58 protein-coding genes and 3 pseudogenes (1 of these 61 running past the window's edge) are annotated in these 57,671 nt (G+C 38.8%); 41 read left to right on the top strand and 20 right to left on the bottom strand.

What is annotated here, in order from left to right:
- From AKG39_RS00605 to AKG39_RS00595, 3 genes are all read left to right on the top strand, one after another.
- Positions 1–349: the end of a uroporphyrinogen decarboxylase family protein gene (locus AKG39_RS00605; RefSeq protein ID WP_050738420.1), read on the top strand. The gene continues 683 nt to the left of window position 1, outside the view; the window shows 349 of its 1,032 coding nt (coding positions 684–1,032); the start codon falls outside the window, past its left edge; it ends in the stop codon at positions 347–349.
- Between the two features lie 26 nt (positions 350–375).
- Complete coding sequence (locus AKG39_RS00600) at positions 376–1,002, top strand: corrinoid protein (RefSeq protein ID WP_050738419.1); 627 nt, start codon at positions 376–378, stop codon at positions 1,000–1,002.
- 75 nt (positions 1,003–1,077) lie between these two features.
- The gene (locus AKG39_RS00595; RefSeq protein ID WP_050738418.1) at positions 1,078–1,884 is read left to right on the top strand and encodes a methyltetrahydrofolate cobalamin methyltransferase; all 807 of its coding nucleotides are present in this window, start codon (positions 1,078–1,080) and stop codon (positions 1,882–1,884) included.
- Between the two features lie 652 nt (positions 1,885–2,536).
- On the opposite strand, the gene AKG39_RS00590 is transcribed toward AKG39_RS00595, so the two are convergent.
- The 5 genes and pseudogenes from AKG39_RS00590 to AKG39_RS19235 all read right to left on the bottom strand — a co-directional run.
- Positions 2,537–2,815, bottom strand: coding sequence for a hypothetical protein (locus AKG39_RS00590; protein WP_050738417.1), 279 nt, complete (start codon positions 2,813–2,815; stop codon positions 2,537–2,539).
- Between the two features lie 1,239 nt (positions 2,816–4,054).
- Positions 4,055–5,023 (bottom strand): uroporphyrinogen decarboxylase family protein, encoded by a 969-nt coding sequence (locus tag AKG39_RS00580; protein WP_083439340.1) that lies wholly within the window; start codon positions 5,021–5,023, stop codon positions 4,055–4,057.
- Between the two features lie 47 nt (positions 5,024–5,070).
- Positions 5,071–6,153 (bottom strand): uroporphyrinogen decarboxylase family protein, encoded by a 1,083-nt coding sequence (locus tag AKG39_RS00575; protein WP_050738414.1) that lies wholly within the window; start codon positions 6,151–6,153, stop codon positions 5,071–5,073.
- Between the two features lie 91 nt (positions 6,154–6,244).
- Entirely contained in the window at positions 6,245–7,231 is a 987-nt protein-coding gene (locus AKG39_RS00570) for a uroporphyrinogen decarboxylase family protein (RefSeq protein ID WP_050738413.1), read from the bottom strand.
- Between the two features lie 54 nt (positions 7,232–7,285).
- Positions 7,286–7,503, bottom strand: a pseudogene (locus AKG39_RS19235) (cobalamin-binding protein); the annotation flags it as partial.
- 192 nt (positions 7,504–7,695) lie between these two features.
- On the opposite strand from AKG39_RS19235, the gene AKG39_RS00565 reads away from it, so the two are divergent.
- The 3 genes and pseudogenes from AKG39_RS00565 to tnpB form a co-directional block, all read left to right on the top strand.
- Positions 7,696–8,355: a TetR/AcrR family transcriptional regulator gene (locus AKG39_RS00565; protein WP_050738412.1), complete on the top strand. Its 660-nt coding sequence runs from the start codon at positions 7,696–7,698 to the stop codon at positions 8,353–8,355.
- Positions 8,356–8,979: 624 nt separating this feature from the next.
- Complete coding sequence (locus AKG39_RS20385; RefSeq protein ID WP_242852525.1) at positions 8,980–9,117, top strand: hypothetical protein; 138 nt, start codon at positions 8,980–8,982, stop codon at positions 9,115–9,117.
- A gap of 563 nt (positions 9,118–9,680) precedes the next feature.
- A pseudogene (gene tnpB / locus AKG39_RS20830) lies at positions 9,681–9,923 on the top strand (IS66 family insertion sequence element accessory protein TnpB); the annotation flags it as partial.
- Positions 9,924–10,141: 218 nt separating this feature from the next.
- Here the strand turns inward: tnpB and AKG39_RS00555 are convergent.
- Positions 10,142–11,026, bottom strand: a complete 885-nt coding sequence (locus AKG39_RS00555) for a LysR family transcriptional regulator (RefSeq protein WP_050738410.1) — start codon at positions 11,024–11,026, stop codon at positions 10,142–10,144.
- Between the two features lie 394 nt (positions 11,027–11,420).
- On the opposite strand from AKG39_RS00555, the gene deoC reads away from it, so the two are divergent.
- The 12 genes from deoC (at position 11,421) to AKG39_RS00500 (ending at position 24,680) form a co-directional block, all read left to right on the top strand.
- A complete protein-coding gene (gene deoC / locus AKG39_RS00550; RefSeq protein WP_050738409.1) occupies positions 11,421–12,140 on the top strand; it encodes a deoxyribose-phosphate aldolase in 720 nt (239 codons plus the stop codon).
- A 297-nt stretch (positions 12,141–12,437) separates the two neighbouring features.
- A complete protein-coding gene (locus AKG39_RS00545; protein ID WP_050738408.1) occupies positions 12,438–13,997 on the top strand; it encodes an FGGY-family carbohydrate kinase in 1,560 nt (519 codons plus the stop codon).
- A gap of 111 nt (positions 13,998–14,108) precedes the next feature.
- Positions 14,109–15,260 carry an iron-containing alcohol dehydrogenase gene (locus AKG39_RS00540; protein ID WP_050738407.1) on the top strand — a complete coding sequence of 384 codons (1,152 nt, stop codon included), beginning with the start codon at positions 14,109–14,111 and terminating at the stop codon, positions 15,258–15,260.
- Positions 15,261–15,318: 58 nt separating this feature from the next.
- On the top strand, positions 15,319–16,119 hold the full coding sequence (locus AKG39_RS00535) for an HAD family hydrolase (protein ID WP_050738406.1): 801 nt from the start codon (positions 15,319–15,321) through the stop codon (positions 16,117–16,119).
- Between the two features lie 283 nt (positions 16,120–16,402).
- The gene (locus AKG39_RS00530; RefSeq protein ID WP_050738405.1) at positions 16,403–17,497 is read left to right on the top strand and encodes a glycerol dehydrogenase; all 1,095 of its coding nucleotides are present in this window, start codon (positions 16,403–16,405) and stop codon (positions 17,495–17,497) included.
- 808 nt (positions 17,498–18,305) lie between these two features.
- A complete protein-coding gene (locus AKG39_RS00525) occupies positions 18,306–19,151 on the top strand; it encodes a transketolase (protein WP_050738404.1) in 846 nt (281 codons plus the stop codon).
- Positions 19,148–20,095 (top strand): transketolase family protein, encoded by a 948-nt coding sequence (locus AKG39_RS00520; RefSeq protein ID WP_050738403.1) that lies wholly within the window; start codon positions 19,148–19,150, stop codon positions 20,093–20,095. Before AKG39_RS00525 ends, AKG39_RS00520 begins: the two co-directional genes overlap by 4 nt.
- Before the next feature lie 27 nt (positions 20,096–20,122).
- Positions 20,123–21,439, top strand: a complete 1,317-nt coding sequence (locus tag AKG39_RS00515; RefSeq protein WP_050738402.1) for a transaldolase family protein — start codon at positions 20,123–20,125, stop codon at positions 21,437–21,439.
- 121 nt (positions 21,440–21,560) lie between these two features.
- On the top strand, positions 21,561–22,409 hold the full coding sequence (locus AKG39_RS20380; protein WP_050738401.1) for a class II fructose-bisphosphate aldolase: 849 nt from the start codon (positions 21,561–21,563) through the stop codon (positions 22,407–22,409).
- 12 nt (positions 22,410–22,421) lie between these two features.
- On the top strand, positions 22,422–23,360 hold the full coding sequence (locus AKG39_RS20375) for a PHP domain-containing protein (protein WP_341406645.1): 939 nt from the start codon (positions 22,422–22,424) through the stop codon (positions 23,358–23,360).
- 334 nt (positions 23,361–23,694) lie between these two features.
- Positions 23,695–23,835, top strand: coding sequence for a hypothetical protein (locus tag AKG39_RS19915; protein ID WP_160316121.1), 141 nt, complete (start codon positions 23,695–23,697; stop codon positions 23,833–23,835).
- A gap of 95 nt (positions 23,836–23,930) precedes the next feature.
- Entirely contained in the window at positions 23,931–24,680 is a 750-nt protein-coding gene (locus tag AKG39_RS00500) for a GntR family transcriptional regulator (RefSeq protein WP_050738399.1), read from the top strand.
- Positions 24,681–24,875: 195 nt separating this feature from the next.
- Here the strand turns inward: AKG39_RS00500 and AKG39_RS00495 are convergent, their stop codons facing one another.
- The 4 genes from AKG39_RS00495 to AKG39_RS00480 form a co-directional block, all read right to left on the bottom strand.
- Complete coding sequence (locus AKG39_RS00495) at positions 24,876–25,235, bottom strand: SHOCT domain-containing protein (protein WP_278277885.1); 360 nt, start codon at positions 25,233–25,235, stop codon at positions 24,876–24,878.
- Positions 25,236–25,422: 187 nt separating this feature from the next.
- On the bottom strand, positions 25,423–25,749 hold the full coding sequence (locus AKG39_RS00490; protein WP_278277888.1) for a sensor histidine kinase: 327 nt from the start codon (positions 25,747–25,749) through the stop codon (positions 25,423–25,425).
- 114 nt (positions 25,750–25,863) lie between these two features.
- Positions 25,864–26,568, bottom strand: coding sequence for a histidine kinase dimerization/phospho-acceptor domain-containing protein (locus AKG39_RS00485; protein WP_050738396.1), 705 nt, complete (start codon positions 26,566–26,568; stop codon positions 25,864–25,866).
- 519 nt (positions 26,569–27,087) lie between these two features.
- Entirely contained in the window at positions 27,088–27,453 is a 366-nt protein-coding gene (locus AKG39_RS00480; RefSeq protein WP_050738395.1) for a putative zinc-binding protein, read from the bottom strand.
- Positions 27,454–27,702: 249 nt separating this feature from the next.
- Here AKG39_RS00480 and AKG39_RS00475 point away from each other — a divergent pair, with 249 nt between their 5' ends.
- From AKG39_RS00475 to AKG39_RS00425, 11 genes and pseudogenes are all read left to right on the top strand, one after another.
- Complete coding sequence (locus AKG39_RS00475; protein ID WP_050738394.1) at positions 27,703–28,074, top strand: hypothetical protein; 372 nt, start codon at positions 27,703–27,705, stop codon at positions 28,072–28,074.
- 2 nt (positions 28,075–28,076) lie between these two features.
- Complete coding sequence (locus AKG39_RS00470) at positions 28,077–28,379, top strand: 4Fe-4S dicluster domain-containing protein (RefSeq protein WP_050738393.1); 303 nt, start codon at positions 28,077–28,079, stop codon at positions 28,377–28,379.
- Positions 28,372–29,220 carry a glycine cleavage system protein GcvH gene (gene gcvH, locus AKG39_RS00465; protein ID WP_050738392.1) on the top strand — a complete coding sequence of 283 codons (849 nt, stop codon included), beginning with the start codon at positions 28,372–28,374 and terminating at the stop codon, positions 29,218–29,220. Before AKG39_RS00470 ends, gcvH begins: the two co-directional genes overlap by 8 nt.
- A complete protein-coding gene (locus tag AKG39_RS00460) occupies positions 29,213–29,614 on the top strand; it encodes a putative zinc-binding protein (protein ID WP_050738391.1) in 402 nt (133 codons plus the stop codon). The genes gcvH and AKG39_RS00460 overlap by 8 nt, the downstream gene beginning before the upstream one ends.
- A 1-nt stretch (position 29,615) precedes the next feature.
- Entirely contained in the window at positions 29,616–30,026 is a 411-nt protein-coding gene (locus AKG39_RS00455; RefSeq protein ID WP_050738390.1) for a putative zinc-binding protein, read from the top strand.
- Positions 30,027–30,210: 184 nt separating this feature from the next.
- On the top strand, positions 30,211–31,596 hold the full coding sequence (lpdA, locus tag AKG39_RS00450) for a dihydrolipoyl dehydrogenase (protein ID WP_050738389.1): 1,386 nt from the start codon (positions 30,211–30,213) through the stop codon (positions 31,594–31,596).
- A gap of 159 nt (positions 31,597–31,755) precedes the next feature.
- The gene (gene arsA / locus AKG39_RS00445; RefSeq protein ID WP_050738388.1) at positions 31,756–33,465 is read left to right on the top strand and encodes an arsenical pump-driving ATPase; all 1,710 of its coding nucleotides are present in this window, start codon (positions 31,756–31,758) and stop codon (positions 33,463–33,465) included.
- Positions 33,466–33,591: 126 nt separating this feature from the next.
- Positions 33,592–33,867 (top strand): hypothetical protein, encoded by a 276-nt coding sequence (locus tag AKG39_RS00440; protein ID WP_050738387.1) that lies wholly within the window; start codon positions 33,592–33,594, stop codon positions 33,865–33,867.
- A 60-nt stretch (positions 33,868–33,927) separates the two neighbouring features.
- On the top strand, positions 33,928–34,284 hold the full coding sequence (gene arsD / locus AKG39_RS00435) for an arsenite efflux transporter metallochaperone ArsD (protein ID WP_050738386.1): 357 nt from the start codon (positions 33,928–33,930) through the stop codon (positions 34,282–34,284).
- Positions 34,285–34,605: 321 nt separating this feature from the next.
- Positions 34,606–34,965 (top strand): ArsR/SmtB family transcription factor, encoded by a 360-nt coding sequence (locus tag AKG39_RS00430; RefSeq protein WP_050738385.1) that lies wholly within the window; start codon positions 34,606–34,608, stop codon positions 34,963–34,965.
- Between the two features lie 23 nt (positions 34,966–34,988).
- Positions 34,989–35,246 (top strand): annotated as a pseudogene (locus AKG39_RS00425) (permease); the annotation flags it as partial.
- Here AKG39_RS00425 and AKG39_RS00420 read toward each other — a convergent pair.
- Positions 35,230–35,658, bottom strand: coding sequence for an arsenate reductase ArsC (locus tag AKG39_RS00420; RefSeq protein WP_050738383.1), 429 nt, complete (start codon positions 35,656–35,658; stop codon positions 35,230–35,232). The pseudogene AKG39_RS00425 and the gene AKG39_RS00420 sit on opposite strands and share 17 nt — an antisense overlap.
- A 28-nt stretch (positions 35,659–35,686) precedes the next feature.
- The gene (locus AKG39_RS00415) at positions 35,687–36,124 is read right to left on the bottom strand and encodes an arsenate reductase ArsC (protein ID WP_050738382.1); all 438 of its coding nucleotides are present in this window, start codon (positions 36,122–36,124) and stop codon (positions 35,687–35,689) included.
- Between the two features lie 628 nt (positions 36,125–36,752).
- Here AKG39_RS00415 and AKG39_RS00410 point away from each other — a divergent pair.
- From AKG39_RS00410 to AKG39_RS00400, 3 genes are all read left to right on the top strand, one after another.
- The gene (locus AKG39_RS00410) at positions 36,753–37,229 is read left to right on the top strand and encodes a permease (RefSeq protein WP_050738381.1); all 477 of its coding nucleotides are present in this window, start codon (positions 36,753–36,755) and stop codon (positions 37,227–37,229) included.
- Positions 37,226–37,765, top strand: coding sequence for a permease (locus AKG39_RS00405; protein WP_050738380.1), 540 nt, complete (start codon positions 37,226–37,228; stop codon positions 37,763–37,765). The genes AKG39_RS00410 and AKG39_RS00405 overlap by 4 nt, the downstream gene beginning before the upstream one ends.
- Positions 37,766–38,020: 255 nt before the next feature.
- Positions 38,021–38,902 carry a LysR family transcriptional regulator gene (locus tag AKG39_RS00400; protein WP_050738379.1) on the top strand — a complete coding sequence of 294 codons (882 nt, stop codon included), beginning with the start codon at positions 38,021–38,023 and terminating at the stop codon, positions 38,900–38,902.
- An 82-nt stretch (positions 38,903–38,984) separates the two neighbouring features.
- Here the strand turns inward: AKG39_RS00400 and AKG39_RS00395 are convergent, their stop codons facing one another.
- From AKG39_RS00395 to AKG39_RS00365, 7 genes are read right to left on the bottom strand one after another with little or no spacing between them, the layout of a single operon-like run.
- The gene (locus tag AKG39_RS00395; protein WP_050738378.1) at positions 38,985–39,692 is read right to left on the bottom strand and encodes a response regulator; all 708 of its coding nucleotides are present in this window, start codon (positions 39,690–39,692) and stop codon (positions 38,985–38,987) included.
- The gene (locus AKG39_RS00390) at positions 39,685–42,396 is read right to left on the bottom strand and encodes a sensor histidine kinase (protein ID WP_115028112.1); all 2,712 of its coding nucleotides are present in this window, start codon (positions 42,394–42,396) and stop codon (positions 39,685–39,687) included. The genes AKG39_RS00395 and AKG39_RS00390 overlap by 8 nt, the downstream gene beginning before the upstream one ends.
- A gap of 28 nt (positions 42,397–42,424) precedes the next feature.
- Positions 42,425–42,991 carry a potassium-transporting ATPase subunit KdpC gene (kdpC, locus tag AKG39_RS00385; protein WP_201780228.1) on the bottom strand — a complete coding sequence of 189 codons (567 nt, stop codon included), beginning with the start codon at positions 42,989–42,991 and terminating at the stop codon, positions 42,425–42,427.
- A gap of 10 nt (positions 42,992–43,001) precedes the next feature.
- Positions 43,002–45,062, bottom strand: a complete 2,061-nt coding sequence (gene kdpB / locus AKG39_RS00380; RefSeq protein WP_050738425.1) for a potassium-transporting ATPase subunit KdpB — start codon at positions 45,060–45,062, stop codon at positions 43,002–43,004.
- Between the two features lie 4 nt (positions 45,063–45,066).
- Positions 45,067–46,755 carry a potassium-transporting ATPase subunit KdpA gene (gene kdpA, locus AKG39_RS00375; protein WP_050738377.1) on the bottom strand — a complete coding sequence of 563 codons (1,689 nt, stop codon included), beginning with the start codon at positions 46,753–46,755 and terminating at the stop codon, positions 45,067–45,069.
- A complete protein-coding gene (locus AKG39_RS00370; RefSeq protein WP_050738376.1) occupies positions 46,752–46,841 on the bottom strand; it encodes a potassium-transporting ATPase subunit F in 90 nt (29 codons plus the stop codon). Before AKG39_RS00370 ends, kdpA begins: the two co-directional genes overlap by 4 nt.
- Before the next feature lie 4 nt (positions 46,842–46,845).
- A complete protein-coding gene (locus AKG39_RS00365) occupies positions 46,846–47,235 on the bottom strand; it encodes a tetratricopeptide repeat protein (RefSeq protein WP_050738375.1) in 390 nt (129 codons plus the stop codon).
- A 419-nt stretch (positions 47,236–47,654) separates the two neighbouring features.
- On the opposite strand from AKG39_RS00365, the gene AKG39_RS00360 reads away from it, so the two are divergent.
- From AKG39_RS00360 to AKG39_RS00335, 6 genes are all read left to right on the top strand, one after another.
- Complete coding sequence (locus AKG39_RS00360) at positions 47,655–48,308, top strand: potassium channel family protein (protein WP_050738374.1); 654 nt, start codon at positions 47,655–47,657, stop codon at positions 48,306–48,308.
- On the top strand, positions 48,305–48,970 hold the full coding sequence (locus AKG39_RS00355) for a potassium channel family protein (RefSeq protein ID WP_050738373.1): 666 nt from the start codon (positions 48,305–48,307) through the stop codon (positions 48,968–48,970). Before AKG39_RS00360 ends, AKG39_RS00355 begins: the two co-directional genes overlap by 4 nt.
- A gap of 110 nt (positions 48,971–49,080) precedes the next feature.
- The gene (locus AKG39_RS00350) at positions 49,081–50,607 is read left to right on the top strand and encodes a TrkH family potassium uptake protein (RefSeq protein WP_050738372.1); all 1,527 of its coding nucleotides are present in this window, start codon (positions 49,081–49,083) and stop codon (positions 50,605–50,607) included.
- Positions 50,595–51,086 carry a hypothetical protein gene (locus AKG39_RS00345; protein ID WP_050738371.1) on the top strand — a complete coding sequence of 164 codons (492 nt, stop codon included), beginning with the start codon at positions 50,595–50,597 and terminating at the stop codon, positions 51,084–51,086. The genes AKG39_RS00350 and AKG39_RS00345 overlap by 13 nt, the downstream gene beginning before the upstream one ends.
- Positions 51,087–51,362: 276 nt before the next feature.
- Complete coding sequence (locus AKG39_RS00340; protein ID WP_050738370.1) at positions 51,363–52,748, top strand: glutamate-cysteine ligase family protein; 1,386 nt, start codon at positions 51,363–51,365, stop codon at positions 52,746–52,748.
- A 172-nt stretch (positions 52,749–52,920) separates the two neighbouring features.
- Positions 52,921–53,556, top strand: coding sequence for a DUF2179 domain-containing protein (locus AKG39_RS00335; RefSeq protein WP_050738369.1), 636 nt, complete (start codon positions 52,921–52,923; stop codon positions 53,554–53,556).
- Between the two features lie 101 nt (positions 53,557–53,657).
- Here the strand turns inward: AKG39_RS00335 and AKG39_RS00330 are convergent, their stop codons facing one another.
- Positions 53,658–53,846, bottom strand: a complete 189-nt coding sequence (locus AKG39_RS00330) for a hypothetical protein (protein WP_050738368.1) — start codon at positions 53,844–53,846, stop codon at positions 53,658–53,660.
- A gap of 621 nt (positions 53,847–54,467) precedes the next feature.
- On the opposite strand from AKG39_RS00330, the gene AKG39_RS00325 reads away from it, so the two are divergent.
- From AKG39_RS00325 to AKG39_RS00315, 3 genes are all read left to right on the top strand, one after another.
- Positions 54,468–55,424 (top strand): DUF7973 family transport facilitator, encoded by a 957-nt coding sequence (locus AKG39_RS00325; protein ID WP_050738367.1) that lies wholly within the window; start codon positions 54,468–54,470, stop codon positions 55,422–55,424.
- 364 nt (positions 55,425–55,788) lie between these two features.
- The gene (locus AKG39_RS00320) at positions 55,789–56,820 is read left to right on the top strand and encodes a molybdopterin-binding protein (protein ID WP_050738366.1); all 1,032 of its coding nucleotides are present in this window, start codon (positions 55,789–55,791) and stop codon (positions 56,818–56,820) included.
- 46 nt (positions 56,821–56,866) lie between these two features.
- The coding region (locus AKG39_RS00315) for a 2Fe-2S iron-sulfur cluster-binding protein (RefSeq protein WP_152912160.1) at positions 56,867–57,671 on the top strand (805 nt) is incomplete at its 3' end.

Below are 57,671 nucleotides of genomic sequence, written 5' to 3'. Positions count from 1 at the left end.
ACATCACAGTTGCGGTTTTATTGAGCCAATCATTCCGGATCTGATTGAAATTGGTGTTGATGCACTTGATCCGATTCAGGCCTGTAATACCAATATGGGTAAATTGAAAAAAGAGTATGGTGACAAAATAACTTTTGTCGGTGGTTTCGATAATGTACATGCGTTTGAAAGCATGAATGCCACACCAGAAACCATCAAAGCAGAATACCGAAGAGTCATCGACTTATTAGCTCCAGGAGGAAGTTATATGGCCTTCCCTATGGGTGCATCCTTTGATTTTGCTGGCGCCTTTCTGGAAGAACATTTCCAGTATGGCATGAATTTTTACAAAAACAACGCAAATAAATAATACTTATTGGAAACAGGAGGAAAAACATGTTAAAAATACAAGAAATCAAAGCAAATGTAGAAGCCGGCAAAGCCAAACTGGTACCAGGTCTCATACAGGAAGCACTCAGTGACGGTACCACCGCTCAAGTTATCCTGTCGGCAATGATCGAAGCGATGAGTAACGTCGGTAATAAATTCTCAGCAGGTGAGATCTTTGTCCCAGAAATGCTGATCGCCGCTAAAGCTATGTCGAAAGGCGTCGATGAATTAAAACCGGCACTTGCAAGCGCAGGCGCAGTATCCCTTGGACAGTGTATCATTGGTACAGTTGCCGGTGATCTACACGATATCGGCAAAAATCTTGTTTGCATCATGATAGAATCTGCCGGCTTTGATGTAATCGATCTCGGTGTCGATGTATCTGCCAATAAATTCATTGACACTATCAAAGACAATCCAGACGTTAAAGTCATTGCATTATCAGCCCTTTTAACAACAACCATGCCTTCTCTCAAAGAAACGGTTAGCGCGATCAAGTCAAGTGGATTGACAGGCTTTAAAGTGATCGTCGGCGGTGCCCCGATCACAGCAGACTTCGCAAAAGAAATCGGTGCTGACGCTTATGCGCCAGATGCTGGTTCCGCGGTTGTGACGGTAAAAGGTTTGATTTAAATTTAAATAATCAAAGATCATTGTCAGCTCAATGGAACTGGCAATGATTTTAATTCTCTCAGTAAAGGAAAAAACATGATTATTATCGGAGAAAAAATAAACGGCTCAATCCCATCAGTTGCAAAGGCAATCGCATCAAAAGATGCTGATTTTATCCGTGAACTGGCAAAAGCACAGACCGCTGCAGGTGCGTCATTCATAGATGTTTGCGCATCCGTCAACGACAATATCGAAGTAGAAACGATGAAATGGCTCATCGACTTAGTACAAGAAGTCACTGACGTTCCTATCGCAATAGACAGTCCGAACACTAGTGTATGTGTCGAATGCATTAAATTCTGTAAAAAACCTGGCCTTCTCAATTCAGTATCGCTCGAAGGTGATAAAATTGATGTAGCCTTTCCCGTACTTACAGCAAATCCAGGTTGGAAAGTGGCAGCACTTCTTAACGATGAGCGTGGTATCCCGCAGACAGCAGCAAGAAGACTTGAGGTATTTGATGGCATCATGGCACGAGCGCTACAATTCGGCATTGATCCATCCAGGATCCATATTGATCCTCTGGTTGAAATGCTCTGCACATCGGAAGATGGAATCGCAATGATTGTAAAAGTTATGAAAGAGATTAAAATAAAATTCCCAACGATTCATATCACTGGGGCAGTATCGAATATTTCGTTCAACCTGCCAGCTAGAAAACTTGTTAATCAAAGCTTTGTCGTACTTGCGATGAATGCCGGGATGGACAGTGCAATACTCGACCCGTTAAACAGAGACTTGATGGGGATGATCTTTGCGACAGAGGCACTGCTTGGTATGGATGACTACTGCATGGAATACATCGGTACATACAGAGCAGGGATCTTCGGAACTATTAAATAAAGACTATATCGGGAATGTTTGAAGTTGGTCCTGTTGAAAAAAATTCATTAATTAGTAAGACGGAATCAATCCCGTTTGAAAATCCAATACCATAGTGGGGAAATTACATCGATCTAAAAAGAAAATTCTTTATTTTTAAAAACAGCACCCGACATAAAAAGAAGCTGCTATACAAGGAAAAGCCGTTAACTCTTAATCAGGGTGTCCAGGGTTCAAATCCCTGAAGGGGCACCAAATTTTAATTTACAAAAACCGCTTAGCAGAGCCATCTGCGAGGCGATTTTTTATGTTTATTGATAATTTATTGTGTTGCTTTGTGGTGGTTCCAGGACTGCACCTGAATTGAACGAAAAAATGGTTGCTTTTTACCCTTCTGCGAATATATCGGCTAAAGGAAGCAATTTCTGGTCATATTGAGAAGGACGGTCAGAATACCAAGTAAGCAGGTTTTTATGAAAATCAGACCCTGGCACCTAAGTAATTTATTAATATTTTCAAATTAGTTGCCATGTCTCATCCAGCCGCCTAATTTTGTACTCCCATTGGTGGAACTGGATTTAAATAGAAGTACATAAAATACTGAAATAGAAATAAAATACCGCCAATAATACTGAAAAATAAAGAATTTTTATAATTCATATATTCTCCAACATTATAGCATTATTAAAAAAACCATAACAACTACTGCAATCACCTGCATTGAAAGCATTACAATTCCAATGATTAAACCAATTTTGGATTTCTTGTTTTTAGGATCGGCTAAAAGTTCTTTTCTTCCACTCAATAAAGCAATCACGGTCATCAAAAATGAAGCCATACCTATAGCGTTAATAAAAGTTTCTGACATCAACCCCAAAGTTCCAAAAACGGCTGCTATAAAAAACAATCCTATGCTCGCTAAACCTGCTTGATAAGCCCTATTTTCTTGCATAATTTACCCCTCTTTCATTTCATGATGATAATATCAAAAAAAATAAAATAAATCAACTTATATTGAATAAAAATACCTTGAGAATATTCTATTATTTATGTTATATTACAAGACTAAATGCTACTACAATTCTTATTTCCATTTAATTTCAAACCGGATAAATCAGTGAGAAAGAACAAAGCCATTTTTGACCGTTTATCTTTTTAGACCAAATGTAATCTTTGCAATATTAATTTTAAATTCAGATTCTTTCATTCCATTCTCAAATCTTTTCACATAAAAAAGAGCAGTCTCAAATTGCAAGGAAATGAGGTGAAATAGAAAGAAAAGCTGAGATGATAGTGGCTGAATCGAGAGTTTTTTTGCAATGTTAAAAAGGGGAAACTTCATAAAATTGACACAAAAATCATGCTGATGGCTGAAGTAAAAAATAATGATTCTTTATTGCGAAAATTACTATAAATATTATACCGCCCTTTATCAATTCATAAAGTGGTGTACCTTTAACAGGCTTTGATAAATGAGGGGCTAAAAAATTCCAAACAGCACTAATACTACAGCAGGAAAAAGCAGTTCAATTGTATCGTTTTGAGAGTTGCTCATCACCGAAGAATTGAATCCTAAAATAAACATAATCCACAAAAGTGTAAGAAAAAAAAGACTAGCTATTTTCATGTTTTTTGACACATCTTTTTCAATACCAAAAAAATTTGATGGGTGCTCTAGATTGATAAAATAATTAATGAAATTTCCATTTGTGTTTAGGCGTCCTTCTTTATGTGAAAGAATAAGATTAAAATATTAATCTCTATTCGTTAATAAATATTGAACTCTCATATTTTTATTGATATTATTATTCTGCTTGAATGAAGAAGAGAGGATAATGATGGAGAAATTAATATTTTAGGGTGGTCTATTATGGACCCAAATGGCATCCAACACAAAAAAAGCTGATATAATCTGAATAATAAATAGGATGAAATCATATTATATATGGTTCATCCTATTTTTCCATAGTGTAAAATGCCCTCGAAATGGTGGAAATAAATTCACAAATTTAAAAACAAATCTGTTTTTTCAACAGATGACAGTCTGATGAAAATGCTATACCTCGCGATGATTAACGTCGCAAAAAAAGACAAAGAGTCGTAATTTTGGGGTTTTAAACTAATTTAGTATGCTGAAAAACCTTAGCTCAAATATTTCTGGTTTATGAACTTTCATACGTATTCGGTGAATTTATTGTTGATAAACAATCTTTCCATATTTGGTAAGTTCATCCAAGACCCATGCCATTTTTTTCTGTGAATCTTCGCTGGTGCCTACGATACCGCCATCCCAAAATATCAAACCTCCATTTTTGCCATAGGCATCAATGGCCTTATGCACTGATTGTCTGACGATTTCCTCGGATGCCCCGGGGAAAGCTGCAGTTGAATGACGGTCCCAGCCGCCAGTAAGTACTAATTTATTTCCATATTGTTCTTTTTTTTGCATAAGACTCGCATTTGGTTCGGGTAACTGACAGATATCCACACCAATTTCCAAAAACTCATCAATCAGGAATTGACAATTTCCACAACAATGAAACTCTGCTAAGGCACCAATCTCGTGGATTGCTTCAATGATTTTCTTGAAATAAGGTTTATACATAAAATCCCAGACTTCCTTTGAGATAAATGGTCCGTTAGCTGCCGCTAAATCATCGCCAGTAAATACAATATCGGGATGAATATACTCACCCAAATATTTGACGATCTCAACTAGAAAATCAGTAATCGCAGATATAAATGCTTCTAATTCTTCCGGTTCTTCATAAATTGCACAAAGACCGTCTACCCATCCGATCATATCAATTGGAATCAGAAAGATCCCGTTGGTATTAAGCATGGCAATATCAACCTTTTCCGAATCACTCATCAATTTAAAACATTCTGCTATCTCTTTCCAGTCGAGTGATGATAAGTCTGGAAATTTTACGGTCTCCCGCCATTGATCTAGGTTCTCTATTGCCCTCCATCGCCCATCAGGCATTCTTCCGGCATCATTTTCTAACCATCGGATATTACAAAAATCGGTTCCGGTGTCGGGATCAACTTCCATCCAGAAATCAGGCATAAATACATTACTATCTTCAATAAATGACGGAACCCACAGCGGTTTTTCACCATGAGCAGCCATTAAGTAGTTCTCTCTTTTACTTATCATTTTCTTATCCTTTTTTCATCATTAAAGTCATAGTGATATCAATACTGTTAATTAAAGCGCTTTCGACTTTCTGTATACATAGTTTCTCTTGTTTTGATATTAATCGCGTAGTCACCGGAAAACACAGGTTTTTCTATAATTGAATCTGCGTATTTTTCAACAAATTCTTTGCCGGTCTGAATTGCCATTTCGACACCAACATCCATCGGCAATTGATGATATGCACCCAGCATGATCTTACCACTGAATTTTTTATACAGGTCTTCAAAATTATTGATTTCCTGAGGTGTCCACGCATCAACGCCTGCTTCAACCATTGCCGGAACAAGTTTTCCGCACTTACCGCAACTGTGCATCTCAAAGAACATACCCTGCTCATGGGTATAGTCAACGATCTCTTTCAGATGCGGAACAATTAAGTTGCGACATGCGTCCAGAGAAAAGAAAGAATTTCGTGATGTTCCCCAGTCATCATGGAAATAAATAACATCGGCATTAAAATCATCCTTATAATGTTTGATGATTTTTTTATATGTTTTTACACATTCCGTAAAAAAATCGTGAACATCATCTTCTACTTCTTCATCAATCATAGTGATCGCGGCAAATTCAAAATCCAAAAGCGAAATCAACCGTTCGAAAAATCCTGTAAATATCCAGCCTTGGACTAAATTGGGGCTGTTATAGGCGTATTCCGTATTTCGTTCGGCGCTTTGTGCCCAATCCCAGGAATCCACATCTGGCAGAGTTATATTATCTCGCCACTCCGATATATTTTTAAGGATGGGATTTCCAGGGATGACCATCGATCCCATCGCTGAAGGTTCATATACCCACTCGATTCCAAAGCTGTCTTTTCCGCCTTTTGTGCTATCATCCATATAATCACCTGATTCAGCGCTTACTATAAAACCTCTTGCAATTGCATCGGGATAACAAGCAGGACATAGTGTCGTGAGATCGTAATAGTTAGGCATCCATAATGGTTTTTCGCCTTTGTATAATGCTTTGTAATTTTCTTTTGGTGTTATTGGTGTATTATAGATCGGTGTGGGCGGTACTCCGGGAAATAAGCTTGGATACTCACCGATTGGTTCTAATTCAGTTTTTAAGAATTCTATTTTTTTCATAATGTTCTACTGCTCCTTAAAGTATTTATTTTATATAACAATTGATGCTTTTAATTATTTTTCAGTATATTATCATCTTTTTATATAACCACTAAAACATTTCCTTACTCATTTTGTCAATCTGTTGATCTATTTCTTCATAGACTCCTGGGAAATGACTCATCGCCCCGCCATGGGTTATACAAGGAATGTAAAACGATTTGCCATTAGCTTTACAAGCTCGCGCGACATCTTTGGCAATTATTTCAGATGACCAACCAGGGAAATCAAGCTCCCCGCTGTGAAGTCCACCCATAAATGAGATCTGACCACCATAGGTTTTTATCAGTGCAGGAATATTATTGGTATTCATAACCCCCTGAAAGATGTCTATGCCCATTTCGATCATAGTAGGTACGAGATTAGCAGCATAGGAATCACTATGATGAACAACCAGTTCCACCCCGTTTGCTTTATAATAACCGTAGATTTTCTTATAAGCCGGGACGAAAAATTCATTAAACATTTCAGGAGAAAAGAATGAAGATATCTGGCTACCCCAATCATCATGGTGGAAAAGAGCATCCGGATGTATTCTATCTATTAGAATTTCAGCAAATTCCAATTCGAATTCCGTAATGTAATCAATCAGTTCATGCATTGCTTCAGGTTCTTCATAGAAAGCTATTAAGGCATTCTCCATCCCCATCATATGATGAGTCATTTCAAATACACCCGGAGCATACATTGCCGTAATAAACTCTTCATTTCGATCGATCGCATTAGCATGAGCAATAGCTGGTGCCCAAGATTCATCATCCGTTGGGATAAAAGGCTTTTTCACATATTTCTTCCATTCAGTGATATCTTTTATTACCGTATGTTCTTCATCATGTACTGGGAAACCACCAATTTGACCTTCCATAAATGTCCATGTAACTCCCCAGCCATCTTTACTTGTCAGACCTGGCACCATTGGAATTCCTGCCATTGGGAATGCCGCTTCGAAAATCATATTAAGAAATTCATATTGTTTTACAAAGCGGTCAGGTTTTCCACCTTTAATCGTTTCCAATAAATTTTGTTTCTTTGTTAGCATTTAAATTCTCCTTTTCAATATTTTATGATGAAATTCTCATCAGTGTACCTGAGATCAAGCGCCTTTGATTTCCTTTGCTTTTACAGCGTCACTGCCAGCATCTGGTGCAAATCCGTCTGCAACGATTGCAACTGCATATTCCGGTGTTACTGGTGTACCACCAACGATAACTTTTTTATCAGGATAAGCTGCTTTGATGGTTTTTACGGCTTCTTTGAGTTCCGGCATGGTTGTTGTCAGAGACCAGAACAGGCGATTAGGGTTACCTTTGCTTTTACTTCTTCAATTTTTGACATGTTTCTTTCTCCTTAAATCAGTCGCTGAACATGTACAGCTTTATATGTATTGTAATGTTTTACGATTTTATTGTCAACAAAAACTGTACATGTTCAGTCTATTTAATTTTTGTAAAAAATTAGAGTCTTTGATATAATAGAAACAAATTTATTATCGAAGGAGAACACATGTCTTCTCAACGTGAAAACATTTTAGCTATTGCGACTAAATTATTTTATGATCAGGGATACAACAATACCTACTTTTATCAAATATCAGAAGCTTTAAATATTACAAAATCTTTAATTTCCTATCATTTTACAACGAAATCTCAGTTGGCTAAAGAAGTTATAGAAAAATTTTCCGTTCAGAACAAAAATAGAATTGCATTTAAACTCTATCAGAATTATTTTTTTAACAATAAATATGACTTGCAATTAAGTACTGCAATTGAAATACGACTATCAACAACTTTAATCTTGTCGGATCCGAAAGTTGCCCGTTACATTAAGGAAAGTGCTGATGGCAACTTCGAAGATATGTTTATAGAACATTATAAGAGCTTTTATAAAATTCACGATCGCCAATATCACCTTAACATCAACCGGCAAAATGATGAAATCAGCCTGCTGGCAAGAGGTGCTACCGCAGCGTCAAATGCTATAATCATCGATTTTATTAATAATTCGCTCGATTGTACATTAGATGAATGTCTTGACTATATTGTTGAGATGAATTTTCGATTTATGCGTGTGGATGAAAAAAGAATTAATCAAATAATAGATAAAAGTAAAGAAGTTATTGATAAGGTTGGCTTTGAACTCAGTCCATACTTTGTTATTGAATAACTTTATGTAAGCAACACTTTCAATGTCATTTGTGGGTTAAGCAAAAGTTCAGGCGGCAATACCGATTTTGAAATCAACCTAACCCATCCGGTGAAAAGATCTTGTGATCAGTTAAAATGAAAATAAATAGGAAAAAATATTTTTAACAACAGCACCCAAACAGCACCCGATATAATGAGACGCTGATATAAAGGGAAAAACCGTTGATTCTTAATCAGGGGGTCCAAGGTTCGAATCCCTGAAGGGGTAGCAAATTTCAAATCACAAAAACCGCTTTGCAGAGCCATCTGCGAGGCGGCTTTTTACCCTCGTGCGAATATAGCGGCTAAAGGATGCAACTTCTTATAAAGTGTGCACTTTTTTAGACGCGAAATTAAATAGTTCCAAGATGAATTTTCAGATTAGATTAGTGCAATTTAAAAAATCAACAATGTATTGAATATAAATCGATTAAAAACATGAAACAACGTTAAGGAACCCGGAGGTGACTTTGTCCGCTCCTTCAGTATGCGGAACAATTTAATATTCGAAAGCTGGTACGTCAGTACATGAAGATATTGTCATGATCCGAAAAAGAATCGCATCATTCATCCAATCGGATATTGTTAAAGGAGATGAAAAAGAATGGACATGAAAAAATTTGTACCGGTGATTGCTAAATTTGAGGAAGATGGGAATATCACACCCATGCAGGTATTATGGGAAGATGAGCGAATTTTAAAATTGAATTTATTTTTCATATCCGGCCCCGGACTTCGTTGAAGACAGGCGGTCAGTGGGTTCAATATTATGTCGAATTATGAATAAAGATGTCAATATCTATTATGAAGAACCAAAATGGTTTGTTGAGAGCAAAGAAAATAAGTAGCCGAATAGATACAAGTCGAAGCGTGGATATATATACTACCGGATGATAAAAAGGTACGCTGTGAAGAGTGTGGAATACCCATTAAGAACGTATTCCATATCAAAAATTCAATCAATCAGAATAGTCTGAGAACCGGATCGGAATGCATCAAACATATGAAAAAAATAAAGCAATCGACCACCCTAATTCAAAGAAACCGGAGTGATTGCTATTAAAGGTCCGTTCTAAAGATATGCCTTCACCATTAATTAAGATACAAATCGATAATACCTGCATTGCTATTTACAGAGAAATCCTAAAGAAATGCTGTCCGATGTTTTTTCAGTCATTAAAGAACAATACTAAAAGCCCTATCTCCCGATCAGGTTTATCTGGCCACCGGTGCGACCGATTTACGCAAGTCAATCCATGGCTAATTGATCCTTGTTCAGGAGGCCTTTGAGTAAATCCCTTTTCCAGCAGTCTATTTGTTTTCTGCAACCGCAACCAGAATAAGGTTATAATTCTTCACTATGAGCATAATGGTTTCTGGTTATATTATCGGCGATTAGAGAAGGGGCGTTTAAAAAGGCCCGGTGCTAAGAAAGCCATTCTGAATGTAAGTGAACGTGAACTTCGGATCTGGCTCGATGGCCTGTCCTTGAATCTCAATGGCCCTTACCGCGAGCTCTTTTATGCCAATCAACAACTAGCTGCATAGCGATTAAGGTGTTGATTATTGTTCTCTGCCAAGTGTGCATTCATCCTCGAAGAATATAGAGTCGATAATTCCAGTTTCTAGCAATTTCAAGTTATGTATATTCGGGAATCCAGGATAGCTAGCTGATAAAAAAACGTGTGATGAGCTTGGAATTGGAATTCACGAATGAAGCTGAGATTAAGGCGTGTATTGTATTTGTGAAATACGCTATCAGATGCTTATGTGCGAGTTTCAAAATATCGAAAAAAGTAATCGCAAAATTTTTGGGCACTCACAGAAAGGGGTGTATTTTTTTTTGTTAAGATATGGATTTGCGGTATGTTTTGACATCGATATGGTTGGACAATAATATCTTCTGAACTTGGGAGTGCTTTATTCATTCCAAGGATAAAAGGGCTCACTCCTAGACCAGATTGAACACATTGCATGGTTATATTGATGTCAGTCGAACACACGACTATGTTTGGAACAAAATTAGCCTCAGCACAATCTTTAACCACAGTATAGTAATTGGTGGAGCCACATAAGACAAGTTTTGTATCTCGGAGGTCTTCAACAGTAATGAAACTTTTTATTGCAAGTACATGGTTTTTGGGGACATAGACAATAGGATTAAGGGCATAGAATGGAGAAACATCAAATTGTTTACTATCAACCGATTTTACAGCAAAAAAAACATCAGCAGTGCCATCAGAAAGCTGGGCTTGACAAATAGTCTCACGATGTTCACCAAAACTGAGGTCAACATTGGGATGTTCTTCAATAAAACGTAAAAATGGCGATAACGTTAAAAGGGGAAGGCAACCAAGCTCTAATACAACGTTTACGGTGCCATGGATTAAGTTATTATTCAAGTTGATGGAGTCGGTTACCTTTTGATATTCGCTTAAAATATTTTTTGCATGTTCCCAAAGAAGTTTTCCCTCAACCGTAGGAGTAACACCGCGATTGCTACGTCTAAATAGTTTTACACCAAGTTCATTCTCCATTCGTTTGATCATTCGACTCAATCCTTGCTGGGAAATGAATAAATTCTCAGCTGCAACAGAAACGTTATTATCCTTGCATAGTCGCACAAAGAATTCAAGACTTTTGATATCCAAAATTATACTCCTATTCAAAAATGTAGTGGGCAAAAGTAGTATTGACTTATTCACAATAAAACCGCAAATTAACATAGTTTAGAACAATCAACGTAAAATATATAGCTCTTTATATGCCAGGAAGAAAAGGATTTCATATATTCATCATATCAAATTGAGCATAGGCTGTCAATTTTTGATATTTTTTTTACAATCTTTAAAATTGATTGTAATGGGTTACAAATAACCGTTGTTTTACTCGGTTTTGATAAGGTGCTATACTTAAATTGTAGAAAGATTAAGAGCAAATTTTATTTATAAACTATTTGTTTTTAAGATATTCTGCAATAGGATTTGTTAAAAGGTCGAGAGGTTATTTTACACTCTGGCTAATTTAAAATAAAAGGAGAAAAAGATGTTAGTATTAAACGGTAAAGAAATTAACAGAGCTTCCTTGGCAAAAATGATCGATGGTTCATTACTTAATCCATTTACAACAACCCAGGAGATTGATGAATTAGTAAAGATTTCCCTGGATTACAACACAAATTCTGTTTGTGTAAATCCTAACTATCTTGAAAGAGTTGCAAAACAATTAAAAGGTTCCGATGTTAAAGCTTGTGTTGTTGTTGACTACCCTTTTGGAACCGGATCAATTGAAGACAAAGTAAATCAGGCAAAAGTGGCCATTGAGCATGGCGTAGAAATTGTTGATTTTGTGATTGATTATGGTCATTTAAAAAGTGGGAATAAAGATCATTTATTAAAAGAAATCAAAGCTTGTGTTGCAGCAGTAAATGGTCTTGAAACAAGATTTATCATTGAAGTATGCTATTTAACACCTGAGGAAATTGTAACTGCTTGTGAGTGTGTTATTGAAGGTGGCGGGGATTTTGTAAAAACATCGACAGGTAGATTTGGCGGCCCTGATATGGAAATCATAGACCTCCTTGTAAAAACCTGCAAAGGTCGTTGCAAATTAAAAGTTGCTGGAACAGGTCAGTTTTGGACTACGAGTATTGCATTAATGTGTATTGCAGCTGGCGTGGATATTATTGGCACACGCTCTGCTAAAAAAATTGTTGACGAGTCGGAAATTTTTGAGAGATTTGCAAAAGGCATCGAAATTAAATAATCATCTTGAAAAAATAAAAGAAAAATGCTTTAAAAAAAGAGTGAAAAGAGCGGTTTCAAGATAGAAACTGCTCATTTTTTCCAGAGAAATGTAAACGATTATTTGCGGGGATGTATAATACTTAAACTAAGAAAAAATTTGCTTATTTAATTTTAAGTTATATCAAATGTAATGAGCGAGAAAACGGGAGGATTCATTTGCAACATGCTTTGCCGTTTCAACCCAAAAGAAATTTAAAAAACTGGATACTAAATAGAAGTATTGTTAGAAAATATTAAAATTTAGGAGAAAAAAATTATGGGTAAGTATGTAGTCGGTATTGATGCAGGAACTATGGGAGTGCGTTGTGTGATTTTTGATTTAAAAGGAAATGAAGTTTCAAGTGCTTATTTTGAAACCCCAACATTCTATCCAAAACCAGGATGGGTTGAACAAGATGCTAATGACGTGATTGCTTTGGCATATAAATCAGTTGCAGCGGCATTATCAAAAGAAAATGTGGATGCGTCTGAAATCATTTCAATCAGCTTTACCAATCAAAGAACAACTTGGGCGCCAATTGATAAGGATGGAAATTTTTTACATAACATGTTTATTTGGCAAGACCAACGCGGTGCTGAAATTTTTCCTTGGGCGAGAGAACAGCTTGAAAAAAACGGGATGACTGAAATGGATCTATACAATCGTTGCGGACATCCATTAGGATCAGTAGAATGTGGAACAAAAGCATTTTGGTTTAGAATCAATATGCCAGAGCTATATGAAAAAACCTGGAAAATGGTAACACCTCATGCGATGCTAGCCCACGCCTTTGGTGCAGATGATTGGTATGATGAAGAAGATGATGCTAATTGGTGGTTAGTGACAAATAGAGATACCTTTGCATTTGACCAAGAGCTATGTGATATTTTCGGAATGGATATTAATAAATACCCGAGAAATATGAAAGCTGGAACACATATTGGTATAGTTACGGAAGAAGTTGCAGAAAAAACAGGACTTGTTGTTGGAACACCACTATTTGTTGGCTCAGGTGATCAACAATGTGGTGCAGCAGGGGTTGGAAATTCGGGAACGCCTGGTCTTGGATCGGTTTGTCTGGGAACCGCGGGATTATGCATTGGTTATTCTAAAACACCAGTAAAAGATCCAAATGGAAAATGCCATGTATTAGGACATCCAGCGGGTGGTTACACCATGGAAGGGCATGCTTCTGCGGCAGCCTCGTCATTTAGATGGTTAAGAAATGCAATCTCTCAGTTTGAAATGACAGTTGCAGAAATTTCTGACATAGATATTTATGATATTATGACTGCAATTGCTTATAAAGCTCCTATTGGATCAAAAGGAACTGTTTTTTTACCTTGGCTGGCTGGAGCTAATTGCCCAAATTATAATGATGAAGCTCGTGGTGCTTTGATAGGCATGACATTAGGAACAACAAAAGCTGAAATTCTAAGAGCTGCCATGGAAGGAATCTGTTTTGAAATGAAAGAAATGCTAGCAGCTTTAAAAGATGCTGGTTTTGAAGAATTCAAAACACTTCGTGTCACAGGTGGAGCAGCGCGCTCAAAGCTATGGAATCAAATGCAGGCAGATATTTATGGTTGTAGAGTGGAAACCGCGGATGCGCCTGAAGCAACAGCACTTGGCGCAGCAATGATTGGTGCTGTTGGCGCTGGCGTATTCAGTAATCTTCATGAAGCGGCAGAACAGATGGTGCATGTGAAGGATATATATGAACCAATTCCAGAAAATGTTGCACAGTATAATGAAGTGTACAAAATGTTTAGAGCATGTTACAAAGGATTGGCTGAGAGTGGATTCAAAGAAATTTACGAATTCCAAAACAAATAAATTATAAGCATTAATATCTAAGGGGGAGTTAATCCCCCTTAAATCATTACTTTAAAATGATATCATTTGAAATCCTAAAATATTTTTTTAGGATGAAAACAAGGAGGAGTTATGGAATTTTCGTTTTTAACAGCAAGTAAGATCGTTTTAAAACAGGGTGCGATCAAGGAATTAGATCAATACGTATGTAATTACGGGACTAATTTTTTAATTGTGGTGGATAGCTTTTTTGCTCATTCGCCTATTTTAGAGAGTATTAAGACTCAGCTTGAAAGCAATGGTAAAAAAACTGTTTTTTATAGTGGGATTCAGGGAGAACCTACAGTAGAACAAGTCGACGAAGTCACGGACATAGCAATAAAAAATGGGTGTGATTGTGTTATCTCTATTGGCGGTGGAAGTTGTATTGATGTTGGTAAAGCAGTTGCAGCACTCATTACGAATGGTACACCAGCACTTGATTATATGGAAGTCGTAGGAAAAGGTAAAAAAATTACAGAGATGCCAGTTCCATTCGTGGCTTGTCCAACAACAGCTGGTACTGGCAGTGAAGCAACTAAGAACGCTGTTTTAGGCTCCCGCGTTTTAAATTTCAAGCGTTCAATGCGTTCTGATTCGATGATTGCTAATGTTGCACTTCTTGATCCAGAATTAACGAGAGAATGCCCTAAAAGCATTACTGCATTTTCAGGGATTGATGCCTTAACACATTTAATCGAAGCCTATACAACTTGGAGAGCAACACCAATTAGTGATGGTTTAGCGATGAGTGGGATTGCACTTGGCGGGAAATATTTGCAAAGAGCTTTTGATGATGGTAGTGATATGGAGGCACGGGAGGGGATGTGTACCGCATCACTTCTGGGTGGAATGGCGTTCGCAAATTCAGGACTAGGGGCAGTTCATGGCATCGCAATGGCCGTTGGTATTGCCTATCATGTTCCCCACGGAGAATCTTGTGGAATTATGCTTCCTCACATTATGAAAATAAACTCTGTTGTTGCTCAAGAACGGATGGATATTATTGGTGAAGCTTTAACAGGAAAGCGTTATAATAACCCAGGTGATGGAGCGAAAGCGGCAGTTGACTTTATTTTTGAACTTAATAATTATATGGGAATAAAGCCCGATTATAAGCATCTGAATATAGATCCAGAAGACATTCCAATATTGGCAAAAGCTAGCTTTGGAACGAGTATGTCTAGTAACCCAAAACAGTTATCTACTGAAGAATGGATATCATTTTTTGAGACGGTGATGTAAGTATATTATAAATGATTTTGGATTGTATTTGGAACAAAGTATGGGTCAAGGAGTTTGTATGATTAAGATTATTGTGTCAGATCTTGATGGGACATTACTTAACAGCAAAAAAGAATTACCTAAACGATTTCCAGAGCTAATTAAAGCGTTAAGTCGTGAAGGAATACGATTTGTTCCGGCAAGTGGAAGAGCAGCGCATACCCTTAAAGTTCAATTCTCCGAATATTTTCATGAGATTGGGTTGATTTGTGAAAATGGGAATGTGGTGTTAGATTGTGGTGAGATGATCTACCATGTGTCTATTGAAAAAAAAGAACTTCAAGAATTGCTGGGGCGGATTGCAAAAGTTGATGAATTACGTCCAGCACTATGCGGTATCCATGCGACCTATATAATGGATCGGTTACCTGCTTTTGAAGCACAGGTTAGACGCTTTTTTTATAATACAGTAATCGTAGAAAATTTTGAGGAAGTGATTGAACAGAAAGAAATCTGTAAGATATCATGTATTGATGGGATTAACCCTTTTACAAATGCATGTCCAAAACTTTTTGCGATCACTGATCATTATGATCTTATTCCTTCAGGCGAAAACTGGATTGATATTGTTAAGAAGGGCGAAAACAAAGGAAAAGCTTTGCAGATGTTGATGGCAAACATTGGAGCAAAACCTGAAGAGACAATGGCATTTGGTGACTTTCTCAACGATCTGACTCTCATGGAAGTTTGTGAACATACTTTTGCGATGAAAAATGCACATCCAGATTTGAAAGCAGTTGCCAAAAATATCACACATAAATCAAATGAAGAAGAGGGTGTGATTGATACAATCATTGAGGTGCTTAACTTAAAGTTATAAATATCAAAAAAACACTATTTTTATGAATTGAGAAACCACGCCAGGGTTCACGGAAAAATACGTCCGACGCGAGCAAAGTCTATAATGATATAGGTATCTAGGAGATCTTTTTAAACGTTTGATGTAAAGCGTTACATCTGTGATTAAGTGACGCAATTTATCAAGCAATCCCAGGAAAGACAGAGACAATAATCAAAACTATAAAAACATTACTTTTTGTTCGTTGTATATTAAAATGGCCAGAAACCATTAAATAAAATATAGTCACAAAGGAGTAAAGACTATGAGTGAACTGAAAGACATGAAAATTATGATTTTCCCCAGTAAGTATATTCAAGGGGACGGTGCAATGAACTTGCTGCCAGAAGTGATGGAAAAGTTTGGGGACAAACCATTTATTGTCGCGACAAAATCAATGGTTGAAACATCAAAAAAATTAATGGGCAACAAAGGAAAAGTTGTGCAATTTGGAGGGGAGTGTAGCCGAAGCGAGATTGATCGCATCAAAGCTATCGCAAAAGAATTTGGTGCGACAGCAATAGCCGCTGTTGGTGGTGGTAAGCCAATTGATGCAAGTAAAGTTATTGCGGATGAAATGAACATTCCCGTAATCGTTTGTGCTACGATCGCAGCTACTGATGCTCCCACTTCAGGCTGTGCAGTACTATACACCGAGGAAGGGGTGTACGTGGAAGTCCTCTATCAGAAACGAAATCCTGATGTTGTGCTGATGGATACCGATATCATACTCAAAGCACCAACACGATTCCTGATTTCAGGCATGGGCGATGCCCTGGCAACATTCTTCGAAGCGAATTCATGTGAACATACCAGGTCTTTGAGTGAAGCCTTTGCATTACGTACTAAAACCACCATGGCTCTTACAAAACTTTGTCTGGATATGCTTCTCAAGTATGGTCGCCAGGCAGTAAAAGATGCAGAAAATGGGATTAAATCTGAAGCTGTTGAAGCCATTATTGAGGCTAATGCTTTGCTTTCAGGCATTGGATTTGAAAGTGGCGGCCTTGGGTCTGCACACTCTATCCATAATGGTTTAACTGTGCTGCCAGCCACACATCACCTGTATCATGGTGAAAAAGTTGCCTTTGGTACGCTCACAGGTCTTCATTTGTACGACGATCTCGGAATCATCGATGAAGTTTATGATTTCTGCATCGACGTAGGTCTTCCCGTGACATTTGAAGATCTTCACATTCCGAATGTTACTGAAGAGGAACTTAAAGAAGTTGCGGAAAGTAGTTATTTATATAACTTCATGTCCCATGAACCAGTTGAACTTTCAGTGGAAAAAGTCATTGCAGCATTAAAGAAAACAGACAAAATAGGCCGCGAGAAAAAAGCAGCCAAGGGTAAATAATTAACAAGATTATTTCAGGACACAGCAAAAAAAATCCAGCAATGGACTGACTCCAAAGCCTCTTGTATAAAGGCTTGGTTTGGTGAATTAGGCTAGAAAAGCTGAGTTATTAATAACAATAAAACACTATTTTAGGATGAATAGTGTTTTTTGTTTTAAAGCTGACGTGTAATGGTGATATGTTTATATGAGAGTTTAAAAGAAGAAAAAAATGTGATCTATTTTAATAATCACAAACTGGTGGAATCCTATGAGAATGTGGGTAACAAATCACGACACCTAGTATACATCGGAAAATTCTTTGTGCCCGAAATGGAGGCAATATGATCTTAAATAATGGTAATCACGCTGATATCCGAGCATTTTACAGCCAATGATGTTGCTGCTAACCTAACCTGGAAAGAAGATCTTTAACAAATAGAACATTGTAATAGAAATTGGGATGCTCTAAAACACGGGATGTGGTATTGATGTTGATCAACTAATAGTCAGACTCCTACCCGTTTTTTTTCGCACAATATTAGAAAAAACAAATTGACAAAATATTGAAACATGCTATACTACACGTAAGCACTAGTCATGACTAGCACTTACGTGTAGTGAGTTTACTCGACTAAATCATAAAAAACTTCGTTTCAAAGAAAAGTATCTCGGTTATTACAGGCATTAAGTAATTGCAATAGTAACCGACAAAAGATTACTTCTGTCGGTCGGACGGTTCGATGAACTATTTGCATATTCATTACAAAAATAGTTGTTGTTTTTTGGGTTTCGTATTATCTATACATAAATATTTAAGGAGAGTTCAATGCAATCAAAAACCATCGAAAGAAAAGCATTTGATATTCGGAAACACATTGTTCACACGGTAATTAATAATGGTGACGGTCATGCTGGGCCATCATTGTCTTGCACGGATATTCTGGCGACTTTGTATTTTGATATTATGGATGTCAAAGTTGATGAACCCAAATGGTTCTGTCGTGATCGGTTTGTTCTCAGTGCGGGTCACAAATGCCTGGCACTTTATGGAACACTCATTGAAAAGGGATTTGAAAAAGCTGATGTATTGGAAACATACAATAAGTTAGGATCAAAAGTACCCGGTCATCCCGACATGAAGAAATTCAATGGCGTTGATTTTAGCTCCGGTGCATTGGGGCACGGTTTGCCAATTGGCGCTGGAATGGCTTTAAATGCAAAACTTAAAGGCGAAAAAAATCGTGTTTTTGTCTTGATGGGGGATGGCGAACAGGGTGAAGGATCCAATTGGGAAGCGGCAATGTTTGCAAGTCATCACGGCCTAGACAACCTAGTTGGTATCATTGATCGAAACGGCCTTCAAATTAATGGCAGTACCCGTGATGTTTTAGACACCCGTGATTTGAGGGAAAAGTATGCTGCCTTTGGCTGGTCGGTTAAAGTTGTCGATGGCCATAATATTGAGGAGCTTTTAAATACTTTTCAATCAATCCCTTTTCAAAAAGGGAAGCCAAGTATGGTGATTGCTAATACAATTAAAAGTAAAGGGATGCCTTTCGCTGAGGGAAATGTGAAATATCACCACTGGAATCCTGGTAAAGAATCGCAGGAATCAAAAGATGCACTGGACGCACTTGAACGATATGCAAATAATAAAGGATGGATAAAATGACAGTTAAACAGCGAAATCCACGGGATGTATTTGGGGAAGTATTGTTAGAACTGGGTAGAGAGAATGAAAGTATTGTGGCGGTGTCTTGTGATTCGGGTGCAGGATCGGGTATGGATCCCTTCAAGCAGGCGTTGCCTCATCAATATTTAGAGGTCGGTATCAATGAACAGAATGCAATTGGTGTTTGTGCCGGGCTAGCTGAAGGTGGTTCTATTCCGATTGTATCAGCTATTGCACCGTTCATCTCAATGCGTGCTTTCGAGCAGGTGCGTAACGACTTAGGTTATACAAATATGAACGTAAAAGTAATTGGCTCTAGCAGCGGCTTGTCACATTCAGCGCTGGGATCAACCCATCAAGCGATTGAAGATTTGTCGCTGATGCGAGTCATACCGAACATGGTGGTCTTAAATCCCGGTGATTGTTATGAAGTAGAAATGTCATTGCGGGAAGCAATTAAACACAAGGGGCCAGTTTATATCAGAATGCCGCGCCACCCTATGGCTGAACCTTTAGAAGTTTCGCAACGCAATTTCAAATTGGGAAAAGGAGAAGTGTTAATGAACACCGGAGATGAGATTGTAATTGCAGTTTCTGGAACATTGACGGTTGATGGTCTAATGACGGGGAAAATCCTGGATGAAATGGGATATGGGGTAAAGGTTCTAAATTTTACAACAGTAAAACCATTGGATACAGAGCTCCTTTATGAAGCATATAAAAATGCAAAATACTTATTTACTTTAGAAGAACATTCGCAAATTGGCGGTTTTGGCAGTGCCGTTCTGGAAGTATTGGGTCCAGTTAAACAGGGAGGTCCGATTCATAGTGTAGGTATTGCCGATGGCTCCTTTAATACCGGCCCCTATCGGGAATTATTGGGAGCCTACGGTCTTAGCTGGGAAAAGGTTGTAGAGCGGATTTTAAATGTGATTCAAAAATAATATAGAATAGAATTAGAGGAGAAAATAATGAAGACTGTCAGTTGTACCTTGAATACCTTATTGAATGATGATGTTTCTCTGATTGAGGAGCAAAAGAGCGATGTTAATCGCGTCCTTGATTTTGATTTGCCATTAGGAGAATATGATTTTTTAAAGAAACATGTAAAAAAAATTGGTGTAACCAAGGAATTCAGTAATGTTATTTCGACATTTAAAACGCCGGAAAATGAAACCCCCGAAGGATTTCGGGTAGCGTATCGGTTGGAATCCAATGGAATCCTGAGAGCTGATTTGATCCGCGATATTTCTTATGATAAAAATGGCAAAAAACGACCAACCAATGTACTTTTTTCAGCTGATTCCGCCAACCCATACGAGGTAAAGTCGATCAGCAAAATAATTGCTAATCTGACTTGTAATCCCGGTATTATCTACGATTTGTTTATCAACAACCCGAAGGCTAATATAGGCAATCAATTCAAAACACGGGATGAAGTAATGGAAGAAATCGGGCGGATCTTAGGAACGGGAGCAGACATCAGTGTTGAACTGAATGATCCGTTTGGCAAGTCTGATACTGAGCTTTTGGAAGAAGCCGAGAAATTCAGGGAAATGCTTTCCGAATATCGTGTGGTTATTAAGGTTCCACACACCGGACCGGTTACTAATGTAAACGTTTCAGAACTTCTTTTAGGAAATAAAAAACTTGGTAAGTCTTTCGCTGATGTAACAACTGAAGACGCTTTCCGAGGACATAATCTGGCATTGATGCTCCAAGAACATGGCTTTAGGGTGAACTTTACGTTAATGTTTGAACCATATCAGACGGCGTTAGCATTACAGGCAAAACCATATTTTGTAAACAGCTTCATTCGGCATCGTTTAATGCAATCAGAAAGCATGGAACTGAACTTAAAGCAATATAATGCAACTGGCGATCCGAAATTTATAAAAAATATCCAGGATATGTTTTTAGAAAAAGATTATCTTAATATGGATCAGGCTCAAATGGAATTGCTGATGGTTAAGAAAATGGCTGAAGACATGTTAAAATATCGTCATTTTAGTGATGCTGAAGGCTCAGACGGATTAGATAGTGTGCGACATAATTTAAGACTTTTTAAAAATACTAATTTGGATGACACAAGACTCATTATCTGTAGTATGGAAGGTGAGTTTAATTACCCTGACATTGACAAATTGTTGGTGGAAAAAGAATTTGAAGACCTTGTTTATCGCGTTGTTGTTACGGCGGAGCCAAAGTACCTGGCAAGGTTTACTTCCTGCAATCAAGTGGTATCATATCAACGTCGATTTATGAATGCCGCCAATGGACAAAAATGATAGAAGTTATAAGAGATGATATATTTTTCCAGTAGATTATGTTATACTTGTCTTAGGTGGTCATGACTAATTATAATCATGTATGATGTCGTGATAATTTATTTGAAAAGAGGTGATGATTATGAGTTATGTGAATATAAAAGCAATTCTTGGTGACGCAAGAAAAAATCATTATGCCGTTGGGGCGTTTAATATTGTAAATTATCTTACTGCGAAGGCTGTTGTTGAAGCGGCGGAAGAACTTGGACAACCGATTATTATTCAAACATCGGTAAAAACTGTAAAAGCTTTTGGGATCAAAGAAATGATGGGTTTTTTAAAACCAATCGCTGATAATGCAAAGGTGAACGTGGCGATCCATTTGGATCACTCGACAGATGTCCAATTTACAAAAGATTGTATCGACGGCGGCTGGTCTTCAGTTATGTACGATGGTTCGCAGTTGCCACTGGCTGACAATATCAAAAACACGATGGAAATCGTGGCTTACGCCAAGCCAAAGAATGTGACGGTTGAAGGCGAATTAGGTGCCATTGTCGGCGTTGAAGATGACATTGTCGTAAAAGAAAGTGATCATGCTCATGCTAAACCAGCAGATTGTCGTATCTATTTGAAAGAAACTGGAGTTGACGCGTTTGCGCCGGCTATCGGAACAGCACATGGAGTTTATAAAGGCGAAATTAAAATCGATTATGATCTTTTTGAAGAAATCAATGAATTTTCACTTTGCCCTTTGGTCCTTCATGGCGGAACGGGGCTAAATGATGAAGTGTTTCATCAGCTGATCGGCCTGGGTGCAGCAAAGGTTAATATTTCAACCGCAATTAAAATTGCATATTGCCAGGGAATGGCAGTTTTCAGCAAAGAAAATCCAACTAAAAATGATCCGCTGAAATTGGATGCCTTCACAAAACAACAAGTTAAAAAAGTTGTGACCGAGCACATCCGCTTTTTTAGTCTGATGGATTAGAGAAGTAATATGATGACGACACAACCAAATTACATTATCGATTTACACAGTCACACCACTCGATCTGATGGGGGAGACACACCGCAGGAATTTATTTCCAATGCGGCCGCTTTAGGAATGAAAGTGATCGTATTTACTGATCATGATGTTCTGCCGCCTGATCGAATCGAAGTAAATGGTGTGATGGTAGATTCCGTTCTTTATGCTAAGAAAAAAGGGCTGAAATTGATTCCAGGAATTGAATTTTCCTGTGAAACTCAGGTAGAAGATGTCCACATTATTGTGTTTGGGTGCGATTATACCAATTCTAAAATAATCGCAATGTATCAGAAGATTGTCAAAAGTAAAATATTTTCATATCAAAAGCTATTAGATATCCTGGCCAACAATGGGTATGATATAACATGGGATGAGGTGTTGAATTATGACGATATTCCAAGAAAACCCGAGGATGTACAGAAAAAAATCATTTTTAACCTCATGGCTGAAAAAGGTTATACAAAAACCTGGAGTGATGCGAAATTATTGATCAGAAACAACCCTGATTTCAGTGTGAAAAGAGAAAAACCAGACCCCGCTGACATCATCAACATTGCCCATGAAAGTTGCGGTATTGCTATTTTAGCTCATCCTTATCTCATTGATGAAACCGTTACTACTAACGATGGTACAATGACTAGAGCGGATTATATTGATAAATTGATTGATCTGGGTCTCGATGGTATTGAGGCCAGCTATACCTATGATAAGACCACATATAATGGACCTTATACAAAGGAAGAAATTATTGCCAAGGTCAAATCAGATTATCAGGATCGAGTGAAAATTATTTCAGGAGGTTCAGATTACCATGCTGACTATAAAAAGACCGATAAAAATGTCAGAAATATTGGCGAGTGCGGCGTTACACTAGAATATTTTAACAGCAACGAGCTTTTAAGAATTCTTTAATCGGTTTCTTAAAAGCTAAAAATATTTAATTCAGGCTGGTAATGATAATAAAAAGACAAGGAACCCAATGAGTATCAGTATATTATTTTCTATTAGGATGGAACTATGATAGATTCTTGTAAGGAACAGACATATATATTGGTACCGGCCTGGATTATCCCTTTGAAGCACCATTTGCCGCCGGAGATGAACTCATTGGCATCTAGGTGCGTTCGAAATATTGGACAAAAAGTATTTTCCGATAATTTCGAAAAAAATTCCTTCTGAGTTTGTGTTAATGATAAATACGTTAATAAAATGGCAAGTTTTTAAGATGATAAAGGAGAATTTGAATATGGATAAGTATTTAATCGGTATTGATGTGGGAACAACTGGTGCAAAAGCGATGATTCTTAATAAAGAAGGCAAAATCTATGGAAAAGGATACGGAGAGTACCCATGTAAAAATACCGAATTTGCCAAATTAAATAAATAGAAATAGATCAATTTTAGCGGATAATTCTTTAAATTCTATAACGTCTATGATAAAATAAGAGAAATTTTGTTAAATAAGCTGCTCAGAGGAGTTTTATGGAAGGAAGTATTGATATGTACAAAATTAAGCGAGAAAACCCGAAACCATTGTACATACAATTGGAAGAGTTAATTCGGAATAATATCGAAGAAGGCATTTGGAAGCGGAACACAGCCATACCATCTGAGAATGAAATGAATCGGTTATACGGGGTTAGTCGCATGACAATCCGTTCAGCATGTTCACAATTGGTACAGGATGGTGTTCTCTATCGCGTTCCTGGAAAGGGCACCTTCGTTGCAGAACCCAAGATAATGGCGGAATCTCTAGCATATATGGGCTTTAGAGAGCAATTGGAGAGAATGGGATATGAAATTACCACAGAGCTTTTAAATGTTACAGAAAAAAAAGCCTCGTTGAGTGTCGCAAATCGTCTGCAATGTCCACAGGGGTCTCCAATACTGGAAATAGAGCGACTGCGTTTTTTAAAAGGTGAGCCCATTAGCCTTCATTATTCGCGGATTCCTTATAATTTGTGTAAGAATCTAAGTGAACGTGCTCTTGAAGAAGAACAGCTTTGTGTGCTTCTTGAAAAAGAGTATAATTTAAAACCCAGCCGGGTCATGGAAACTTTTGAGTCGGTTACGGCTTCGAAAAAAGAGAGCAAACTTTTTAAAGTTCCTCATGGATTTCCGCTTCTTGTTTTAGAGGATATTCTTTATGATAAGGATGATAAGCCTTTTGAGTATTCAAAGGTAATTTTTCGTGGTGATAAAATTAAATTAAAGTACGAATACCGTAATTAAAATTACGGTATTTTTTGCAGTGATCCAGATTATGATGAAAAGCGTCGGAAATATGTATGTAAAGAATAGATGGCTTTAACATGCCGTTTTACTGCTGATTCGTAATCAAGGGGTCCAAGGTTCGAAGCCCTGAAGGGACACCGAATTTAAACTCACAAAAACCGCTTTGCAGAGCCATCAGCGGGGCGTTTTTTGTTATTCATTTCTGATTTTTTTATACTCTGTTGCAGAAATTTCGCCATTATCAAATCTTTCTTTTAGTATATTTAAAGGAGATGTGTTATGTAGTTTTTTAATGGCAGTTCTTTTTTCAATGTATTCCTGCGAATCAATTTCTCCTTTTACATATTTTTCTTTGAATTGAATCATTTCTGCATTTTCCGCATACAGCCAGTAATCATCTTGATAATATTCATCTTCAAGAATCATGCTTCGTTCACGGTAGTCATCAGCAGCAATGTCGCCTTTTGCATATCTCTCCTTCAACATATTTAGAAGTTCATTATATTTCGGAATACATACAATCTGAATTTGAATTTTTGTTGAGTAATACAATTACTAAAATGATAATTGTAACGGGTAAAATAACAAACAAATCTGTTATTCCACTCGTTAGGTCAGAATAACCTGGCTTGAAACTAAAACATGCGTTCATATCTATAAATATTCCTTTCGTTTTACTAAAGATAAAAAAGTTAGATTACGTCTTATCTTTAGCATTATTCTGTTATTTTGCAATTAACTAACTTTTAATATAGGGAAGACCAAAAATAATTGTTGTGCTTTTGTTTAGTTCGCTTTCTATTTTTGCGACTCCATTGTGCCCCTCTATAATCATTTTTGCGATAGATAGACCAAGACCAATGCCATTGTTTGGAACGCTTCTGGATTTATCCACTTGAAAAAATCTTTCCCAAACAAATGGTAAGTCTTCCTCAGAAATACCAATTCCAGAATCTGCGATTTTTAAATAGACATATTCGCTGACTTCTATAGTCAACTCAATCTTTGTAGAATGCTTAGAATACTTAATGGCATTATCTATAAAAATAATCAACACCTGTTGAATACGACCATAATCGGCTTCAATTTTCGGAATTTTATCTGGAGTATAAAATTCAATTAAGATATCTTTATTGTGTGCTATTTTTTTTAAGCTGTTTATGACATCAATTGTTAAATTTTAAAAATCGCTGGGGACGAGTGTAAAGGACATTTTACCAACATCAATTCGGCTCAAATCGAGAAGGTCACTTACGATTCGTTCAAGTCTCAGTGTTTCATGGAGAATTCTCTTGTGGTATTTTTTAGTTTCTTCAGCAGAAGTTACTGTTTCATCAATTATGGCTTCTACGGATCCTTGGATGAGAGTTAATGGTGTTCTTAGCTCATGTGAAACATTTGCAATAAAGTCTTTGCGCATCTTCTCAAGTTTCTCACCTTCACTGATATCCTGGATTAATATGACAACCCCGGTTGTTGCAGAACAATTATTTTTTACGGGTGTGAATGTATATTTGAGAATTTGATATCGCCAGGCGTTTATAATAGTTTGCTTTTTATTTGTTGCCATAGTATTCAATAACATGGCAAGCAGACCTTGCTTTTCGAGATCTAGTTTAAGTTGGTTTTCAATATCTGTTTTGCTTGAATACCCATAAAGCGAGAGCAACGATTGATTGTAATTGATAAGAGATAGATCAATATCATAAGCAATAATACCTTCTGGTATTCTTGAAATAATATCGTCCAGTTTTTCTTTTTCCTCAAATATTTTATTTATGGAAAAGTTCAGTTTAGCTGAGAGCATATCTAAAGATTTGCTTAACTGACCGATTTCATCATTTTGTCGAATATTGGTGCTGATCTCATAGTTACCACGTGTCATTTCTATTGCAGCGTAATTGATGCTTTTTATGGATCTGTGCTTAAAGTTGATAATTGCATAATTAACAATTAATTTGTCAATAAAAATAAAATGGGAGGTTTATAGTGATAAAAATAAGAGATAATGATAAAATAAAAGAAAATATAAAGCCAATAAAATAAATAGGACAAGGAGTAAGGCATGAAGAGAATAACATGGTTATTTAATGAGCCAGGATACGCAAATCGCCTGTATTGAAAATAATAAGATATATCCATAAAGCCAAGCTTACTGCCACTTTATTTGCAGTTGAACGGTGATTTAATCGAGTGGCTTGAAAGTCGAGCCATTGACAGGCATCGGGTTAATTCAAGATTGCTCAAACGTCTGTTGCGTCTTACAACTGCGGAGGATGCAGAAGTGGCCATGCATGTCAACGCTTCCACTGTCATCGACACCTACTGGGTATGTGAAGATTCCGAACCGACACTAACCTATGGTAATTTTAGAAATTGTAATGGTTTTAAAATACTAAAATATTTATTGATAGCTTTCAATGATTTTATCAAGTGCTTGCTGAGCGTGTTCGATTTCTGCGTCAAGATCATCCAGATTGGCATATTTTTCATTGTGTTTAAGATCATGATCCGGGGTCATGACAATTTCATCATAGAGTTTATAACCTATATCTTCATAGGCCATAGAGGCACAGGTTGATGGACAGCCATTCATGGCGATATATTTTACTGTGTCATCGGACGCTTCGATCTCCTGGAGAATATTCATGCTCACATGAGGGAGGATGGTGATGTTTTCCTCATCAACAATACCAAAATACTGGGCAACGGTTTTTGTCATCATGCTGACGTTGCAATGCCCGGGACAGGGATAGATTTTAATTTTCATAATAAGTTACCTTCTCTCTTCAGTTAAATTAGAATCAAGCGTCTCAAAAAATTCTGATGCGGTTTGATCCATTATATTTCACAGTAATTGAACACATCAGATTAGAATATCGGAGGCTATTTAATAACATTATAAGCATTTACTTATAAGAATGCAAACTTTATCTATTACACTTGACACCTATAAATGAGAGGCGTATAATGACATTATTCATAAGGAAATAATTATATTATAAACGGGGTGGAAGAAATGAGTCAGGAATTACCAGGTTTTATTATGTGTGTCTGTACCGGAAAATGTCCGGGATTTCAAGCCATGGATATTTGGGATTTTATCAATCAGGTACGAATTGAATTGCCAGTGGAATATGCTTTTATTCATCCGCAGCTATGTGAAGAGGATGGAGATCGTTTTTTAGCAGATTTCTTAAAAGCTCATCGTAAAGTAATCATCGGAGCCTGTGCCCCTAACATGCAGCGTAAGATGTTTAAAGATGCTTTTAAAGAAGCAGGGCTTAATATAGAAGAAGATGCCGTTATGCTGGACATACGGGATATGACCAACGATCAAGCCTTTGAAGTGGTAGAAAAAAAATTGGAAGAAATGGGATACGAGGTATAGTTATGAGCGAATCAACTTTTATGGGAGTAGAACGGGATCGTATCGATTGGTCTCCCCGAATCGATTTTTCAAAATGCAATGATTGTATGGATTGTGTAAAATTCTGTCCTCATCAGGTTTTTGAAGTAGATGAAAACGCCAAACCTAAACTAAAGGTGAAAAACCCTAATAACTGTGTGGTCTTTTGCCGCGCCTGCAGTAAAACCTGTGGACCGGATGCCATTACCTTTCCGGACAAGCCAGAAACGACAAATATGATAAAAGCCATACGCAAGGCAGAAAAACAGGCGAAAGAAGATGAGTAAGACAATTTGTGTGTTGCCCTGTAATGGTTTGGATAAGTGTGCCGGGGATGTCTCCCGTCGGGTTGCCCTTCAACTGGCCCAGTCTGATGCGGTGGAGCTGATCTGTCCGGTTTTATTAAACCAGAACAAAAGCCGCTACGAGAAAGTTCTGGAAAGTGGTGAATTGACCGTTATTGACGGCTGCAATACCCGCTGTGCCAGTAAACTGGCCGGGGATTTGGAGCTTTTCATTAAAGAAAAAGTTAATGTCAGCGAAGTTGCCAAGGCTCTGAACATCAAGCTGGGCGTAGAAATCCGAGAAGATGAGGATAGCAAAGCAGTAGTTCAGGAAGTTCTGGAAAAAATAAGCAGTTCCGTCGCAGTTCAGGCAGAGTCGGAATTTATTGAACCGGAATCCGTGGCATATGATTCATTTTCTCATGGAAAATTTATTTTCAAGATACCGAAATCCAATTATTTTTTCAATGAAAATGACTGTTGGGTAACAGTGTCAGGAAATATGGCCCGAATTGGTGTCAGCGATTATGTCCAACAGAATCTGTCCGACATTCTCTATGTGGATCCCCCGGAAATCGGTGATGAATTCGAACAGTTTGACGATCTGGGGAGTATTGAATCCGGCAAAGCGGTTTTCGAAATCATTTCACCGGTATCCGGCACAGTGGTTGCGGTCAATACGGCCTTAAGTGACGCACCGGAACTAGTCAACGAAAGTCCCTATGAAAAGGGCTGGCTGGTGGAAGTGCGCCTCAGTGATTTCGAAGAAGATCAGGATCTGCTCCACGATTGCCCGACATATTTTAAATTTTTACAACGAAAGGTAGAAGAAGTTGATGTCTAAAATTAAAGTAATACCCTGTAGCGGGATTGGAAAAGTATTTGGGCTTTTGGCTCGGGAGTCCGCACTAATGGTAACCCAGGAGAAATGTCCCGATGATACAGAAACACTCTGTCTGGCCCATGTCGTCACCGGAGATAACGAAGTGGTGGAAAAGATAAAAGGCGAAACCTGCATCACCATGGATGGTTGTGCCAAATATTGTTCTAAGAAAAGTGTGGAAGAAACCGGTGGAATCGTTGTAAAAAGCCATAAGGTGCCAGATTTCATGAAGGCCCATCGCGGGGAAGAACATGGAACCGGAACCTATCTTACTGAAGATGGCTGGAAATATGCTGAGGAGTTGGCAGAAATCATGGTAGAAGAGGTCAAAGAAATCAAGGCGGGGGTGAACTGATATGATATTAGATAAAATTGGCATTATTTCATGCAGCGGTGAAGAGTGCCTGGGTGGAACCATTTCGCGGTTAGCCGTGCGAAAAATGATGGAAGAACTGAAACCTGGCATGGTATCAACCCTATGTCTCCCCCTTTTTATTGCCGGTGACGGCGGAGAACGGGAATTTGCGGAAAAATACCCCACAATAGCTGTGGATGGGTGTTCAAAATGCTGCGCCAAACGTGCTATTGAAAAATACAGCAATAAGGTGGCTGGCAGTGTGGATGTCGCAGAAATTATTGGCGCGGAAATAGCCCTTGAAAAACCACTGTCTACTCGGAATCTCACCACCGAACATATGGAATATGTAAAGAAAACGGCAGATAAAACATGTGAAATCTTTGATGAGATTTTAGCGAAATCAGTTTAATAACTAAAAGAGTATATTTAAATGCTCAGACAAGAACTCACTAAGTCTAAGTTTAATGGGATTTTGCGATATTAAGAAGTTTCGAATTATTTGATAGATAGCTTTTATGTAAAAAAAGTCATACCCACAATATTTAGGGTATGACTTTTTAATTAATATGAACATTCATTAAAAGGGAGAAAAAATGAGAATTACAATTATCGGTGCGGGCCCGGGTGGGTATGAGGCGGCTATAATGGCAGCTAAATTAGGTGCTGAAGTGACCGTTATAGAGAAAAATGTAGTTGGTGGAACATGCCTTAATATTGGTTGTATTCCGACCAAGGCTTTGCTGGCATCGGCAGATGTTTTGACAACGTCACTTGAAGCAGCAAAGTTCGGCGTCTTCAATGATCATACGACCGTAGATCTAAAGCAAATTATTGAACGAAAAGACAAACTGGTATCTGGTTTGGTTAAGGGAATTGAATTTCTGTTCGAATCGAACGGGATTAATTTAGTTCGTGGTATCGGCAAATTGATCGACTTTCAAACAGTTGAAGTGAAGCATGATGATGGCAGTGTCGAAAAACTGGTCAGCGATAAAATTTTATTAGCGACCGGTTCCGCTCCCATCTGCCCGGAAATGTTTCATTATGACGGAAAAAAAGTGATTACCAGTACCGAAGCCCTGGCTTTAAAAATGCCGCCTAAATCCATGGTTGTTGTTGGGGGTGGCGTGATCGGTTGTGAACTGGGGCAATTTTTCAGTCGGATGGGAACAAAGATAACGATCGTGGAAATGGCAGACCAGATCCTGATGGTGGAGGACGAGAGCGTTGCAAAACAGCTGTTGCGACAATTTAAACGGGAAAAAATAAAAGTATTCACGGCCAATGGTGTTGCTGACGTAAATGTTCAGGACGCCGGTGTCGTGGTGACACTGAAAAACGGAGAAATTTTAGAAGCAGAAATGATGCTGCTTTCCATTGGACGAAGCAGCTATTTAAAAGGACTTAACCTGGAAGAATTAGGAATTAAAATTGATCGCCAGGGTCATATTGAAGTCGATGATACACTGGAAACCAGTGTAAAGGGGATTTATGCCGTAGGGGATCTTATTAACACACCATTTTTAGCCCATGTAGCATCCAAAGAAGGCATTATTGCGGCCGAAAATATGTTGGGAAAAAACAAAACGGCGGTTCATAAAGCGGTACCGCGATGTGTGTATACGGATCCCCAGGTTGCAGCGGTAGGGGTAACCGAAAAAGAAGCTCAGAAAAGGGGAATTCCTTATAAAATAGGAAGTTTTGATTTTAGAGCGCTTGGAAAAGCCCAAATCATCGGTAAAATTCAAGGTCAGGTTAAAGTGATTGTTGATGAAAAAGATGTGGTTATCGGAGCTTCTATTGTAGGGCCTGAGGCGACTGATCTGCTGACCGAGTTAACCGTGGCTGTACACCTGGGGTTAACGGCAGCAGTACTTGGGGATGTAATCCACCCACACCCAACCTTGTCCGAAGCTATTATGGAAGCACTTCATGATGTTCATGGAAAATCAATCAATAAAGTTTCGTTACGATTATAATTACAAAATAACACTTGATATAGTCGCATGAATAAGGAAGAAATAATTAAGAATATTTTAATAAATGAAGAATTAAGGTTGACAAATTCACATGAATGAGTTATCATATGATTATAAAGTAATATGAATTTAGGATCATATAAGGAAGAAGGAAATGTTATGTATAAAAATTTTTCACCCGAAAATGTTAAGTTAACCAAATATTTGTTTTATACCGGTAAAGGCGGGGTTGGTAAAACATCGACAGCCTGTGCAACCGCCGTGAGTCTTGCGGATAAAGGAAAAAAAGTATTCCTGGTCAGCACTGACCCGGCATCAAATTTACAGGATGTGTTTGAAACCGAATTAACCGGACAGGGCGTGCCCATCCCCGGGGTGCCGAATCTGATTGTGGCCAACCTCGATCCCATTGAAGCCGCCGCGGAATACATGGAATCTGTAGTTGGTCCCTATCGCGGGAAACTGCCGGAAGCCGCTCTTGCCAGCATGGAAGAACAGCTGTCCGGATCTTGTACCGTGGAGATTGCCGCCTTTAATGAATTTTCCCGATTTATCACTGACGAAACCATGAATAAGGAATATGATTACATTATTTTTGATACAGCGCCCACCGGCCATACCCTGAGAATGCTGCAATTGCCCTCAGCCTGGGATAGTTTTATTGATGAAAGCACCCATGGCGCTTCCTGCCTCGGTCAGTTATCCGGTTTAACCGAACAGAAGAAAATGTATGAAAAAGCAGTAGCTAATTTGTCCGATAAAGATATGACCACCCTGATTCTGGTTTCCCGGCCGGAGCAATCCCCTCTGGAAGAAGCGGCCAGAGCCTCTCTGGAGTTAAAAGAAATCGGAGTTGACAATCAAATTCTGATTATTAACGGAGCCCTTGAAAACTTTGATAAAGACGATGCGATCGCCACTTCTTTTTATGCAAAACAAAAAAATGCCGTACTCAACATCCCCGAAAGCATTAAAGGCCTGGACATTTATACCCTGCCGCTGCGGGCCTACAATGTCTCCGGTATTGACAATATCCGCCGGTTGTTCACCGAAGATGATGTCATCGAAATCGAAAAAATCAACGAAATTAAAGACTTGCCCGGTTTGAAAAAACTGGTTGAAGATTTGGATAAAACAAACAAGAAAGTCGTCTTCACTATGGGTAAGGGCGGCGTTGGGAAAACAACCATAGCCGCAGCCATCGCATTGGGGCTGTCAAAATTAGGCAAAAAGGTTTATCTGACCACCACCGATCCCGCCGGCCATATGAGTGCTGCCATGGGTGGGGAAAACATTACCGTAAGTAACATTGATGAAGCCGAAGAGCTGCAAAAGTACCGCGCCGAAGTCATCGGTAAAGCCAAGTCCAACAATATGAGCCAGTCCGATATTGACTATATCGAAGAAGATTTGCGTTCCCCCTGTACCCAGGAAATTGCGGTTTTTCGAGCCTTTGCCGAAGCGGTTGAAAAAGCCGAAGACGGCGTGGTTATCATCGATACCGCACCGACCGGTCACACCTTGCTATTGTTAAACTCCACCGAAAGTTATCACAAAGAAATGGAACGTTCCAATGCCGATATTCCGGAATCCGTCATGAATCTCTTGCCCCGGTTAAGAAATCAGGATGAAACCGAAGTCGTGATTGTGGCCCTTCCCGAATCAACCCCTGTTTTTGAAGCACAAAGATTGGAAGAAGATTTAAAACGTGCTGGCATTAGTAACAAATGGTGGGTCATGAATGCCAGTCTGTTGGCAACCGACACCAAAGATCCCTTCCTAAGAGCCCGGGCCAACAATGAAAAACAATGGATTGATAAAATTGCCGAAAGTACCAAAGGCAACTATGTTGTGATTCCCTGGAAATAAGATTTTAAAATAAAAGCAGATCAAAAAAACGCTGTTAACTGCCACGAAAGCCAGATGCATTTAGATTGTTTAGCAGCGTTGATAAAATAAAAAAAACATGGCAATTGCCAAAGAGGAGAATACAAAATGATTATTACAGATGAAGCAAAAGTATTAATAACAGAATTGTTGAAAACAAATGGGTATGATACCCTTCAGGCATCTCTGCAGAAAGGGTGCTGCGGCACCTCCCTTTATTTTTCATTTACCAATCTGAAGCCAGAGGACAAACCAGTTTTAATCAACGAAATTAACGTGCTGATGAACGATGAAGCGAAGCCTAAGGCAGAGACGGTCACACTGAAAACAAATGAAACCGGCGAATTGGTTGTCGAAGACAGTGTCAAATCAGGTTGCTGCTAATCGCAAAAAATCAGTTCACTTGGTAACTACCTATAATTACAAAAATAAAGGAGAAAATCAATGAATAAAGTAGAAATATATGATCCGGCCATGTGTTGTTCAACTGGCGTATGCGGCCCCGGCGTAGATCCTGAATTGTTAAGAGTATCAGCCATGCTTAATGTTTTAGCCGGTGAAGGTAAAACGATTGTGAGATATGGTTTGTCCGAAAATCCCATGGCTTTTGTCATGAGTAAAGCGGTCAATGATATTATACTTAATGATGGCGTAGAAGCACTTCCGGTTACGGTAGTAGATGGCGAAATCAGAAAAAAAGGCGCATACCCTTCAAACACTGAATTGGCAAAGTGGTCAGGAATGACCGAAGACCAATTAGAGTCATTGATAAGTAAAGCCCAAAAGCCAGTCGCCCAATAATTCATAAATTTTTAGCAGGACTTATGATGAAGTCAATGGTCCGTGCTGATAAAAGGATGAGTTATTGACAGGCAATGGCATTATGAGTGAAGACATAGCCCAGCGATAAGGTTTGCAATGAATGATAGCAAAGAAAATAGAGAATTTTTAGAGGATTTTGAATCAATACCCAATGGAGTAGGATACTACTGCATTGGGTATTTTTTTAGTGAATTTGCTTGACAAAGTTAAAAATCGGGTGTAATATAATCATATGCTTATATAGGAATATGATTATATTTCTTGTTTAGGTTCTACTTCCAAACCAGAAAGGAGTCGGCGATGGAACAGTTAGTAAACATCTATAAAATACTGTCAGATGAAACAAGACTTCGGATGATCATTCTATTGGCACAAAAGGAATTGTGCGTATGTGAATTATGCGATATCTTAGCAGTTTCGCAGCCAACAGTATCAAAAAATCTATCAAAGTTTAGAGATCTAAATCTCGTCACAACGAAACGAAAAGAGAAGTTCATTTGTTATCAATTAAAGACCGGAAATGTTGTTTTAGAACGTATAGTAAAAGATATTTTAGATAATTTAGCTGATTATCCTCAACTCATCAGCGATAAAAATTGGCATGTGGACAGCAAGAGAATTTTGGATCAGTGTTGTATGAAGCACATGATACAAAATTAAATTCAAAAAAAGGAGATGATCTTATGTTTCTATTTGAATGGTTAAATAACCAGTTGCTGAAAATGGAGTGGCTGAACAATTTAGTAAATCTTTTTGTGGTTAATGTTTTGGGTCTGAATACACAGGAACGATTGGGCGGCAGCATCCAATTTTTCATTTATGATGTTATCAAAATTTTCATCCTGTTATCGGTATTGATTTTCATTATTTCCTATATCCAAAGTTTTTTTCCACCGGAAAAAACCCGGAAAATATTGGGCGGGTTCAATGGCATTTCTGGCTGAGCTTAATCGTATTGTTGTTGATTTTTTGGACCAAGTCTTTAATATTTTTTTCAATTTGCTCGATGATGACTGTGAATTCGGCATTGCTTTTACCGCTGGGGTCTTCTAATCCCCAGTCTTCTGTATATTGACTGGGAAGATAGGGGCAGACAACATTGCAGCCCATTTTTATGACAATATCAATGGTAGGAAGATCATTTAGCAGCTTTGAGTGCTGCGTTGCTTCCATATCAAGATCGTACATTTCTTTTATCAGCCGGACTGCATCCTGATTGATTATGGGTTTTGTTTCGGTTCCGGCGGAATAGCTTTCAAAAACTTCCCCGGCAAATTTTTTGCCTAGTGCTTCGGCGATCTGGCTTCGACACGAATTATGTACGCAGATAAAGGCTACTTTGGGTTTATTCATTTTTTTCTCCTGAATGGTTAATTTAAATTCACTTCGAAGCGGTCATTTTGTATTCGTTAATTAACGCGATTACATTTTCTTTAATTTTATCTCGGAGGATTCGAATCTTTTCCAATTTTTCCTCATCAGTTCCGGTGAACTCTGAAGGGTCTTCGAAATTCCAGTCTAAAACCTTTAAGACTAATGGGAAGATCGGGCATTTCTGACCGCTTTCCTGATCACAGACTTTTACAATAAATGAGTAACGGCGGCCTTCGTTAAAATAGTCGAATACTGAGTGAGGTTCTTTTTTACTGATATCATAATCGATTTCTCTCATGGCTCTAATAACAAGGGGATTAATGGGCGCTGGTTCTAACCCCGCACTTTCAGCAATAAAATCCCCTTTTCCCAGTCGATTTAAAAACGCCTCAGCCATTTGGCTTCTGGCAGAATTATGTACACAGACAAATAATACTTTAAACATATCTCAACTCCTTTGAACAGTAATTTAAATTTAATATTAGCATAATGACGGTTTGGAAGATAGGGATATTGTGTTAAATTTTAATAGGTTAGAATACTTATTCAATTTAAATTCCTGTTTTAGTCAATAGTATAAAATTATTTATAGCTTTTATTAAGTCTATCAAGGCAACAAAGTTAGCATTCGAATAATATCTTATAGGTAGATGCTAAAAATAGCATAAATGGAGGTTTGTAAAATGAGTAATAAAGAAGAAACACGAGCATTTATCCGCAAAAATTATGCGGCTGTGCCTCAAAATGTTTCCAAAAGATAACAGTAAGAAAATATTAGACACATGGTTACCAAACAAGAATATTGAAGATTTTGTGGCATCTTTTATCATCGAAGCTGAGAAAACAAAATTTATTAGATGATTTTCTACCACTACCCAATGGAGAAGATGTTGCCATTGGGTATTTTTTTAGTCAATTCGCTTGACAAAGATAAAAACTGGGTATAACATAATCATATGCTTATATGAGAATATGATTATACTCGTTATCAGTTACAGCTTCAATGCTTTTGTTTACCTGCGTTTATGAAAATGAATTAGAATTAAAATACAAAAGAAAGTTGGCATGGATGTATGAATATAACGCTTTATGTTGTTACCGGAATGTTACTCATTGTTTCATTTTATAAAGATAAGCAAAAAACGAAAAAAGCTTTAAAGAAAGCCTGGAAAGCATTTGAAAATATTTTACCTGAATTTTTGGTTGTTATTTTGCTGGTGGGTCTTTTACTTGCGGTCATGAATCCGGACGTGATTTCAAAGATCATCGGAACGGAATCAGGTTGGCTGGGAGTTATTCTGGCGGCTGTTATTGGATCAATTACCTTAATACCCGGATTTGTTGCCTTTCCAATGGCTGCACTGCTGTTGCAGGGTGGTGCAGGTTATATGCAGATCGGCGCATTTATCTCAACGTTGATGATGGTTGGTGTGGTAACCATACCGGTTGAAATTAAATATTTTGGAAAGAAATTGACAATTTATCGAAATGTGCTGGCATTTTTATTTTCTTTTATTGTCGCATTGATAATAGGAATGGTGATGGCATGAAAAAAATATTAAAACGATACAGAGCATTTTTAGTTGTATTAGGGGCCATGTTAATTCTTACTATCTTTAATATGGAACTGGGCATGAAAGCAATCAGCGTCATCGGTTTTTCTTTAAAAGAAATGATCCTCGTTATCCCACCTGTTTTTGTGTTACTAGGGCTATTGGACATTTGGGTGCCCCGGGCAACAATGATAAAATATATGGGTGAAGGATCGGGTTTAAAAGGAATTCTATTAGCCATATTTATTGGATCCGCTGCTGCCGGTCCGCTTTATGGGGCCTTCCCCATTGCGGCGGTATTTATGAAAAAAGGTGTAAAATTCAGCAACGTTATGATTTTTATCGGGGCGTGGTCAACAACAAAGATTCCCATGTTTCTCTTTGAAGTAACCTCGCTGGGCATGAAATTTGCGGTGATTCGATTGCTGATTGATATTCCGGGAATTATCATCATCGCCTTTATTTTATCCGCTGTCATGACCAAGGATGAAGTTAAGAAAATATATGATAATGCGGAACACTTTGACGACTAAAAAATGTGAGAATGATACTACTCATTCCTGCAAAACGGGAAGTTTAAAAAAAGAAGTAAATAATCTTTAAAAGGATTAACTTTCAAAAATATCTCCGGAAATCTCCCCAGTTCTTCGGCGATTTGGCTTTGACACAAATTATGTATACAGATAAATACTACCTCTTGTATAAAACGAAAATGATAATAGTAAGTTTAATCAGAAAAATATTTGAGTTTATGATATTATTATTAAAAAGAATAGTCGGAGGTAATTGTGAGAGTATCATATTTAAATACATTTGTTGAAGTAATAAAACAACAAAGTATTTCAAAAGCTGCAGAAGAATTGTATTTGACTCAACCTGCCGTTACAAAACAGTTAAAAATCATAGAAATATATTATGGAGTGATATTAACACAACGTCAAGATAATAAAATTATGCCAACTCGAGAAGGAAAAAAGCTGTACAGTTGTGCAGTAAATATTTTGACTGAAAACGAAGAGCTATTGCATTATTTCAAAAGTGAACTTGATGATAGCACAGGGCATATCGATTTGATTTCCAGTAATTACCCGGCCCAATACATTTTGCCAGAATTGATTAACGAGCGTACTGAATTGTATAAAAGTATAACATACAGCATTAAAACAACTGATAGCCAGGATGTTTATACAAATGTAAGGAATGGTTTCTATAAGTTTGGCTTCGTAGGTATAAAAAAGGACATTCCAAATATTGAGACTTTAAAAATCTTCGAATCGGATATGGTGTTGGTGGGTGTTAAACAAAAATATAGTTTTCTGGTAAAAAATCCGGAAAATATAAAAGATCAAAACTTTGTGTTAAGAACCAACGGATCGGCAACCCTTCAGGAGGTTAAGAAACATCTTAACCTTTTAAAAATGGAGCGGATCAATACATTTATTGAATGTGATAGTAATGAAATGGTGATAAAGCTAATCCTATCGGGCATCGGCATCGGTTATTTTTTTGAAAAGGCAGTAAAAGAGTATATTGACAGCAATACCCTGATTGTGCTTGATGACAAGAAGATAACACGACATTTTTATTATATTTACAACACACAACGATACAAATCCATTGCTGAAAATTCTTTTCATAACGATGTTGTCAGTAAATATTCTGACAATTAAAATAAACGTTAAGGTGAAGATCTTTAATCTTCTCATAAGCGAATAAATCAGAAAAAACGATGGATGTTTTTTCGTCGTTTTTTTATTTTTCCAATTCTTCCACCATGCGATACCCGACACCAACCTGGGTTACAATATATTGGGGTTCGGCAGGGTTTTCTTCGATCTTGCGGCGGATATTTGCCATGTTGACTCTCAGTGCCTGGATCTCGTTGGTGTATGGCCCCCAAACTTCTTTAATAATAAAATCATGGGTTAATACTTTTCCAATATTTTGGGATAGCAAAACGATGATTTTATATTCTATGGGAGTAAGATGAACGGCTTTCCCGGCAACAGATACCAATCTTTTATCGAAATCAATTCTGAATTCACCAACTGTGAGGCTGCTGGGCGCCAATAAATTTCCACCCATATGTTTTTCGCTGTGGCGAATTCCCGTTCGTATTCTTGCCAGCAGTTCGGATGTTCCAAATGGTTTTGTAATATAGTCATCAGCACCTAAATCAAGGGCTTCAACTTTTTCCCGTTCATGCCCCCTGGCTGATACCACCACAACGGGTATGTTTGTCCATTCCCGAATGTTTTTTAATACATCGATCCCATCCATATCCGGCAGGCCGAGATCAAGCAAAATTAAATCCGGGGAATAGGAGGCGGCCATTGAAATCCCGTCTTTACCGGAATCAGCCTTGATCACCTTGTAGTCATTGGCTTTTAGGATGGCGGAAATAAAATTTGCGATTCCTTTTTCATCTTCAATAATGAGGATCACTGATTTGTTATCCATTATCTTCACTTCCTTCCAGGGGCAGCGTAAACCGGAATATCGCCCCGCCGTTTTTTTTATTTTCTGCTTCTATTTTGCCGTTATGGGCATTGACGATGGACTTGCAAATGGACAATCCAATGCCCATCCCTCTGGATGAATCGGTGCTTCGTTTGCCATCAGGAACATAGGATTCAAACAAATAGGGATAATCCTGATCACTTATGCCAGAGCCTTGATCACTCACCTCAAAGACGGCTTGGTTTTTTGTTTTTCTTACGTCTACCTCAATGGTTGAACGCTCAGGGGAGTGCTTCACGGCATTTTCAAGCAGGTTAATGATAACCTGTTCAATCAGGGTTCCGTCCATGGGTACCAGTAGCAGTTCATTGGGTACCTTTACGGTTATTTTTCGACTGGAAAATCGTTTGCGGATACGACTAATGGCCTCGGCCACAATTTCTTCGGCTGCTTCGGGTGTTTTCCTGACATTCATGGGTCCTTCATTAATCCGGGTAACTGATAAAAGATTTTCCACCATCCGGATAAGCCACTGGGCATCTTCTTTTATATTCGCGACCAAGGTGTCCTGAGTTTCTTTGTCCAGGGCGGTGCCATTTTCTAAAATCGCAGAACTTGCTCCTAATATGCCCGTGAGTGGCGTCCGCAGGTCGTGGGATATCCCCCGCAGAAGATTGCTTCGCAACTTTTCTTTTTCGGATTCAATCGATGCACGTCTTTGTTCATTTGAGAGGTAATGGCGTTCTAAAGCCATCTCTAGCTGGGAAGTGATTATCCGTAAAAATAAACGGTTGTTTTGAGAGAGGTTTCCATTTGAGCAGGATAAACCAATAACACCTAAAACTTTACCCTGGGAAACAATGGGCATATAAAAAGCACCAGCGCCCATCAGGGTATCGGTTCCGGCGCCGGCGGATTTTTTGTTCATAAATACCCAATGAGCCACTGCTCGCTCATCTTCGGATAAGAGGAATGACGCATCCGAATCCAACGGCGATTGCAAAAAAGTTGGTGTTATGTTTTCCATGGGATCCTGGGCATAAAAAATAGCGGAACGTCCAAAAATCTGAGCCATATAGTCATTGATCAATGTTATGGTACTTTGTAAGTCTGCGGAGGCAAGCAACTTTTTGTTAATCTCATAAAGCACTTCGGTCCGATGTTCTCTTTCCACCGCAAGCCGCGCCTGGGTCTTGATCCGAACCGTTAAGGCACTGGTTATTAATGCCACCAATAGCATAATAATAAAGGTAATGGGGTATCCCTCTTGGATGGCATGGAGGGTGTAGTAGGGAACGGTGAAAAAATAATTAAAAATAAGCACCGTTAAACCAGAAGCGATGATGCCATATAGATAACCGGTGGTTACTCGGGAAATAATCAGCACCGATAAGATATACACCATAATAATATTTTGATCACTGATGTTTAGTGACTGAAGCAGCAACGACAGCAGCGTTGAGCCTATGAGCAGCCCCAGTGTTTTAAGCCCATCCTGCCAGGACCAAAATAGGTTTTGGCCGATGCGGATTCTTTTTCGTTTAGATAAGGTATTTTTATTAGCGACAACGTTTCCTGGTATAATATGAATTTCAATGCTTGACAGCAGGGTAATCAGCTTATCTTCCAGACTTGGTTTAAAAAGATTGCCAATTGTTTTTCTGTTTCGGCTTTTACCGATGACGATATTGGTAATCCCTGAAAGTTTGGCATATTCAGCAATGACAGTTGCCACATCATAGCCATTAAGGGTTACGATTTCAGCGCCTAATCGTTCGGCCAGGGCTAAATTTTCCCGGATGCTCCGCTTTTCAAGGTCAGTGAGAGAATCGCTTTCCATGGTTTCAACATAAACCGCTGTCCATGGGGCTCGAAACGCTTCAGCAGTTCTTTCGGTCCAGCGGATGCATTTTGCCGATGAGGGCGAAGCACTGATGCAAACCAACAATTTAATATTAGCCATTTTTTGAGATAATCGGGGTTCATTTTGGTTATCATGACTGATCCTGTTTGCCGCTTTTCGGGTGGCGATCTCCCGCAGGAGGCGCAGGTTTTCTTTTGTAAAAAAATGTTCCAGGGCTTTTTCGGTGCGCTCCGGACGGTAAATTTTTCCGTTTTCAAATCGTCGCAGCAGTTCATCCGGTTCGATATCGATTAACCGAACCTTATCCGCCTCATTAAACAGCTTGTCGGGGATGGTTTCCTGGACGTTAATCCTGGTAATATTCTGGACAATATCATTCAGACTTTCAAGATGCTGGACATTAAGAGTGGTAAAAACATCAATTCCGGCATTGAGCAGTTCCTCAATATCCTGATAGCGTTTTTTATTACGCATCCCCGGAGCATTGGTATGCGCCAGTTCATCCACCAGCACCAATTCCGGTTTTCGTTTAAGAGCAGCATCCAGATCAAATTCATTAAGCTGAATCTTTCGATATTCCACAATTTTAGGCGGCAATATTGGCAAACCGGCCATTAACTCGATGGTTTCCGGTCTGGTATGCTGCTCTATATAACCAACTAAAACATCGACGCCGCACTTTATTTGTTCTTGGGCATCATCAAGCATGGCATAGGTTTTTCCCACTCCGGCCGCATAACCGAAAAAGATTTCCAGACGTCCTTTTCTATTTTTTTCGTTTCCAAATAAATCTTCCAGAATGTCATCAGGATTGGGTCGCATATCTCTTAAATCCACCATTAAACTTCCACCTTGATTCATTTTATTTTTACTGAATTAATCCATCTAGGGCTAGGTTTACCTTTAGTACATGAACTGCGGGTTCGCCCCAAAAGCCTAATAATTTTTCAGTGGTATATTGATTGATTATTTTTCTAACCGATTCTTCAGAAATGTTTCGTTCCCGGGCAATCCGGGCCACCTGATATTCGGCTGCTTCCGGAGAAATATTAGGATCAACACCACTGCCAGATGCTGTGACTAAGTCCATGGGGATGACTGCTTTATTTTCAGGATCAAAGGCCTGCCACCAGGCGATGCGCTGAGCTACCAGCTTACGCTGCTCCTCACTGACCGGCGATAGGTTAGTAGTTCCCATTGGCCTGCCGATAAGATATTCCGGTTTTGTAAATTCCTGGCCAATCAATACGGAACCAACATCCTTTGGGGTGCCATTTTCTTCTGTTATTGTAATGATACTACCATTTGCCTGATTTGGAAATGCAATTTGTGCAATACCTGTTACAAATACTGGATAAATAAAACCACAGAGGATGGTTACGACTAATAAACACATCAATGCCGGTCTAAAACTTGCTATCAATTTTTTTATCATTTTTTTCACCTCACACCAGACCACTTGCGGTCAACAACATGTCAATCAGTTTAATTGCCACAAAAGGCGCCATAAGTCCTCCCAGTCCATAAATAAGCATATTTCTTTTTAACAACTTTCCCGCCGCCATTTCATGATATCTAACACCCTTCAAGGCCAGTGGAATCAAAGCGATAATAATCAGAGCATTGTATATAATCGCCGATAAAATCGCACTGGTTGCACTGGTCAGCCCCATAATATTCAGTGCTGCAAGCTGGGGGTAAATGCCAAAAAACAAGACTGGGATGATCGCAAAATATTTGGCCAAATCATTGGAGACACTAAATGTTGTCAGCGCTCCCCGGGTCATTAAAAGCTGCTTTCCAATTCTCACGATATCAATAAGTTTTGTTGGGCTTGAATCCAAGTCAACCATATTTCCGGCTTCCTTGGCAGCCTGGGTCCCGGTGTTCATTGCCACCGCAACATCTGCCTGGGCGAGAGCCGGAGCATCATTTGTTCCGTCGCCGGTCATCGCGACTAGATGGCCCTTGGCCTGGTAGTCGCGGATTAATTTAAGTTTGGCTTCCGGGGTTGCTTCGGCCAGAAAATCATCCACACCGGCTTCGGCAGCGATGGCGGCGGCGGTCATGGGATTATCGCCGGTGATCATAATGGTTTTTATACCCATTTTTCGCAAATCCTCAAAGCGTTCTTTAACACCATTCTTGACGATGTCTTTGAGATAAATAACCCCTAATATAACATTATTTCGAGCAACCACAAGCGGTGTTCCGCCATCTCCGGCAACTTTTTTAACAATTTGATTGCATTCCTCAGGATAATCTCCGTTTTTTTCTTCCACAAATGTCTTTACCGCTTCGGCAGCACCCTTACGGATCTCATTTCCCTGATAGTCAATCCCGCTCATTCTTGTTTTGGCAGTGAAGGCCACAAATGTTGCATCAAGCTTAGTGAGGTCACGGCCGCGGATATCAAAGCGTTTTTTGGCGAGAACGACAATGCTTCGACCTTCGGCGGTTTCATCTGCCAGGGAGGAAAGCTGGGCAGCATCGGCAAGCTCTTTTTCGGTTACGCCGGTTAAGGGAATAAACACGCTTGCCTGCCGGTTGCCAAGGGTTATGGTTCCGGTCTTATCCAGTAAAAGCACATCCACATCGCCCGCCGCTTCAATGGCACGGCCACTCATGGCCAGTACGTTGGCCTGATTAAGCCGACTCATCCCGGCAATTCCGATGGAAGAAAGCAGTGCGCCGATGGTTGTGGGTGCCAGACAAACAAGTAAAGCGATCACATTGGTGACTGAAATTGGTGCTCCGGCGTTAGCCTGTTCACTTGCAAAATAGGAAAATGGCAGCAGCGTTGCCGTAACCACCAAAAAAATAATGGTAAGTGTAACGAGTAATATTTGCAGAGCGATTTCGTTAGGAGTTTTTTTTCTGGAGGCACCTTCTACCATGGCAATCATTTTATCAAGAAAACTTTCCCCGGCTTCTGCGGTTACGCGGATCACAAGCCAGTCGGATAACAGGGTTGTTCCTCCGGTGACGGCGCTGCGATCACCTCCGGACTCCCGAATGACCGGAGCAGATTCTCCGGTGATGGCACTTTCGTCCACTGAGGCAGCCCCATCAATGACGTCACCATCCATAGGGATCTGCTCTCCGGATTTAACATAAACCACATCGCCTTTTTTCAAAGTATTTGAAAGAACTTCGGTAAAGTTAGCCAAATTGGATGTGGATTTTAACTTTCTGGCGGTGACATCTTTTCGGGCACTTCTTAAACTGTCTGCCTGGGCTCGGCCTCTTCCTTCGGCAATGGCTTCAGCAAAATTAGCAAATAGAACGGTAAACCAGAGGATTAAAGCAATTGCCAGGGTATAACCGGCGGTCTCATCATTAATTCCGGCAAAACTTAGGAAGAAAAGCATTGTTGTCATAATTGCCCCGACATAGACTACTAACATAACCGGATTTTTAACCTGAATCCGTGGCGTTAATTTGGCAAAAGATTGTTTGATTGCGTCAGTAAATATATTTTTGTTTAGATTATTATCCAATTTAATCACCTCATTTAATGGTTGTAAAGAAATCTGCAATCGGACCCAATGCCAGAGCAGGCAAAAAGCTGAGTGCGCCGATTAACACAATAATGGCAATAAGCAGCCCCATAAATAACAAATCGCTGGTTGAAAGGGTGCCATCACTGGCTGCGACAGTTTTTTTATTTGATAGATTACCTGCTAACAAGATAACTGCTATCATGGGCACAAAACGTACCATAAGCATAATCATACCGCCAACCATATTAGTGAAGATACTGTTGGCGGAAAAACCGCCAAAGGCACTGCCATTATTGTTTCCCATTGACGTAAAAGCATAAAGCAGTTCAGAAAAGCCATGGGCTCCGGAATTTGACAGCCAGGAGCTTGCCTGGGGCATCAAAACCGCAAAAGCCGTTCCCAACAACGTGAAAACCGGTGGTACAAGCACAATTAGAGCGATCATCTTCATATCAAAAGGCTCAATTTTCTTTCCTAGATATTCGGGAGTACGGCCAACCATTAACCCGGCAATAAAAACCGTCAGAATGACAAAAGCAATCATCCCATATAAGCCGCTGCCAACGCCTCCAAAGACAACTTCACCGATCTGCATTAAAAACATCAGCACCATGCCGCTAAGAGGGGTGAAACTATCATGCATGGCGTTAACCGAGCCATTAGATGCCGCCGTGGTGGCAGTGCCCCATAAAGCCGAGGTGCCGACGCCATGAATGATTTCCTTGCCCTCCATACTGCCTGATGCCATAACGCCCTGAAAAGTCGGTCCGGCATAGTATTCATTAATGGTGACGGCGGCAAGCGCGGCCACAAAGAGAATCAGCATAACCGCATAGATGGCTCGGCCCTGGTTGCTGTCTTTTACCGCTTTTCCAAATGAAACGCAAAGCGCTGCCGGAATCAATAAAATTGATAACAGCTGTAAGAAATTTGTCAGGGCTGTTGGATTTTCAAGCGGGAAAGCTGAGTTCAGTCCGAAAAAACCACCCCCGTTTGTACCGAGCTGTTTAATGGCAATCTGGCTTGCGGCCGGACCCAATGGGATGGTCTGAACAGTTCCGCTTTCAAGTGAAACAACTTCTCCATAAGGACTCAACGTTTGAACGACTCCCTGGGATACCAGTAACAGTGCCAGTACCAATGATAAGGGAATCAGTACATAGAGAAGGACGCGGATTAAATCCTTCCAAAAGTTCCCGATGGTTGTTTTCTTGGTGGCTACAAAACCTCTGATCAACGCAAACAATACCGCAATTCCGGTTGCTGCCGATAAAAAATTCTGGACACATAAGCCCACCGCCTGGGTGAAATACGATAAACTCGACTCCCCGGAATAGGCTTGCCAATTAGTATTGGAGACAAAGCTGGCCGCAGTATTAAAGGCAAGATCCCAGCTGGGGGCGTGGAAATTTTCGGGGTTAAAGGGCAGGAAAAATTGCAGCATTTGGATCCCAAAAACTAAGATAAGTCCGAAAATACTAAAAACAATAACAGCGAAAATATAGTCTTTGGGACTCATCTCGTCTTCGTCGGCAATGCTCATTAATTTATAGATACCGCCTTCAATCGGAGCGATCACCCGGGATAAAAATACCGCTTTTCCTGCCATTACCTTGTAAATATAACTTCCCAAAGGAACTGACAGAGCAACCAGTATTATCAAAAACAACGTATCCTGTATCACTATCTGGGTCATAATTCATCACCCTTAAACAGCACATAAACAAGATAAATCAGTAACATCAGTGCAATGAGTCCTGAAATTACTAAAATAACGTTCATTTTGTCACTTCCTATCTTTTTTTCGTAAATGACCAACATGGTTTTGGTCATACTCAATTATGTATAAAGTATCTTCTTCATCTTCCGGTTGATCACCAAAATCAATGTGTTTTTTACTGTTCCGGACTTCAAAAGCTGTTATTCTTTCCAAATTTCGAATCGCCGGCTTATAGGTGGGATCCAGAGCATAAGCGGCCCGATAATGCTTGTGGGCTAAATTATCTTCCTTTAATAACTCTTCTAAAATACCGTACAAGTTATGAACAGCTGGTGAATGAGGATTTTCAATCATCGCTTTTTTAATGCTTTCTTCCGCAGTAGTATAATCCCCTTCTTTTAATGCTTTTTTTGCCGCATCGATAGAGTCGTAAAAGACATTCTGATCGTTGGTCATGTTAATTTCCTCCTGAATAAAAGTATTTTCTTTATGGTTCTATTATATTTATTTTTCAATTAATTTGGCATATCGAAATAGGCTGAGAGATAAAGATTCTATTAAGAAGCAGAAAACGTTTTATTGTGGGTACTTTGAATGGCCATGAATCTAGTGATATTTCAGCGTAAAAGTTATAAATTAGGGATATAACCGTTTACATCAGTTAGCAATAAGTGACTTTAATGGTAAATTTATATATCGGGCCAACTTCTTTATACAAACTTTATAAGAATTATGATAATTTTCATGTAAGAGAAAAAATAACAGCGCGCGGTGAAATGCGAATAAGATTTTGAGAAAAACACATTCATATATTTTTCAGTCCTGCCTGTATTTTGAGTCGATATAACTTAGTTATTAGAGGATAGGAGTATGAAATGCATATAATTATAATTGGCTGCGGAAAGCTAGGCGGTACCCTGGCAAAAGAATTGTCGATTAATGGTCATGATATCTCTATAGTTGACCATGACAGCGAAAAATTGAGTGTTCTGGGAAGTGGGTTTAACGGAACAAAAATCAAAGGAATTGAGTATGATCAGGATCATTTAATGGAAGCAGGAATTGACCATGCGGATTTTGTTGTAGCAGTGACCGCGGACGATAATATCAATATAACCGTATCACTGATCGCCAGAAAAATTTACAGGGTACCCCGAATCATTGCCCGAGTGGGGGATCCCAACCGAAAATATATTTATGATATGTTAGAAATTGAAACCATTTGTCCGACCCAATTGGGAGTTGAAATTTTGAAAAGGAAAATAAGCATAAAAAGCCTGGACGTTCTTGCAACCATCGGCAAAGACACTGAAATTATCGAATTAACGGTTCGTAAAGGAAAATTCTGTACCGTAAAAGCCATCGAAGAAAAGTATGCCTGTATCATATCAGGAGTGGAAATAGATGGGGAATTCATAATTCCCAAAAGAGAAGACTATGTTCCCCACGGATCAAAAATCATCTGCACCATTAATAAAAAATATAAAGAGAAGCTGATCATATCACTTGCTAAGGAGTTGACGCTATGAAATCCATTATTATTGGTGGGGGAAAAGTCGGTTATTATTTACTGCGCACGCTTAAAAAAAGAGGTCACCATGTTGTCTTAATTGAGAGAGAAAAGAATATCTGCCTGAAAATTGCTGAAGATATAGATGCTGAAATTATTTGCGGAGACGGCACGGATTTAGAGGTCTTAAAAGATGCGGGTATTCAGGAGGCCGAAATAATTGCAGCGGTAACCGGGACGGATGAAGAGAATTTGGTGATCTGCGAAATCGCGAAAGTCAGTTTTGATATTAATAAAACAATCGCCCGCATTAACAATCCTAAAAATATTGCTATGTTTAAGGCCCTTGGCGTTGATAAAACAGTTTGCAGCACCGAGGTTATCGCAAATCTCATTGAATACGAATTCGACAAGGATAACTTTAAGTTGATCCATACCTTTGAACGGGGAGCCATGATATTAGTTGAGATAGTGGTTCATTCCGGTGATAAGTGGGATAATAGTTATGTCAGAGATATCGAATTGCCGGAAGAATGTGTCATCACATCAATTCTCAGAAATAAAAAAGTAATATATCCGAGAGGAGATACTCAATTTACGGTAGATGATAAAGTTCTGGTAATCACCAACCAGCCGGCATTATTAAAGCTGAAAAAACATCTATTGAGCGGAGGAAAATAAAATGCAATTAAAAAAAAGTGAAATTAAAGGACTGATGATTGAACTGCTGGCAGTTCTTATTCTCATAGCATTATTTTATGTGATGACCTTTCTGATTATGATGTGATACCATGAATACTTTTAAGGGACGCTTTTACAGTATCATTATTATCAGTTATTATACCGGCTTTGTTGTTTTGGGGATGTCGTTATTAATGGTTGTTCCAATATTAACAGCGATGGTCTTTAGAGAATGGAACCCGTTTTTGGACTTTATCATTACCATGGCAATTTCAACCATTCTTGGTTTAGTGTTAATTGTGATCGGTCGAGAAACACGCGAGAATAAATCCTTTGTCCAATGGAAACACGGTTTTGTTGTGGCAGCTCTTTCATGGATTGTTTTAATGGTTTTATGCGCGATTCCCTATGTATTAAGCGGTCATGTGCAGTCGATTGTAGATGCATTTTTTGACGTTATGAGTGGTTTCACAACTACAGGTATGGTGCTGACTCAGGATTTGGACCACTTGTCGGTGAGTTTGAACATGTGGCGACACATGCTCACCTTTATCGGCGGTCAGGGAATGATTGTTCTGGCACTTACTTTTTTATTGAAAGAAACCGGTGGTGCGTATATATTCTATGTCGGCGAGGCAAAAGATATTGATTTAGTTCCCAATGTGAAAGGCACCGCCAGAATCATTTGGAAAATCAGTATGATTTATCTCATCGTTGGAACCATTGTATTTTGGATCACCGGCATCATCATTGGATTGAATCCGGTATCGGCGTTTTTTAATGGACTTTTTATTTTTGCATCATCCTGGAGTACCGGCGGGTTTGCACCTTATACCCAAAATATGATGTATTATCACAGCTTTTCGTATGAGATCATCACCATCATCTTTTTTATTCTGGGTTCGCTGAACTTTGGTCTTCATTATGCAGTATGGTCGGGAAATAAAAAAGAGCTGGTAAAAAATATTGAGACCCAGAGCTTTTTAATCACCTCTTTTCTGGCCTGTGCTTTTGCGGTGGTGGGATTATCAAAATTAAGCGTCTATTCCGATGCGGTTTCAATGTTTCGAAGAGTGGTCTATAATGTGTTGTCGGCCCATACCACAACCGGATTTGGTTCTGTCTATGCAAGACAATTTGCTTTGGAGTGGGGGGATTTTGGGATTTTAATTATGATCGTTGTGATGCTTATCGGTGGATCCGCCTGTTCAACAGCCGGTGGGTTTAAAGCGCTGAGAGTCGGGATAATATTTAAAAGCGTCATCGCCGATGTCAAACGATTATTGTCCTCTGAGCGAAATGTAAAAGTTTTTCGATTTCATCATATTAAAGATCAAATATTAGCGGATCAATTGGTAAAAGCATCGGCGATGATTGTTATTTGCTATATCATTATGTTTTCCATTGGTACGGCCATCGGGACTTTTTACGGCTATCCCCTTAGCAGTGCGGCATTTGAATCGGCATCCATTACGGGCAATGTCGGTTTATCCATCGGCATCGTGGCACCAGCTATGCCAGTTGTTTTGAAGATCTATTATATTATTGCCATGTATCTGGGAAGACTGGAGTTCCTTTCGGTTTTCGCCCTGATTGGTTTCATCATCGGAGGAGTTAAAAAATTATGGACAAAATAGCAAAGGTCATACTTCTTACAGTGGGATTGTTATTGCTCTTTACCATCGCAGCAATAGCCAGCGATACAATTGAATTGAACCAGCTCGTTGAAAATGCTGCAGTTATGGATGGACAAACCGTTATCGTTAAGGGCGAAGCCATCGGCGAGGCGATGGAAAGAGGGGACTACGCCTGGGTTAATATAAACGATAAAACAAATGCCATGGGAATCTGGATGAAAAGTGACGATGCAAAAAAAATAAATGTTTTTGGGGATTACAAGCATATTGGCGACACCGTAAAAGTGACCGGAGTGTTTAATCGGGCTTGCGTTGAACATGGCGGCGATATGGACATCCACAGCGATTCTGTTATAGTAGAAGCAGCCGGATATGCCACCGCAGAAACGTTTCCTTTTTATAAAATGATTGTGGCGGTGGGACTGGCTTTGACAGCTCTAATAATGGGCGTTGTCTATCTGAGACAAATAAAAAAATAATTATATGGGATCAAAAGAGGCGATCAGCTGTGTCAAAAGATGCAGCTGGTTTTTTTAATGTGCTCAATTGCCTCTATAATTTAAAAAATTTGGGTATATTGTTATCAGAAGTAAGCCGCTAATTAGGGATTAAGATAGGCTGGATCACAATAAACGTTAAAGTAGATTAGCTTTAAACAACGTTAATGTCCACTACGTCCAATTCTTATTTCAAAAAAACCACCAATTGAAAAGGAGACGTGTGATTTATTTCTTAGATAGATCAGACAAAAACTTATGAATGAGAATATAATTTTTGAGAAACTATATGAAAAATATATCAGTCCCACACACAAAAAATGTGATAAATATATGGGCATTGAAATAGAAATCCCCATCGTTAATTTAAATGAGGAGCCGGTGGATTTTGCTATCATCCACCGGCTTACCCAGGCATTTGCAAGACAGTTTCAAATGGACCCAATCGGCATTGACGATGATGGCAATATTTGTGCGCTGCAAAACCATCGAAACGAGGACAAATTAACCTATGACTGCTCTTATAATAATTTAGAAATTTCAATGGGTAAGGAAAAAAATTTAAATGTCATATTCGAGCGATTTAAGGCCTATTATGTATTTATCAATGGCTTTTTAAATACGTATAACTATACCCTGACCGGGATGGGAATTAATCCGTATCGCAAGAAAAACCGAAGCGCGCCCATACCAAATGAGCGCTATCGAATGCTTTATCACTTCCTGGGATTGTACAAGAATTATACCCATCCCGATTTTTTTCACAGTTATCCGGACTATGGGATGTTTTCCAGCGCATCCCAAGTGCAGATTGATGTGGATTATATGGAGTTATTGGACACCATTAATATTTTTTCGAAATTGGAACCGATAAAAGCGTTGCTATTTTCTAATTCGGTGATGCCGGAAGATGAAAATGGCATGCTCTGTGTGCGGGATATGTTATGGGAAAACAGTTTGCACGGATTAAATCCTAAAAATACAGGAATGTTTGATCATGAATTCACGAGCGTAAGCGAGTTGTTGAATTATATTCAGGAGACAAGTATGTATTGCGTCATGCGCGACGGCAAATACGTCAATTTTTCACCAATTCCTATCAGGGAGTATTACAAAAAAAATCAACTCAGCGGGGAAATGTGGAATGGATCAGGGTATGAACCGATTGTATTTCAACCCCGGATTGAGGATCTGGAATTCCATCGGACTTTTAATTTAGTCGACCTGACCTTCCGTGGAACCATTGAATATCGAAGCTGCTGCTGTCAACCCATAGCCGATAGCATGACGGTTGCCGCCTTTCATATGGGACTGGTTGCCGTCTTAGATGAATTAAAGAAGCTACTGGACAACGATCATATTTTATACTGTCGCGGTTTAAAACCATCAGAACTGAGAAAATCATTTTGCCGCGGTACTGTTCCGGAGTTTATTGATGAAAATGAACTTCAGTCATTGGTTTTAGCACTGTTGAATCTTGCGCGTACAGGGCTTGAAAACCGCGGTCTTGGGGAAGTGCATTTTTTAGAGCCACTATTTGAACGGGCAAAACGAAAGACGAATCCCGCCATGGATTATCTAAAGGCCATTGCTCAAAATGTACCGATTAAGGCGCTTATTTTCCAATTTGCGACAATTGATTAGTACTTTACACTACGTTACATTAAATCAATTTTGTTTTTTTGAAATAGGCGTGTTACACTGATAGTAGAGTGAAATAATTATTTAATAAATGCAGATTAGATACGCTAAGGCATTATGATCTTAGCGTGTCTTTTTTGTTTTCATAATTTTTATTTGAAAAACAGGAGGTAATATGTCAAAACTAATTTTAATCATTTTGATTCAATTGTTATATGTACCAATGCTAACCCTACGTACTATTTGTATGGTGAAAAACTTAAAGATGCTCACCGCAGTTTTTGGCTTCATGGAAGCCTTCGTCTCCATCTTTGGTTTAGCCATTGTCTTATCTGGAGAACAAAGCATAGTTGAAATGATAGTATATGCACTTGGATTTGCATTAGGCTTAATTGTTGGTATTTTAGTGGAACAAAAGCTGGCGATTGGCTTTTCAAGTGTTCAGGTAAATATTACCCATGATAATGAAACCTTAGTAAATACGCTAAGGAATGAAGGATTTGGCGTAACCGTTTATTCCGGAGAAGGTAAATATGGTAAAAGAATAAAATTGGATATTTTAACAAAACGAAAAAAACAAGCCAAACTACTTGAAATAATTAACAATTGCGAACCAAAAGCTTTTATAATAGCCTTTGAGCCAAAAATGTTTCAAGGGGGCTACATAACAGAAAGTATGAAGAAACGTTTAAAATTCAATAGAAAAAATATAAGTTCAGATGAAAGCCAAATAAAAAATGTTATAGAAAAAACCATTGAGGGAATAAAGACTGAAGCAGCGGAACTGAAAGAAAATTGGATAGAGGATTAACAAAAAAAATACTCTGCCATTATATAAAGATATTAGCGGAGTATTCATAAAAGGGTTTCCCAAAAACACATCAATCTAGGGTGAAACCAGATGCGCTTTACTTATTCTTTGGTTGTTGCTTTTTGTTTGCGGGTTTCTCTAAAATATAAATTTATTTTTTCGAAAACATCATCGTAATTAGCGGCAAGTTGTTCTGGAGTAAGTCCGGATAAATCCTGATTTTCAAGAAAAAGCATTGTAAGTGCAGACACACGGTTATTTGGAAAGGTATTTAATGTTGTAGCAGCCATGGGTATATTCTCCTTTCTTTTTATTTTGCACATCATGGTAGTGCAATTGTTTTAGCACCGTATATTGTACCATAAGCTAAGTGAAAGTCAAATAGATGAAGAATAATTGGGTGTGAATTATTTTAAAATATATGTAATCCTTTTTAAAATAATAAATTACAACATTTTCTTGAGTAATCCTTTACATTTATCAGTAAATGTGTTAATGTTAACGCAAATGATAGTTGTTTATAGGTATTAAAAATAATAACTTAATATTTCGGCAGGAGTTTTGGAGAGCCATACTACACCTTTTTGCATTAAGTCATGATGTAAGTTTGTTGGTATGTGCTTTTTTATTGCCCTAATATGTTTTGTAATTATTTTACGTCAGATATCATTTTATCAATCGACCACTCAAGCTGCAAACACTTTTCAATGCTGTGAATGTAGCTTATTCAATAAGTATGTGTAACGAACTTACAAGCTTGCAAGTTCATTACCATGCTCAAGCAATAACCTTGAAGCAAAGGGATAAAATCCCTGCTTCGCGAAAGCGTTTTTGCATGCCGGCAAGCTAATTGCCGAGGGTAGTGAAGAAATCACTATCCGGATCTAAATCATATTTTAAAGGGGGATATTATGGACTTTACAATGTTAATCGCCGCATTCGGTGGTGGCTTACTGGCCACATTCTTTGGTGGGATCACCGCCTTTGTATTTACTGGTTTAACCGTTTTTGCTGCCATCATGGGCGGCGAAGCAGGTGCACCCGCAATCAGTATTATTAGTTTCGGTTCCTGGTTTGGACCACATATTTCATTCGCTGGCGCTGTAGCCGGTGCTGCGTTTGCAATGACACGAAATCATATTGAAAATGGTCAGGATATCGTCACACCACTTGTAAAATTCGGCGATCCTATGGTATTAATCGTCGGTGGTATTTTCGGTATGATCGGGTTCCTGATCCAATACCTTGTAGGTCCAGTTGTCGGACCGGTATTATTCAATGGTATTCTTGGAGATGGCGCAGCCGGCTGGACAGACACCGTTGCCTTCACAGTTCTTATTTCTGGTATTATTGTTCGTTTAGTCTTTGGTAAAACCGGCCTTACAGGAAAAACACCAGCCGGCGAAAAGCGTCAATGGGTTCCAACCGGTAGCCGTTTAGGATTCATTCTAACCTACGGTTTTGGAATCGGTATTCTTATGGGTGGCATTGCCGCCAAATTGGGAACACTTGGTTTAGTGGATGGCGTAGCGGAAGCTGCTTATATGTTCTCAATGCTGCCGGTTATCGGGTTCTCAGTAGCTGCTATTTCCCTGATTCTTATTATGTGCGGACATGCATTTGAAGGCTGGCATCACATTGTCCTGCCAGCGGGTTCAACAGCAGTGATTCTTTTCTCTGCCACACTGAATCCTTTTGCCGCCATTATCGGTGGCGCAATTACAGGTATGCTTACTGCATTCATTGGCGAAACAGCGATAAAAAGTTTGAATAGTTTTGCAGATACTCATATTGACCCTCCTGCAACAACAATTTTTATTATGCAGACAATCAATTTTGTTATATTGGGTGGACTGATTTTAGGATAGTCAGAAAGATGATTTTCGATTAATTGCATTTGCAGTATAGAAAAAAGCTTGAGTGGTAAAGGCTTTTCTAATTTCAAATTAAAATGCAAAAAAAACAAATGGCTTCGGCCATTTGTTTTTTTACGTATTATTAACGGATTTAGTGAAAACCTGGAAAGTGATCAAATAACGAACGAGTGATAGAATATCGAACAGTTTAAAAATTTAAAATGTATAAATAACGAGCAGTTAACTGTTCGTTATTTTTTTGAAAGCTGATAGCAAGGGGTTTTCAATGTTGGCACAGTTATTGCGATACATATGACATGTAGATGGATAACATGGTTGAGTATAAAGACGGATAAAGCGTAATGGAGGAATCAATATGAAAGTAGTACCCGTTCGGGATTCTCTGGGCATGTTTTTGGCACATGACATGACTGAGATCATTCCAGGGAAATTCAAAGGAGCAGCATTTAAAAAGGGACATATCGTTGAAGAGAAAGACATTCCACGGTTGCTGAATATGGGAAAAGAACATATCGCGATTATAGAGTTTAATGAAGGGACTATTCATGAAGATGATGCAGCCATTCGTTTAGCAAAAGCGGCATTAGGTTGTGGTGTTGTTTTTCAAGCGGCAACCGAAGGCAAGGTTAATATCCTGGCGGCTGAACCAGGGTTGCTGAAAATTAATTATCAGGTTTTACAAGAGATCAATGAACTCGGTGAAATGATGATGGCTACCCTTCATACAGATATGATGGTTGCCAAAGGAACCTTAGTCGCAGCGACACGGATCATACCGCTTTCCATAGAAAATGAAGAACTGGAAATAATGGAAAAGTTATGTGCGGAAAATGAACCAATTGTTCAGGTTCTACCATTAAAAAAATTCAAAGTTGGCGTTGTAACAACCGGTAATGAAATTTATTATGGTCGAATCGAAGACAAATTTGGTGATGTGATCCGAGAAAAATTCAGTGAATTAGATTCTCATGTATTCAAACAGGTTTTTTCCAGGGACGACTCAGACATGATTGCTCAGTGCATCCTGGACTTAATAGAAGAAGGAGCTGATATTGTTACCGTAACAGGTGGAATGTCTGTGGACCCGGATGATGTAACCCCTGAAGGAATTAGAAAATCAGGCGCAAAATTTGTGTCTTATGGAGCACCCACATTGCCGGGAGCCATGTTTTTAGTTTCATACATCGGAGAAATTCCTGTGTTAGGATTGCCGGGTTGCATTATGTATAGCCGCCGAACCGTTTTTGATTTGGTGGTTCCTAAATTGATGGTTGGCGAAAAGTTAACCCTGAAAGACATCTCAAAGCTAGGTCATGGAGGATTATGCTCCAGCTGTGCAGAATGTCATTATCCAAATTGTGGATTTGGAAAGGGTGGACTTTCATAGGCATTCATAAAGAATAAAAATTTTTAAAATTCGAGGAGGATTTACCATGCAGAAGAAAACGTTAATAATCAATGGTGTAGTGAGAACGGTGATTGCAGATGCTAAAACAAGTTTAGCTGATGTATTGAGGAAACAAGAGGGTTTAACTGGTACAAAAGTAGGTTGTAACAAAGGGGAATGCGGAACCTGTTCAGTTATTATGAATGGCAAAGTCGTTCGTTCCTGTATTACAAAAATTAAAAAAATTCCAGATAACTCCACAGTTATTACCATCGAAGGGGTTGGATCCGAAGATAATTTGCATCCATTGCAATTATCATGGATGATTCATGGTGCCGCTCAGTGTGGATTCTGTACACCAGGTTTTATTATGTCATCCATTGCCTTACTGGAAGAAAATATTAATCCAACCCGGGAAGAGATTCGCGACTGGTTCCAGAAACATCGCAATGTTTGTCGCTGTACCGGCTATATTCCTTTGGTGGATGCGGTTATGGATGCAGCTCGATTAATGCGTGGGGATGTTACAAAAGAAGAGCTGTGGTTCCAGCTGAAGGAAGGCGATTCCATGCTGGGAACAGAAATGATACGCCCTTCAGCGCTTGCAAAAGTAACCGGAACCTGGGAGTTTGGAGCGGATTTAGGTGAGAAAATGCCGGATAATACACTGCACATTAAACTGGTTCAGGCAACCGTATCCCATGCCAATATTATTTCCATCGATACCTCGGAAGCCGAAAAAATGCCGGGCGTCTTCAAGGTAATCACCTGGAAAGATGTCCCCGGAACCAACCGCATCAATGGTTTGGCCTTCCCAACCAATAAAGGAAATGGACTGGAACGACCGATTC

Origin of the sequence: Acetobacterium bakii (assembly GCF_001263355.1) — a bacterium.
Lineage (GTDB): Bacteria > Bacillota > Clostridia > Eubacteriales > Eubacteriaceae > Acetobacterium > Acetobacterium bakii.
The sequence above is the reverse complement of the archived record's forward strand: the minus strand, read 5'-3'. Positions and strand labels throughout refer to the sequence as shown.

Coding starts and splice junctions, on each gene's coding strand:
- AKG39_RS00530 (WP_050738405.1), top strand. CDS start 16,403: ATGAGTGAACTGAAAGACATGAAAATTATGATTTTCCCCAGTAAGTAT.
- AKG39_RS00370 (WP_050738376.1), bottom strand. CDS start 46,841: ATGAACGTTATTTTAGTAATTTCAGGACTCATTGCACTGATGTTACTG.
- AKG39_RS00455 (WP_050738390.1), top strand. CDS start 29,616: ATGATATTAGATAAAATTGGCATTATTTCATGCAGCGGTGAAGAGTGC.
- AKG39_RS00350 (WP_050738372.1), top strand. CDS start 49,081: ATGAATACTTTTAAGGGACGCTTTTACAGTATCATTATTATCAGTTAT.
- AKG39_RS00570 (WP_050738413.1), bottom strand. CDS start 7,231: ATGCTAACAAAGAAACAAAATTTATTGGAAACGATTAAAGGTGGAAAA.
- AKG39_RS00475 (WP_050738394.1), top strand. CDS start 27,703: ATGAGTCAGGAATTACCAGGTTTTATTATGTGTGTCTGTACCGGAAAA.
- AKG39_RS00470 (WP_050738393.1), top strand. CDS start 28,077: ATGAGCGAATCAACTTTTATGGGAGTAGAACGGGATCGTATCGATTGG.
- deoC (WP_050738409.1), top strand. CDS start 11,421: ATGTTAGTATTAAACGGTAAAGAAATTAACAGAGCTTCCTTGGCAAAA.
- AKG39_RS00330 (WP_050738368.1), bottom strand. CDS start 53,846: ATGGCTGCTACAACATTAAATACCTTTCCAAATAACCGTGTGTCTGCA.
- AKG39_RS00415 (WP_050738382.1), bottom strand. CDS start 36,124: ATGTTTAAAGTATTATTTGTCTGTGTACATAATTCTGCCAGAAGCCAA.
- kdpC (WP_201780228.1), bottom strand. CDS start 42,991: ATGATAAAAAAATTGATAGCAAGTTTTAGACCGGCATTGATGTGTTTA.
- AKG39_RS00325 (WP_050738367.1), top strand. CDS start 54,468: ATGGACTTTACAATGTTAATCGCCGCATTCGGTGGTGGCTTACTGGCC.
- AKG39_RS00395 (WP_050738378.1), bottom strand. CDS start 39,692: ATGGATAACAAATCAGTGATCCTCATTATTGAAGATGAAAAAGGAATC.
- AKG39_RS00365 (WP_050738375.1), bottom strand. CDS start 47,235: ATGACCAACGATCAGAATGTCTTTTACGACTCTATCGATGCGGCAAAA.
- AKG39_RS00540 (WP_050738407.1), top strand. CDS start 14,109: ATGGAATTTTCGTTTTTAACAGCAAGTAAGATCGTTTTAAAACAGGGT.
- AKG39_RS00590 (WP_050738417.1), bottom strand. CDS start 2,815: ATGCAAGAAAATAGGGCTTATCAAGCAGGTTTAGCGAGCATAGGATTG.
- AKG39_RS00580 (WP_083439340.1), bottom strand. CDS start 5,023: ATGATAAGTAAAAGAGAGAACTACTTAATGGCTGCTCATGGTGAAAAA.
- AKG39_RS00500 (WP_050738399.1), top strand. CDS start 23,931: ATGGAAGGAAGTATTGATATGTACAAAATTAAGCGAGAAAACCCGAAA.
- gcvH (WP_050738392.1), top strand. CDS start 28,372: ATGAGTAAGACAATTTGTGTGTTGCCCTGTAATGGTTTGGATAAGTGT.
- kdpA (WP_050738377.1), bottom strand. CDS start 46,755: ATGACCCAGATAGTGATACAGGATACGTTGTTTTTGATAATACTGGTT.
- AKG39_RS00595 (WP_050738418.1), top strand. CDS start 1,078: ATGATTATTATCGGAGAAAAAATAAACGGCTCAATCCCATCAGTTGCA.
- AKG39_RS00420 (WP_050738383.1), bottom strand. CDS start 35,658: ATGAATAAACCCAAAGTAGCCTTTATCTGCGTACATAATTCGTGTCGA.
- AKG39_RS00355 (WP_050738373.1), top strand. CDS start 48,305: ATGAAATCCATTATTATTGGTGGGGGAAAAGTCGGTTATTATTTACTG.
- AKG39_RS00340 (WP_050738370.1), top strand. CDS start 51,363: ATGAATGAGAATATAATTTTTGAGAAACTATATGAAAAATATATCAGT.
- AKG39_RS00320 (WP_050738366.1), top strand. CDS start 55,789: ATGAAAGTAGTACCCGTTCGGGATTCTCTGGGCATGTTTTTGGCACAT.
- AKG39_RS00480 (WP_050738395.1), bottom strand. CDS start 27,453: ATGAAAATTAAAATCTATCCCTGTCCCGGGCATTGCAACGTCAGCATG.
- arsD (WP_050738386.1), top strand. CDS start 33,928: ATGAATAAAGTAGAAATATATGATCCGGCCATGTGTTGTTCAACTGGC.
- lpdA (WP_050738389.1), top strand. CDS start 30,211: ATGAGAATTACAATTATCGGTGCGGGCCCGGGTGGGTATGAGGCGGCT.
- AKG39_RS00440 (WP_050738387.1), top strand. CDS start 33,592: ATGATTATTACAGATGAAGCAAAAGTATTAATAACAGAATTGTTGAAA.
- AKG39_RS00430 (WP_050738385.1), top strand. CDS start 34,606: ATGGAACAGTTAGTAAACATCTATAAAATACTGTCAGATGAAACAAGA.
- AKG39_RS20385 (WP_242852525.1), top strand. CDS start 8,980: ATGGACATGAAAAAATTTGTACCGGTGATTGCTAAATTTGAGGAAGAT.
- AKG39_RS00600 (WP_050738419.1), top strand. CDS start 376: ATGTTAAAAATACAAGAAATCAAAGCAAATGTAGAAGCCGGCAAAGCC.
- AKG39_RS00335 (WP_050738369.1), top strand. CDS start 52,921: ATGTCAAAACTAATTTTAATCATTTTGATTCAATTGTTATATGTACCA.
- AKG39_RS00405 (WP_050738380.1), top strand. CDS start 37,226: ATGAAAAAAATATTAAAACGATACAGAGCATTTTTAGTTGTATTAGGG.
- AKG39_RS00410 (WP_050738381.1), top strand. CDS start 36,753: ATGAATATAACGCTTTATGTTGTTACCGGAATGTTACTCATTGTTTCA.
- AKG39_RS00390 (WP_115028112.1), bottom strand. CDS start 42,396: ATGGTGGATTTAAGAGATATGCGACCCAATCCTGATGACATTCTGGAA.
- AKG39_RS20380 (WP_050738401.1), top strand. CDS start 21,561: ATGAGTTATGTGAATATAAAAGCAATTCTTGGTGACGCAAGAAAAAAT.
- arsA (WP_050738388.1), top strand. CDS start 31,756: ATGTATAAAAATTTTTCACCCGAAAATGTTAAGTTAACCAAATATTTG.
- AKG39_RS00485 (WP_050738396.1), bottom strand. CDS start 26,568: ATGACACGTGGTAACTATGAGATCAGCACCAATATTCGACAAAATGAT.
- AKG39_RS00535 (WP_050738406.1), top strand. CDS start 15,319: ATGATTAAGATTATTGTGTCAGATCTTGATGGGACATTACTTAACAGC.
- AKG39_RS00565 (WP_050738412.1), top strand. CDS start 7,696: ATGTCTTCTCAACGTGAAAACATTTTAGCTATTGCGACTAAATTATTT.
- AKG39_RS00575 (WP_050738414.1), bottom strand. CDS start 6,153: ATGAAAAAAATAGAATTCTTAAAAACTGAATTAGAACCAATCGGTGAG.
- AKG39_RS00545 (WP_050738408.1), top strand. CDS start 12,438: ATGGGTAAGTATGTAGTCGGTATTGATGCAGGAACTATGGGAGTGCGT.
- AKG39_RS19915 (WP_160316121.1), top strand. CDS start 23,695: ATGGATAAGTATTTAATCGGTATTGATGTGGGAACAACTGGTGCAAAA.
- AKG39_RS00515 (WP_050738402.1), top strand. CDS start 20,123: ATGAAGACTGTCAGTTGTACCTTGAATACCTTATTGAATGATGATGTT.
- AKG39_RS00525 (WP_050738404.1), top strand. CDS start 18,306: ATGCAATCAAAAACCATCGAAAGAAAAGCATTTGATATTCGGAAACAC.
- AKG39_RS20375 (WP_341406645.1), top strand. CDS start 22,422: ATGACGACACAACCAAATTACATTATCGATTTACACAGTCACACCACT.
- AKG39_RS00360 (WP_050738374.1), top strand. CDS start 47,655: ATGCATATAATTATAATTGGCTGCGGAAAGCTAGGCGGTACCCTGGCA.
- AKG39_RS00520 (WP_050738403.1), top strand. CDS start 19,148: ATGACAGTTAAACAGCGAAATCCACGGGATGTATTTGGGGAAGTATTG.
- AKG39_RS00460 (WP_050738391.1), top strand. CDS start 29,213: ATGTCTAAAATTAAAGTAATACCCTGTAGCGGGATTGGAAAAGTATTT.
- AKG39_RS00345 (WP_050738371.1), top strand. CDS start 50,595: ATGGACAAAATAGCAAAGGTCATACTTCTTACAGTGGGATTGTTATTG.